Here is a 56,819-nt window from a genome sequence, read left to right as displayed (position 1 = left end):
GCCATCCGGAGGTCTACATCATCTTCCTGCCGGCCACGGGCTGGGTCTCGGCCATCGTGGTCACCTTCGCCCGACGGCAGGCCTTCGGCTACATCGCTCTCGTGCTGTCGCTCATCGCGACCGGCTTCCTGTCGTTCGGTCTGTGGGTGCACCACATGTTCACGACCGGGCTGCCGCAGCTCGGCGCCAGCTTCTTCACTGCGTCCAGCATGCTGATCGCCATCCCGAATGGCATTCAGATCTTCTGCTGGATCGCGACCCTGTGGGACGGGAGGCCTGTGTTCCGCGCGCCGCTTCTGTTCATCATCGGGTTCTTCTTCATCTTCGTGGCCGGAGGACTGTCGGGCATCATGCTGGCCTCAGTGCCGCTCGACACCCAGGTCCACGACACGTTCTTCGTGGTCGCCCATTTCCACTACGTACTGATCGGCGGCAACGTTTTCCCGCTCATCGCTGCGGTGTATTACTGGTTCCCTAAATTCACCGGCCGCATGATGAGCGAGCGGCTCGGCAAGTGGCATTTCTGGCTCGCCTTCATCGGCTTCAACGTCACCTTCTTTCCCATGCACATCACGGGCCTGATGGGCATGCCGCGCCGGGTCTACACCTATCTGCCGGAAATGGGCTGGGCGAACCTGAACCTCCTCTCCTCCGCCGGGGCGGTCCTGTTCTTCGGAAGCTTCGTCCTCTTTCTCTACAACATCGTGTCTAGCGCCCGCCGCGGCCCTCTGGCAGGACCCAATCCCTGGGATGCCGGAACCCTCGAATGGGCGGCAGCCTCGCCGCCCATGCCACAGAATTTTGACCGCATCCCCGTCGTGACCAATCGCGAGCCGCTCTGGGCGCACCGCGACAGCCTTCCCGTCGTCGCAGGATTGAGCGTCGAGAACCGGGAACAGATCGTCTCCACGATCACCCATGGCCGCGCGGACTTGCGGGAGTCCACGCCGGAGCCATCGATCTGGCCCTTCATGGCGGCGATTGCGACGACGATTCTCTTCGTCGGCTCCATGTTCACCCCCTGGGCTTTGGTGTGGGGCAGCATTCCGCTTGCAGTGACGCTCATGGGGTGGTTCTGGCCGAAGCCGAGCATGGAGGACGAGCGATGACGATGGACGCTCAATCCCGCGACGCCATGCTGCCGCATCGGATCGTGCTGAACGCCAGGGGCTTGCCGGCCTATGCTTATGGCCCGCGCAGCCCAATCTGGTGGGGGACGGTGGGCTTCGCGGCTGCCGAGGGCATGGGTTTCGCTCTTGCCGGCGGCATGTATTTCTATCTCGTCTTCATCAATGGCAGCTGGCCGCTGAGCGCGCCGCCGCCGGACCTCCTCTGGTCGAGCATCTTCACGATCGTCCTCCTCATCAGTGTCTGGCCGAACCAGCGGGCCAAGCGGGACGGGGAGCGCGAGGACCTTGCGGGGTCGCGCCGCAATCTCGTGATCATGAGCCTGCTCGGCGTGGCGCTTCTGGGCATCCGCGTATTCGAGTTTGGGACGCTCCACGTGCGATGGGACCAGAATGCCTACGGGTCTGTGGTGTGGCTCCTTCTCGGCCTGCATACGCTGCACCTGCTCACGGATCTGGGCGACACCATCGTGCTCACGGTGCTGATGTTCACCCGACACGGCCACGGCAAGCGCTTCTCCGATGTGGGTGACAACGCTTTCTACTGGTATTTCGTCGTGGCCTCGTGGCTGCCGATCTATGTCATCCTCTACTGGTTCCCGAGATGGTGGTGACGCCATGGCAGGACTGATCTCACGCGGCCTGCCATCTGCTGGCGTCTTTGCCGGACCGATCGCCTGGCTGGCCGACACGCAATTCAACTACGCGGCCGTGCCCTGGGTCTGCGCCCATCAGGTGCCGCTCATCCCCCTCTTCGCCCTGGCCATGGCGGCCATCAGCCTTGTCGGCGGCTTCCTCTCCTGGCGCGGATATGCCAGCGCGGCGCCGAAGCCGGTGCCGGATTCCACCGGGGCCGGGCGGCCGCATCGTTTCGTGGCCCTCATGGGCATCGCGATCGCGCTTCTGTTCACGATCGTCATCCTGCTCCACGGCGTGGCCGGACTCGTCTTCCACGGGTGCGAGCGATGAGAGCGCTTGCCGTTCTGCTGCTGCTTGTATGCGTCGGCGAGGCGCAGGCCCATTCCGGCCATGTGCACTGGACCGACACCGACACTACTTGGACCTGGAATCCCTGGGTTACCGTTCCATTGATTGTATCCGGCTCCCTGTACGCGATGGGCACGGCGCATCTCTGGCGCCGGGCCGGCATCGGGCGGGGCGTCAGGATCTGGCAGGCCCTGTGCTTCGCCGCCGGCTGGCTGCTGCTCGTCTCAGCGCTCGTTGCGCCGCTCCACTGGCTGGGAGAGCGCCTGTTCGTCGCTCACATGATCGAGCATGAGATCCTCATGACTGCCGCAGCCCCGCTCCTCGTCATAGGCCGTCCGGTGGCGATGCTCTGGGCTTTTCCGACAAGCCTGCGCGCCCGCATCGGCGGGTGGGGCCAGTCACCCTCTGTGACGACAACATGGCTCTGGCTCACCACTCCGCCGACGGCCACTCTGCTCCATGGCTTGGCGCTCTGGATCTGGCACGCACCCGGACTTTACGAGGCGGCCCTCGCCGATCCGTGGATCCACTGGCTGCAGCATCTCAGCTTCTTCGTCACGGCCCTCCTGTTCTGGCGCGCACTCCTCATGGGCCGACAGCGCACCTATGGCGCGTCGGTGTTCTACCTCTTCGTGACTTCGCTCCATACCGGGTTCCTCGGCATCCTGCTGGCCCTGTTCCGCAGGCCGATCTATCCGGCGCAGACCTCCCAGGCGGCGGAGTGGGGTCTCACCCCGCTCGAGGATCAGCAACTGGCTGGCCTGTTCATGTGGATCCCCGCCGGAATGGTCTATGCCGGCGCGGCGCTGATCCTGGCCGGCCTGTGGATCGCCCGATCCGGACCGCGGCACCTCGGAGGAAGGCATGCTCATGCAGCGCGCTAGGATCCTCACCCCGCTGGCGGCAGCGCTGGCCCTTGGAACGGCATGGATCTTTCTCAGCCCCCGGCGCACCGGATCGGCATCGCGCCCAAGGCGGAGAGAGCCGGCCCCGTTCAATCCCGAGGCTCACCTGCGGGGCGTCCGGGTTGCCGGACCGACCCGCTTCCGCACTCGCGCGGTCTATCTCGTGCTCTGTCTGCTTGTGCTGATCGGAGCCGGCATCTATGCCGGATATCAGATGAAGTTCGACCGGGAGGCCCGGACCCGTGCTGTAGCGCTCACCATGGGCGATCCGGACCTGGGGAGGTATCTTGCGCAGCGCTATGGCTGCGCCGGGTGTCACACGATCCCCGGCGTTCCCGGCGCTCAGGGCAAGGTCGGGCCGACGCTCCAGGGGTTTGCCGCTCGGGTCTATATTGGCGGCGTGGCCACCAACTCACCGGATAGTCTCATCCAATGGATCGAGAACCCGCGCACCATCGATCCCAAAACGGCCATGCCCGCCACGGGCATATCCCGCGCTGAGGCGCGGCATGTCGCGGCCTATCTCTACACGTTGCGCTGAGTTGTCCGAGTGCCTGACGGCATCTGAACAAACTCCTGGATGGATGTACGTGAGCCTCACGGCAGTCCGGCCGGGCCGATGGTCAACGGCGCTGCTTGCGTAGGTAGTCCACGAGAACACGCAGCTTGAGCGGCAGGTTTCGGCGATTGGGATAATAGAGGTAAAAACCCGGAAAGGGTGGGCAGAACTCCTCGAGGAGCGGCACGAGTTCAGCCTGAGAGATATAGGGGCGGAAGGTCTCTTCCATGCCGAAGGTCAGACCTGCTCCTGCTCGGGCCAGCTGGATCATCACCCGCATCTCGTTGGTGGTCACGCGCGGATCAACCGCCACATCGAAGTCGCGCCCGCTCTCCGTGAACTCCCACCGATAAGGTGCGACCTGAGGACTTGGACGCCAGCCGATGCAGCAATGTCCGGTCAGATCCCGCGGGTGGGCGGGGGCGCCATGCCGGGCCAAGTAATCAGGCGAGCCCACGACGATCTGCCGTTGCTCGGCCGATACCGCAACGGCGATCATGTCCTGCTCGATCACCTCGCCTAGCCTGACGCCGGCGTCGAAACCTTCGGCGACGATGTCGAACTCCTCGTCGGTCACGGTGATATCAAGGCGGATGTCGGGATAGGCAGCAACGAATCCCGCCAGCAGTGAGCCACTCAGGAATCTCTCTGCAATGGAGGAAACCGTCAGGCGCAGCATGCCGCTGGGCTGCTCGCGCATCTCGCCCATGGCCTCGACCGCCGCACCGAGATCGGCGAGGGCAGGACGCACAGACTCGTAAAGCCGCTCGCCGGCTTCCGTCAGACGGACGCTTCGGGTCGTGCGCTGAACAAGCGCCATGCCCATGCGCTCCTCGAGCCGCCGGACAGCCTGGCTCACGGCCGAGCGGGTAACGCCCAGGCGTTCGCTCGCGGCCCGAAAGCTCTGCGCCTCCGCAACGGTCACAAAGACGGTGATTCCAGCAAGGTCCATAGCCATTGGTGACAAAAACTTACCAGCTCATGCAGAACTGGCAAGTCGATCATGCCGGCGGCTCGCACTACGTTGTGTCCGCAAGCCCGATGCCGAGGGGGCATCGACGGTATGGACACAGACGGAAATAGAAGGATCAGATGATGTCTGAGACAAAAATCATCATCATTACAGGCGCCTCCAGTGGGATCGGCGAAGCCGTTGCGCTGGAACTGTCCAAAGCCGGTCATGTCGTCGTGGTGGGTGCCCGACGGACTGATCGCCTTCACGATCTGGCCAGCCGGATCGAGGCATCCGGCGGCACCGCCCGCGCCCACCGGCTCGACGTGACCTCGCGGGATGATTTTGATCGTATCCTGTCCGCGACCCTTGAGGAGTTCGGCCGGGTCGATGTCATCGTCAACAATGCGGGTGTCATGCCGCTGTCCCCCCTCAGGGCCCTCAAGGTGAGTGAGTGGAACCAGATGGTCGACGTCAACATCAAGGGCGTCCTGAACGGGATCGCGGCCGTGCTGCCCCACATGGAAGCCCGGGGCTCCGGTCATGTCATCAACGTTGCGTCGATCGGGGCGCATCGTGTCTCGCCGACGGCTGCGGTCTATTGCGCCACCAAGCATGCGGTCTGGGCGATCTCGGATGGCCTGCGCCAAGAGACGGACCGCCTGCGGGTCACGGTGATCTCTCCAGGCGTTGTCACGAGCGAACTGGCGGAGACGATTTCGAACGACACCGCACGTGATGCCATGCGGGAATTTCGAAAGGTCGCTATCGAGCCGGATGCAATCGGCCGAGCGGTTCTCTACGCGATCGAGCAGCCATCCGACGTGGATGTCAGCGAGATTGTCGTCCGTCCGACGGCAAGCCCTCACTGATAACGGAGGGGCAACGATGGCTTGGAAGGCTCCCTGCCTCGCCTTCTCGGTTTTGCTGGTCGTCGCCTCGACCGGAGCCGGACAGGCAGAATTCGAAGGTCAATCTCAGGTCAGAACGTTGAAGGATATGACAGATCACCCTTATCTCGGCATGTGGGTCACCCGGGATGGCCTCATTCGCCAGGAACTCCTCCCGAACGGACGCTACGATGAGGCGCGGGGCAGTCGCAGGGGCGCCTATCAGGGGCGCTACGAGATACGCGGCGACCGAATCGAATACTGGGATGATACTGGGTTTACGGCGGACGGTGAGTTCATCAACGATGTCCTTCATCATGGCGGAATGCTGTTCTATCGCGAGCGGCAGGTGGAGTAGCCCCAGCGACGGGGCGTCCGAAACGGTGGCCGCGGCCGTGGCAATGCTCTTGATGCGGACGCATCCGGTGCGGCTTGGCGGTGCCCCTCACAACCCTATCAGGAGCGTGTGGTCTCGGGGACGTCGTCCATCGCCCGGCACCGCCAGACGCGTTCCACTAGGTCGTACGATGGTCCTGAAGGACGAACCGCAGAAGGGCAAGGATCGCCTCGGCCTCTGAAGTGTCGCTTCGAAGTGCATTCGCATCGAAACGGGGCTCCAACTCCTCGGGCGTCGACTCCACATAAGCCATGGACCAAGTCGAGAACTCCCGCGCCCGGACCGGGACACAGTCGAGCAACGTCACATTCGTGTGGCGCTCATCACAGGCTATATGCCCGAACAGGCTTTTGACGGCATGGGGCGGCCCCTCCAGGACCTGCGCAAAACGGCGAAGGTCGAACAGCAATGCCCCCGAGATCCCGGTGCGTCTGTTCCAGTCCCGCGACCACGTCAAAATCCGCCGGATTTCGTCGGCCACCGCTTGCGGTTCACCGTCGATCGTCATCTGGCTCCGGTAGATGAGGCGGCACAGGTCCGGCGGGGCTTCCTGCTCTAGGTCCATTCTCACTTGCACGATCGGACTCACAATTGCTCTGGGATCAGAACGGAAAGGTCTTAGCAGACATGATGGTTCAGTCCTTCACATAAGCTATGGTCCGTGGCTGCAAGTTTGGGTAAGGACTATCGAAACCCGCAAACTCTGTCCGCCGTCGTGGAGGGGCCCCTTGACATGATCCCAAGATGTCGGCCTGCGATGGGGACACACAACTGGATCGCATCCATCGGCTGCACGAAGCCTTCGGGATCATGTGCTCCATCGCCCGCCCAATCTGGCGTGAGGAACCGAGCTGGATGTCTCCAAACAATTCCAAGCAGTACCGATGGGACGGTTCCATCGTGGCTCTCAGAGATTCTAAAGGAAGCCTCAAGGTAATCTGGCGCAATTCCGAGTACCGTGGGCGTTACAGTGTTCTAGCTGAACTCGCCTGGGAGGCCATGTCGGAGCCCCGTTCCAGCGTTACTCACTAGGTGGAAGGGAGGTTTCTTCGGGAGCTTCAGCCGCCATTGCGCCCCGATCTGGCCTAAAAACCGATTCGCTATGACAAGCAGGCGGTGCGGCAAACAGGCCCGGGGGAGTGATTTAGGGCGAAGTCTCTGCTAGAGGGCAGGTTTGCCAGATGCCGTTCAACACCATTCCGAGACGATCTATTGCACTATCCTTTTCCTCCCAATGAAAGTGCACGTTTAGAAGCCCTTCGCCGGCTCTCAATCCTCGACATGCCCGCGTCCCCGGCCTTAGAGCGGATCTGTCGTGTCGCCCAGAACCTTTTTGAGATCCCGATCGTCCTCGTAACCTTGGTTGATGCGGAGTGCGTCCGGTTCAAGGCCCGGCTCGGCCTCGGCGACTTGGCTGAGTTGCCCCGGGAGCATGCATTCTGCACCTACACGATCCTGCACGACGTGGCTTTCGTAGTGCCTGACGCGAAGGCGGATCGCCAGTTCGCGTCCTACCCTTATGTCGACGGTGAACCGCAGATCCGGTTTTACGCTGGAGCGCCCCTGATCACCGAGCCCGGCACCCGGCTCGGCTCCCTGTGTGTTCTTGATACCAAACCGCGCCAGTTCACGCCTGAGCAGACAGGAATGTTGCGCGGCCTCAGCCGTCTTGTTGTCGATGAAATCTGGCTTCATCACCTGGAGCAAAGCGGTCGCATTGATCCTGATCCTGCGTCGCTTTCCCATGAGCAGCCTGAGCCTGCCTTTACGTTTGAAATGCCTCTCACGGGTGCCCAGGTGAGAGCAGGCCGTGCCCTGCTGAACTGGTCCGTCCGGGAGTTGGCGGAGGCTTCCGGCGTGTCGCCGATGACGGTCAAACGCATCGAGGCGCAAGGAGGTGACACGGTTCGCAGGGAAAGCCTGAAGGCTGTCGAGCAGGCTCTAAACCAGGCCGGCATATCGTTCCGGTCCTCTTCTCATTTCCGGTGCGGAGTAGGGTTCCAGGCCAATCGGCGCGTCGATCACCAGATCCATGAACCATCCTAAGCTTTAAGCCTTAATCTTCACGTCTCATTAAAGCTTTCTGATCACTCTGGGCTCAGTGCAGTCGAAGAAAGAGCTTTCGATTCTGCCAATCGGCGCCATCGACCTCCACTGAGGGGGATCGTGTGAGCGCCCAATGACGATTGGGGCCGACGATGTTCATGTTCCGCCTAACCAATGAGACGAATGCCAAGCTGTCTGCCCTGGACCGGTCGCAAGCCATCATCGAGTTCAAGCTCGATGGCACTATCCTGGCTGCCAACAACAACTTCCTGTCGGTCTTGGGGTACAGCCTGGCGGAGATTCAGGGCAGGCACCACAGCCTCTTCGTCGATCAGGCCACTCGTGAGAGCCGAGAGTATCGGGAGTTCTGGGCCTCGCTCAGCCGAGGCGAGTTCCAATCCGGCGAATACAGGCGAGTTACCAAAGAAGGCCGCGAGGTATGGATTCAGGCGTCCTACAATCCAATTCTGGGACGCGACGGTAAGCCAACCAAGGTGGTGAAGTTCGCAACAGACATCACACAAGCGAAACTTCGGAATGCCGAGTTCGAGAGCCAGATCAACGCGATCGTTCGTTCGCAGGCGGTCATCGAGTTCAATCTTGATGGAACCATCTTGGCCGCAAACGAGAACTTCCTGGCTGCCTTAGGCTACCAATTGGACGAAATCAAAGGCCGTCACCACGGCATGTTTGTCGAGGCGCCGTATAGGGAAAGCCCCGAATACCGTCAGTTCTGGGCTTCCCTGGGCCATGGAAAGTTCCACGCCGGCGAATACAAGCGCGTGGGGCGAGGCGGCAAAAAAGTCTGGATCCAGGCGTCGTACAACCCGATCTTCGACATGAGCGGCCGTCCGTACAAGGTGATAAAGTTTGCAACCGACATCACCGCGCAGGTGACGGAGCGGCTCCGGCGCGTCGAACTGCAGAAGTCCATTGCTGTTGATCTGAGCGAGATCACGGACGCTGTTGCGAATGTCACAGAGCAGACTTCGACCGCGGCCTATGCTTCTGGTGAAACCTCCCTGAATGTCCAGGCTGTGGCGGCCGGTGCGGAAGAGCTCGCAGCCTCCGTGCACGAGATCAGTCAGCAGGTTGGTCATGCGCTTGCAATCTCTACAGAAGCCGTCGGCCAAGGTCAGCAGACCAGCGCCATTGTGTCGGGATTGACAACGTCCGCTCAGAAGATCGGCGAAATCGTTACGCTCATTGACAAGATTGCCTCTCAGACGAACCTTCTGGCCCTGAATGCTACGATCGAGGCGGCTCGTGCCGGTGAGGCCGGCCGAGGGTTTGCCGTCGTTGCGTCGGAGGTCAAGGACCTGGCCACGCAGACGGCGAAGGCCACCGAGGAGATCAGCGGACAGATCGAACAAACGCAGATCGCGACCCGTCAGGTCGTCGATGCCATCGAACTGATTACGGCCACGGTCGTGAAGATCAACGAAATCTCGGTCGCCGTTTCAGTTGCGATCGAAGAGCAGTCGGCAGTGACACGCGAGATGTCGATCAGCATGCAGATGGCATCGCATCGTGTCTCGTCGATTAGCGGCAGCATGAACGAGATTGTCCGCTCCGCCGAGCTCGTCAGCACCGCAACGCGCAAGGTGCGGGAAGCATCGGCCGCCATGGCCTAGATCGAGCGCTTCTTGCGTGGGGAGAGCCTTTCGAGACCCTGCATCGCTTCCGCACCGGTGAGACGGGTATTCGAAGGTTCCTCTCACCGCAGCTGCGGCGGGGCTCCTCCCGCAGACTGAACGGAAAGGCTGCCGGCCTCGATCCCGGCCGCCACGCTTTTCTCAAGAGCGGAGGTGGCGAGCCATGTGTGCAGGAAGCCCGCATTGAACGCGTCGCCGGCTCCGGTGGTGTCGACCACTGTCACCGAGGGGGCCGGCACAGAGACGCAGGTGGAGTCCTGGGATGCGACAGCGCCATGTTCACCGCGCTTCAGCACGACCAAGGGAAAATGCTTCTGCAGATCGAGCAGGATGGCTTCCGCCGATGTCCCGCCGGTCAACGCGCCTCCCTCCTCCACATTCGGGAGGAAGACGTCGATCCCTGCACATAGCTCGAAAAAACCTGTATCGCGACGGATCAACTGGTCGTCCCAGCTCGGATCAAGCGAGACCGTCAGTCCGCGCCCCTTTGCCATGGCGATCACGTCGGGATTTTCCTTGAGGGTCGCGAACTCCGCGATGTGCAGATGGGCCATGTCAGGCGCGGAAAGCGCCTCCTCCAGGGCGGCTGGTCGCGACGTTCCGGCACGTCGGGAGACGAAAGCTCGTTCGCCGTCTTTGATCAGAGCAACAGTCGGCTGGGGCCCGGCATCGTCCGACCGCTCGACGAACGAGAGGTCGACACCGCTAAATTCAAGCTCAGTTCTGAGGCTTTCCGACAAAGGATCTGTTCCAAGGCGTGTGAGCAGCGCGACCGGCCGGCCGAGAGATGCAATATGAGCTGCCGTGATGTAAGCGCCGCCGCCCGCGACAATAGTCACGGCTTCCGCAAATCGCTCCCGCCCGAGGACGGGCATCTCGTGCAGGCCCGTGAAGATGATGTCGCAATATGTTCTTCCAAGGCACAGAACCTTGGTCCGATCGGAGGCTCTTCCAGTCATTGGACGGCCAATGTTCTCTCTGTCGTCTTGTCGAAGTAATAGAGCCTCTCTGCCGGAGCGTGCAGAGTGAGTTGCTCACCAATTCTCGGAACATCCCGCCCCGGCGCGGAGCCGATGACAGTCTGGTCTCCGCTCTCGATGTGGACGAGTGTCTCGGAGCCCAGGGTTTCCACAACGACGACCGCGCCCGATACGGACATGCATGATGCTCCGGCATTGGTCGGGGTGAAATCCTGCGGACGAACGCCGACCAAGATATCGGATGTCGAGGCCGGCAAGGATGGTACCTTCACAGAGCCGCCGATCGTCAGATCGGCCCGACCTTCCTTCAACGATGCGGGGATTAGATTCATGGTCGGGCTGCCGATGAAGCGTGCGGTGAAGACGTCGACAGGCTTCTCGTAGAGCTCGAGGGGCGAGCCGACCTGCAGGATCCTGCCATCCCTCATCACGACGATCCTGTCCGCCATGGTCATGGCTTCGACCTGGTCGTGGGTCACGAACACGGACGTGGTGCCGAGCCGATGATGAAGCCGTTTGATTTCGATGCGCATCTGGGTGCGCAGCTGAGCATCAAGGTTGGAGAGAGGTTCGTCGAATAGGAACGCCGCAGGATCGCGGACCATGGCCCGCCCGATGGCGACCCGCTGGCGCTGACCGCCCGACAGGGCTGACGGGCGGCGCTCCAGAAGATGCGAGAGGCCAAGGGTCTGCGCGACCTGTTCCACCCGCGCACGCTTCTCGCTCTTCGAGAGATTCGATCGGTAGAGGCCGAAGGCGATGTTGTCGGCAACGGTCACATGCGGATAGATGGCATAGTTCTGGAACACCATGGCGATGTTCCGGTCCTTGGGCTGCAGGTCGTTGACGACGCGACCGTCGATTCTGATCTGCCCGTCGCTGATCTCCTCAAGCCCCGCGATCATCCGCAGCGTCGTGGATTTGCCGCATCCCGAGGGGCCGACCAGAACGACGAATTCGCCATCCTGGATCGCGAGGTCGATGCCATGGACAACGGCCGTCTGCCCGTATCTCTTGACGAGGCGGTCTATTTCGATGGTCGCCATCAGCGAGCTCCGAGAAGTGCATTGAAGCGGCTTTGAAGATCCTGCGCCGCGGCACGAGCACGGGTCTCGGTGTCCGTCAGCCGGCTGCGGATCTGTGTGATTTCGAGATTGTACCCTGCAATCGCTTGAGCCAGTGCACCCGGGGCTGGTCCCCCGAATCGGTTGCGGACGGCAACGAAGTTCTCGGGCGAGACTATTTCGCCGAATTGCACCGGAGTGATACGTGTCTCACGACCCGCACAGCGACTGAAGGCCATCTGGAATGGCCCGTAGCCATCGCCGGCAATATCTCCGCCGACGGCGACGACGGATCGCGCGACCTCCGCCGCGATCTCATGGGCTTCGCGGAAGGACAGACCCTCTAGGCGAACGAGGCTGTCGGCGAGCTCCGTCACAGTGATGCAGCTGCGACGGATGTTCTGTCGAACTCGATCGGCGTCGATCCGCAGGGACGGGACGAGGACTGCGAGGAGATCAAGGACCCGCCCGCCGCTTTCGAAGGCACCATAGCCGAAGCCCTGGCTTTCCCCTTCGCTGTCGTTCATGTCGGTGAAGGGCGTGTTGTGCATGATCGTGAGCATCGCCTGCGCCCGCCCGACGGTCTGGGACGATAGATGTCTCATATGCTCGATCGGGACAGGGTTACGCTTCTGCGGCATGATCGATGAGATCTGCACGAAGGCATTGGGAACGTAAACCTGCCCGACCTCGAAGCTCGTCCAGAACTGAAGGTCCTGGATGAAGCGGCCGAGATGCAGGAAGATCAACTCGATGGCGGAATAAGTGGACGTGATATAGTCGATCGAGGCGATGCAGCCGTAGGAGTTCTGCAGAGGACGGCGGAAGCCGAGCAAGTGAGCCATCAGCTCGCGATCGATGGGGAAGCCGCTCGTCGTGATGGCGGCGGCGCCCATCGGACTCCGGTCGACGATGTCCCGTGCCGCCTCAAGTCGGGCGATGTCGCGCAGCAGGGTCTCAAGAACGGCGGACAGGTAATGACCGAAGACGGTCGGCTGCGCTGGCTGACCGTGGGTATAGGCAACGATCAGCGTTCCGCTTTCCCGCTCCGCCACGGATGCGAGGATCTCGGCCAGCCGAACCAAGCGCTTCAACAGCGGATCGATGCGGTGCTTGAGGCCGAGTTTGAACAGCGTGTGGTCGATATCGTTGCGCGAGCGTGCGGTATGCAGGCGCCCGGCGAGGTCCGGCCCGAGGCGGGCGCGCAGCTGCTTTTCGATGAGGAAGAAGAAGTCTTCGACCTCGCCGGTATAGGTCAGGGAGCTGACGTCAACCTCGCGATCGATGGCTTCGAGCGCTTGAGCGATCGGCCGAGCCTGCTCCAACGTCAGGATTCCCGTCTCGTGGAGCATCACGAGATGCGCCCTGTCGATGAGACGGAAGCCCTCGACATGGTGATCCTTGGCGCCGTCGAAAAGAGGACGCAGCACCGTCTCCTTGTAGATCGGATCCGGAAAGGTGGATGTGTCGTTGAACGTGCCTGAGGTCATCGGCTTCAGCCTTTAAGTCCGGCCAGCATCACGCCTCGGACGATGTAGCGTTGAAGAAACAGGAAGATAACGAGCGTAGGAAGGGTGGCGATGCTTGCCCCCGTCATGATCTTCTCCCACTGGATGGACTGCTCTACCGCGAAGCTGGAGAGCCCGACCGGCAGCGTGTAGAGCTCTGCACTGGTCGTCACGATGAGCGGCCAGAAGAAGGCCGTCCAGTTGCCGAGGAAAGTGAAGATCGCGAGCGCCGACAGGGCAGGGGTCACGAGAGGCATGGCGATCTTCCACCAGATGGTGAACTCGTTCAGGCCGTCAATCCTCGCGGCCTCCAGGAAGTCGTCAGGTACGCCTTCGAAGAACTGCTTCATCAGGAAGGTCCCGAATGCCGTCATCATGCCCGGGAACATGATGCCCCAATAGCTGTCGAGCCATCCGAACCGACTCGCCATGAGGTACCAGGGCAAGACCAGCATTTCGGTCGGGATCATCAGTGTGGACAGTATGGCGATGAACACGATGTAGCGACCCCGAAACCTGAATTTCGCCAGGGTGTAGCCGACCAGACTGTCGAAAAATACATTAGAGAGAGTGACGATCACGGCCACGATCGTGGAATTGATCAGCCAACGTGTGAAGCGTCCGTCGCCCAGGATCTCGATGTAGTTGTCGAGGGTCGGCGCTGCCGGAACGACGCGCAGATCGTAGACCTGCGAAGCGTCTTTGAGGGATGTCGACAGCATGAAGAGCAGGGGCGTCACCATGATGATGCCGCCGATGAACAGGAGCGTCCAGGCGACGATCCGTCCGGGCCTGATCCGCGACATGGGCAGAGACCCGCGGGAGGATGCGACAGGGGTCATCAGCGATCTCTCATGATGCGCAGCTGGACAAGGGAGATTACGAGGAGGATCACGAACAGAACCACGGTTTGGGCAGCCGCGTAGCCCATCTCGTAGGAGCTGAAGGCGGTCTGGTAGATCATCAGCACGAGCGGCTTGGTCGAGTTCAATGGCCCGCCGGGATCGTTCGTGTTGATGTTGTAGACCTGGTCGAAGATCCGCAGAAACCCGATGGACGAGAATACGACCAGGAACACGAGGGTCGGCTTGAGCAAGGGGATCGTGATCCTGCGCAGGATCGCGCTCTCAGACAGCCCGTCGATCCGCGCCGCTTCGTAATAGGTCACCGGGATGGCGCGCAATCCAGCCAGGAAGATGATGATCTGGAAGCCGAGGCCGGCCCAGACGGCCGGTGCGAGGACGGCCGGAAGCGCCTGTGTGGTCGAGCGGAGGAACGGCTGCTGAGGGATCCCGAAACTCGCAAGGATGTCGTTGATCACGCCAATGGGAACGGGCTGGTAGAACCAGCGCCAGACCCATGCCATCGCGGCCGCCGTGGTGAGAAACGGCAGGAAATACAAGGCGCGGATGAAGGAGTGCATGAAGCGCACCCGGTCGAGATAGTAGGCCACGGTGAACGAGATCAGCAGGCTGATCGGTGTGCCGAGGATCAGGTAAAGGAAGGTGTTGCGGAACACCTGCCAGAAGAGCGCGTCGGCAAAGAGTCTCTTGTAATTCTCAAGCCCCACGAAGGAGGCAGGTCGCGTGATGGTCCAATCTGTGACGGACAGATAGAAGGCCTGGAATGTCGGCCAGAAGCGGATCACCACGTAGAAGAGAAGGGGAACCGCAAGGAAGCCCCACGCCCAGATCCGCTGCTTCTGGCCAAGGCTCATCCTCGACCAAAGGCCGCCGGTGGCGACCTCCTGATGTGCGATGCTGGACATGGGCTGTTCCCTGCGGTCTCGATAGTCAGCGCTTGGCGCGATCGATGATCGCCTGCTCGGCTTCGGCCGCCTTGGCGAGCGAGGTCTTCGGGTCCTCCCCGCCGATCAGGATTCGGTTCACCATATCGATGGCTCCCTGCCGCTGGGCAGTCTCATCCTTGAACAGGGTCGTGTGGGAGTATTCCAAGCCCTTGAGGAATGGCCCATAGATGGGATGCCCGGTGTTCTCGGGCGTGAGAGCGGCGGCACGCCGCGCCGGCAGTTCGCCCACGACCTCCATCCAGATCTTCATGGCGTCAGGAGAGGAGACGTACTTCAGGAACTTCTCGGCCGCCGCGAGCTTTTCGCCCTCCGCCTTGGCAGTGATCGCGTTGGCGAAGTAGCTGGCGTAGTTGCTGCGCACGCCCTGTGCATTGGCGGGAAGTTCGGTCACACCCCACTCGAAGCTCTTGATGGCGCCGAACGAGCCGAGGCGGAAGGTGCCGTCGATGGTCATGGCGGCGAGGCCCGCGCGAAAGGCGGCCTGCCCTTCGTCCATGAAGCCCGTCTGGCCGACCTTATGCTTCTTTTGCAGGTCCGTGTAGAAGGTGAGCGCCTTCAGGCCCGCCTCGTCGTTGTAGGCGACCTTGGTGTCGTTGTCCGTGTAGGGCACACCGCCGAACTGTCGGATCAGGACTTCCCGCCACCATTGGTGGTCCTGCCCACCCATGTCGAGAGTCATGCCCGCGGAGGTGATGTTGCCGCTGCCATCGCGCTTGGTAGTTTTCTCAGCGGCAGCAACAAGCTCCTCAAGCGTCTTGGGCGGGTTGTTGGGGTCGAGACCCGCATCCTTGAAGATCTTCTTGTTGTAGAAGAGCGCGAGGGAGCGAACGGCAGTCGGTAGGCCATAATACTCGTTGCCGCGCTTCATAGCGCTGATGATCGGGAAGAAATCACGTTCGATTTCCGCAGCCGGAAAGGCCTCGGCGCGGAGGGGACGGATCATCTTGCCGGCGATGAAGTTGTCGGTCCAACCGTAGAAGAGCTGCACGACATCCGGTCCTTGACCCGCAAGAATCGCTGCGGCGACCTTCGTCTGGTAATCGGCGTAGGGAAACGTCGTCTGCTTGACCTTTATGTCCGGATTGGCCTCCTGGAACTTCGCGATCAGCTGAGTCATCGCCTTGACACGCGTGTCGAAGACATACTGCCAATATTCGATCTCGACCGCTTTTGCCCCTGAGGCAGCCAAGGTGACGACGCCTAGAGCGACGCTCGCGAGCATGTGACGAAAACTCATATCCCTCTCCATTCTGCAGGCGCGTGGGCGCCGAAAAATCTCTGGCGGCGGCCTTCGAACGGGCCATTCCAGATTCAAGGCTCCTCCAGAGTGGTCGGCCTGTCAATAAGATAATTAACTTGAGTTATTCATTGCTTCAGGTCATCGTCCCTTTGGTGGAGTGGTCGAGATGCCGAGAAAACCAAAATCAGGTGCGCCATCGACGATCGGAAGCAATCCGGAGCGGAACCGCTTCCACAACCGACGCGTGGTGCTGGACGTGGTGCGGCAACTGGGACCGGTTGGGAGGATGGAGATCTCGCGCCATGCGCATCTGAGCACTCAAGCCGTCTCGAACATTGTTGAGGATCTTGTCGCCGACGGGCTGTTGATCAGAACAGGCCGGCTCAGAGCGGGGCGCGGCCTGCCGCCGATCCAGTTTGCCGTCAATCCGAACGGCGGGATGACGGCCGGGGTCGAAATCGCGGCCGATCATATCTGCACGCTTCTGATCGATATCGGCGGACACGTTCGAGCCCAGCGCCACATCCCCATTCCGCAGAACGACCCCGAGGCCGTGCTTCCCGTCATCAAGGCCGAGATCGACGCGGCGCAGACGCAATTACAGCCTCCCGTACCGCAACTCCTCGGTGTCGGGGTCGTGATGCCGGGTCCGTTCAACGTGGATGGCATGACATCTGTCGGACCCACGACGCTGTCCGGGTGGCTGGACTTCGATGCGGTCGCCCATATTGGCGGCATGCTGGGGGTGCCTGTCACGCTGGAGAACGATGCCACCGCTGCTGCCGTGGGCGAGCGCCTTCATGGCGTGGCCAAGGATCTGAAGAACTTCTGCCTGATATATTTCGGACAAGGACTGGGCCTCGGCATCATGATCGACGGTCGCCCGTATCGCGGGGCGAACGGCAACGCGGGCGAGATCGGGCATGTGCTGGTGGAGAAGGGAGGGCGCCTTTGCTCTTGCGGTCAGAAGGGCTGTCTTGAAGCCTATGCCTCCTTCCACGCGCTCGCTCAACAATTGGCAGCGGCCGGAGTTGACCCCATCGACGATGCGGATCTTGAGCGCCTGCACCGCGAGAGGCATCCCGTCGTTCTCGGATGGATCAGGGAAGCTGCCGGATATCTAGCTCCGCAGGTCGCAATGCTCGAAAATCTCTTCGATCCAGAAGCCATCGTCCTGGGCGGCGTTCTTCCACCCGGATTGCTGGAGGAACTCGTGGAGGCCATGCAGCCCCTGCCTCTGTCGGTCGCACGGCGCAGGAACCGGAGCGAGGCACGCCTGATCCACGGGCGGACCGGCCGCTCGACGGCGGCGCTCGGCGCAGCCGCATTGCCGCTTCTGGAGACCATGACCCCGCGTCTCGATAAGGCTCACGCTGCCCGCCGCGAACAACCGACCGAGGAGATCTCCCTTGCCGGATGACCACAGCCGTCTCGCCCGTGCCGTTCATCAGCCAGCCCTCGTTCGCCTGCACCGTGCCCTGAGCCGGCTCACCTCCGTGCTGACCGTGATGAACACGGGCGCACATCCGGACGACGAGATCAACGGGATGCTGGCGGCTTTCCGCCTTGCTTATGGGATGAGGATCGTGGTCGCATGCTCGACGCGAGGTGAGGGAGGACAGAACGCTCTCGGCCCGGAGCGGGGCGGAGCGCTCGGCGTTCTGCGGACGGCCGAGATGGAGGAAGCGGCGCGTCGCATCGATGCCGACGTGGCATGGCTGGGTCATGGACCCGACGATCCGGTTCACGATTTCGGATTCTCCAAGAATGGCGACGACACGTTACGGCGATGGGGCGAGGAGCGGATCATCGAACGGCTTGTCCGGGCCTATCGACAGTATCGACCCGACATCGTGATCCCTACATTCCTGGATGTGCCGGGGCAGCATGGCCATCACAGGGCCATGACGCGTGCCGCCGAAGCGGCGCTGGCTATGGCCGCCGACCCGGCGGCGTTTCCCGAGCATGCCGCAATGGGGCTCGCACCGTGGCAGGTTTCCAAGTTCTATCTCCCGGCATGGTCGGGAGCGGGCTACGCCTACGACGATGAGGTGCCGCCGCCGCCTGCAACGCTCGGCGTTCAGGTCGCCAGTGGCGATCCTGTCACTGGCTTAGCCTATCGGCAACTGGGGGAGTGGTCTCGCGCCGCGCATGCGTCTCAGGGAATGGGGGTGTGGCGGAACAACCCGGTCGATCAATGGGAGCTTCATCTGAAGATCCAGGCCGGCGGCACGCCGGGTGCAGAACATGATATCCGCGATCACCTGCCTGCAAGCCTCGGTGATCTCGGCACCGTGATGGGAGCGGCGGAAGCGCTTGGCGCCGCTCTGCGGGAGGCGCAGGAGCGCATTGATGCCGCGCTGGCGGCATTCCCCGATCGCACAATGGTCGGAAGAACACTCAGCAATGCGGCAAAACTGATCGAGGACACGCGGAACCGCCTGGACGGGCCTGCGCTCGACCAATGGGGGCACCGCCTCGACCGGAAGTTGCGCGAGATCGATGCCGCGCTCTTCGAAGCCAATGTGAAAACGGCGAGAGCGACCTTCCAGGGGATGGCTCATCCGGGTGCCGAGATCGGTCTGGATGTTGCCATCGATGTGCCTGGCCTCGCGAAGCTCTCGGTCACACCGCGACTTCCGACCGGGATCCGAGCGACGGAAGTATCCCGTGAGGCGGGGCTCGTCCGTTATGCGATCAGCATTCCTGAAACAGCCCCGCACACGGGAAACTACCCGGAAGCGTTCGACCCCCTGGGCGGCAATGGTCAGGCCGGCATTCGCATCGCGGGTGAGCTTCACGATCGCATCGTCCGGATTGATCTGGATGCCGAAGAGCCATTGTCGATCAGGCCATCCCAATCCCTCTCGCTTGAGCCAGGCTTCGCGGTGGTGAGCGCCCAAAGACCGGCGTCCGGTGTACGGGTGCGGGTTGCCGGAGCGAACCCTTCAGACTGGCAGGTGCCGCCAGGCTGGAGCATTCGGCGCCACGACGATGATTGGATGATCGTGCCGCCCCATCGGGCAGAGCCCGGTCTTGTGAGTTTCATCCCGATCGTCGAGGGCAGACCAGCGAGCACGGTGAGAGCCATTGCCTATCCTCATGTGCGGCCGACCGCGTACGTGGCGCCGGTGGAGTTCAAGGTTCTGATGCTCGATGTAGCGTTGCCGAGAGATGCTCGTATTGGATATGTCGGTGGCGGAAGCGACAATGTCGGCACGCATATGCGCCGTCTCGGGCTCGATGTGACGGATCTGGCGGAAGCCGACCTGAAGGACGGTTCTCTCTCGACGTTTACCACCATCGTCATCGGCATCTTTGCATTCGGGTTGAGACGCGACCTACAGTCCGCGACTGCTCGAGTGCATCGCTTCGTGGAGGAGGGTGGTCATCTCGTGACGCTCTACCATCGTCCGACGGATGGCTGGGATCCGGATCGGACGCCGCCCCGCCGCCTGTCTATCGGTTCGCCGTCCCTGCGGTGGCGCGTGACGGACCCTGCCGCCCCTGTGACGGTTCTGCAACCGGAACATCGCCTGCTCACAGCCCCGAATAGGATTGGGCTGGAGGATTGGCAAGGCTGGGATAAGGAGAGAGGTCTCTACTTCGCCGCCCATTACGACCCGGCCTATGAAAGGCTTCTGTCCCTCCACGATCCTGGCGAGGAACCGCTCACGGGTTCTCTGATCTCGGCTCCCGTCGGCCGCGGGCGGCACACGCATGTGGCGCTGGTGTTGCACCATCAGCTCGACAGGCTCGTTCCTGGGGCCTTCCGCCTCCTGGCGAACCTGGTTCAACCAGCCTGAGAGGACATGGCGACCGAGTCGGAAGGCAGTGCGAGTACGCCTCCTGTTCCATTATGGATCAGCGCAGGGTGGCTCTTGCTCGACATGGCGCTGGTCACGACCATGCAGGCCATCGTCAAAGCCGAGGGCGCGATCTACCCAGCGGTTCAACTTGTCTTTCTGCGTTCGCTGGTCGGCTTTTTGTCGGTGACGCCGCTCGTTTGGCGCCACCGCCAGAAGCTGACCGACCTCTCGAACATTCGCGGGCATCTCGCTCGTGTGGCTTTCAACTCGGCGGCTCTGACCCTCAATTTCGCAGCCTTCGCCGTCTTGCCGCTGGCGCTGGTGACCGCCATCGGATTCACGCGACCGCTCGTACTCCTCGCGATGGCAGCCCTCATGCTGGGAGAGCATGTGAGCCGGATACGCTACGCTTTCACGGCGCTCGGATTCCTTGGCGTTATCGTCATGGTGCGGCCCGACGCGATCCCGTGGAACTTCGGTCTGCTGGCTTCTTTCGGATCGGTGTTCTTCGGCTCTCTCGCGGTCGTTCAGACGAGGCGTCTTGCCGGGGAGGACACAGTCGTTTTGATGCTCTTCTACACGGTTGGCCTGACGCTCCTGACATCCGTTCCTGCAGCCGTCGTCTGGGTGCCGATTCCGTGGGACGAAGCGCCCCGCATCATCCTCGTCGGCGTTCTGGCGCAGCTTGGCCAATATTGCTGGCTGCAGGCTTACCAGAAACAGGAGGCTCACCTCCTTGCGCCCATCGGATATCTGTCAATCCTCTTCTCGGGATCGGCAGGATGGCTCTATTTCGGCGAGATCCCGTCCCTGTCCGTGTGTGCCGGCGCCGCGATCGTGGTTCTCACCACCATGCTGGCGACACCAGCCGAGCGCTGGCTGAAGAATGCCAACAGGCCGTGAGGCCAGGGCCTCGGCGACTATCCCCATCGCCCTCTCAACTTCCTTGTCATTCAAGTCGTGAGACGCCCGTCAAGGTGCCGGTGCGGGCGTGGCGTCGGTGTCATCGCCAGCCCAGCGCCGGAGCGACGTGCTGCAGGATGGCCTCGATGACATGGGCGTTATAGTCGACACCGAGCTGGTTCGGCACCGTCAAAAGGAGCGTGTCGGCCTCGGCAATGGCCTCATCGGCCTTGAGCTCCTCCACGAGCCTGTCCGGCTCGGCTGCATAAGAGCGACCGAAGATTGCCCGCATGTCGTCGATGACGCCGATCTGATCGCTATCCTTGCCGCGACCGAAATAAGCCCGGTCACGGTCGCTCACGAGTGCGAAGATCGAGCGCGAGACGGACACGCGAGGCGCGCGGGCGTGCCCTGCCTCTGTCCATGCTTGCCTGTAACGGCGGATCTGCTTGGCCTGCTGGATGTGGAAGGGCTCGCCCGTCTCGTCCTCCTTCAGGGTCGAACTCTGGAGATTCATGCCCTGCTGCGCGGCCCATACAGCGGTCGCGTTCGAGGCGGATCCCCACCAGATGCGCTGGCGCAGGCCCTCCGAATGCGGCTCGAGGCGCAGCAGGCCGGGAGGGTTCGGAAACATCGGCCGCGGGTTCGGCTCGGCGAAGCCTTCTCCTTTGATGACGTTCAGGAACATTTCCGTGTGGTGACGGGCCATGTCGGCATCGCTTTGACCTTCTTCGGGCGCGTATCCGAAATACCGCCAGCCATCGATCACCTGCTCGGGCGAGCCGCGGCTGATGCCGAGCTGCAGACGCCCGCCGCTGATCAGATCGGCCGCACCTGCATCCTCGGCCATGTAGAGAGGGTTCTCGTAGCGCATGTCGATCACGGCGGTGCCGATCTCGATCCGCTTCGTCCTCGCCCCGATCGCCGCCAGAAGCGGGAAGGGCGAGGCGAGCTGGCGTGCGAAATGATGGACGCGGAAGTAAGCGCCATCCGCTCCAAGCTCCTCGGCCGCCATGGTAAGATCGATGGACTGGAGGAGCGTATCGCGCGCCGAACGCGTCTGTGACTGCGGCGAGGGCGACCAGTGCCCAAACGAGAGGAATCCGATCTTCTTCATGATGCAGTCCTATGCGAGTGCCTTCGATCGATTCGCCACGATAGCAGGTCGGTCGGCTGTTCGTGCAGAGGCTTTCCCCGCAAGCCCAGCTCCGCCGGGTCGGCGATATCTGGCGAGGGGTGTGGTATGAGGGCCGAGGGCGTTTGGTGACCTCGGCCGCTCCGGTTCGGAATCAGGTCGTTCTCATCTCAGATTTGAACCTGCCCACCATCGACGAAGAGCTCGATTCCATTGACGAAGCTCGCCTCGTCGGAGGCGAGGAACAGCACGGCCCTGGCGATCTCGTCAGGCTGGCCGATCCGCCCGGCCGGAATGAGGCCGGCGAGATAGTCCTTGGTCCCCTGTGCCTGGTCACCGCCGCCGAAGAGTTCGTTCAGGCCCGCGGTCTCAGTGACGCCGGGACTGACCGCATTCACCCGGATGTGCCGGTCCTTCAAATCGAGGATCCAGTTGCGGGCGAAGTTGCGCACCGCCGCCTTGGACGCCGAATAGACGCTGAACCCTGGCGTGCCGGAAATACTGGTCGTCGACGAGGTGAGAACGACCGACCCGCCGTCCTTCAGAAGGGGCAGCGCCTTCTGGGCCGTGAACAGCACGCCTTTCACGTTCGTGTCGAAGGTGCGTTCGTAGTGTTCCTCGGTGATCGCGCCGAGAGGGGCGAACTCACCACCGCCTGCATTGGCGAAGACAACGTCGATCTGCCCATGCTTCTGCTGGACCGTGTCATAGAGCCGGTCGACATCGGCCAGCCTGCTCATGTCTCCCCGGATTGCAGTCACACGGCCGCCGATCGTTTTCACGGCCTCGTCGAGCGCCTCCTGCCGGCGGCCGGTGATGAAGACCGAAGCGCCTTCCGCCGAAAACGCTTTGGCCGTCGCCAGCCCGATGCCGCTCGTCCCTCCGGTGACCACCACGACCTTGTTGTCGAACCTGTTCGTCACTGTCTTCTCCATGCTTGGCCGTGATTGGCCGCTGCCGACAGAGATGTGCCGAGAACGATGATGCGAATAGACGGATTTCATGGCACATAGCGTTCCATCAGAGGAACGATCATGCGAACTGACCTCAACGATTACGCCTATTTTGCCGAGGTAGTGGCTCATGGCGGCTTTGCTGCCGCGGGCCGGGCGCTGAAGGAGCCGAAATCGAAGCTCAGCCGCCGTATTGCCGGGCTCGAGGTACGATTGGGCGTTCGGCTCATTGAGCGCTCGAGCCGCCGGTTCCGGGTGACCGAGGTGGGGCAGGCCTTCTATGAACGGTGTCGCACCCTGCTCCTGGAGGCCGAGCAGGCCGAAGCCCTAGTCGCCGAGGCCAAGGCGGAGCCGCATGGACGCATTCGTATGAGCTGCCCAACCGGCCTCGTCGAAGTCATCTCCGGTACGATCCAAAGCTTCCTGACGCGCTACCCGAAGGTGAAGCTGCAGCTTCTCGCAGTCGATCGCCCGGTTGATCTCATCGGGGAGCGGATCGACGTAGCGCTCCGGGTGAGAACGGCCCTGACGAGCGACGCGGCGCTGACCATGCGCTCATTGGGCACCTCCCGCCGCATCCTCGTAGCCAGCCCGCAACTCGCCAGCCGGCTCCATGCGGACATTACCTCGCTCGCAGCTCTGCCGACGCTCGGAACGAGCGACGATCCTGGAGAAATCGAGTGGACGCTGGAGCGCGACGACCGTGCCATCCATGTGCTGCGGCACGAGCCGCGCATGACATGCGGGGACTTCGCGGCGGTCCGGGACGCAGCAGCCAATGGGTTGGGCATCGCGCTCCTGCCAGATCACGTGTGTGCCGAACACCTTGCTCGCGGCCGGCTTGTGCATGTTCTGCAGGATTGGAGAGGGCAGCGGGGGATCGTTCACCTGGTGTTCACGACCCGGCGTGGGCTACCCCCGGCCGTTCGAACACTCATCGACCACCTGGCGGCTGGCTTTCCCAGAATCGCCCTCGGGGCTGATGAGTGAAGACGCGCCTGCTTGTTGGCGCACGACGCACATCGATGTTCCTTTATGGCGAGAGACGATTATCGGCATTGGTGGACGTGTTCCTGTCGCGTCCACTCGTGACGGTAATGCTCGTTCAAGCTCTTGACGCTCATCCCCAAGGCTATTGCCTTCGCCGCTGGGTTGGGCAAGCCCTGCCGGGGATCTCTCCGCCTGAACCCGCGGCGAAGCGTGGAGCACCACGGAGGTCGTCTCATCCGAGGGCTGTGGTATATGGACGATCCGGCTGATGATCCTAAGTCTTGAGCTAAGCCGATAGGTGCCGGCCCATCTGCTTTGCCACGCGCTGCGTGCACCGGAGACATCAACGCGCAGCATCGCGGCCTACGACACAGAGCTGGAGACTGAAGATGCAGCTGGGAATGGTTGGCCTCGGCCGGATGGGCGGCAACATCGTCCGACGGCTCATGCAGGCAGGGCACACAGGAGTCGTGTATGACCGCGACCCGGAAGCCGTCAGCGGTCTTGTCCGTGAAGGCGCTATGGGAGGTGAGACCCTGGAGGATCTTGTGGCAAAGCTGGAGGCGCCACGGACCGTCTGGCTCATGCTGCCCGCCGGCAGGGTGACCGAAGCGACGGTCCAGCAGCTTGCCGGACTGCTCGAGGCGGGGGACACCATCATCGATGGCGGCAATACCTTCTGGCAGGACGATGTGCGTCGAGCCCGCCAACTCCGCAGCCGCGCCCTCCACTATATCGATGTGGGTACCAGTGGCGGGGTGTGGGGGCTCGAGCGCGGGTACTGCCTGATGATCGGGGGCGAGCCCGAGGCGGTCGAGCGCCTTAATCCGATCTTCGCCGCGTTGGCTCCTGGACAGGGCGACCTGCCGGTCACCCCGGGACGGGAGGGCAGAGATCCCCGGGCAGAGCAGGGCTATATCCATGCCGGGCCGAACGGCGCCGGGCACTTCGTCAAGATGATCCATAATGGCATCGAGTACGGCTTGATGCAGGCCTATGCCGAAGGCTTCGATATCCTGCGCAATGCGTCGAGCCCAGCTCTGCCTCCCGAGCATCGCTTCGACTTCGATGTCGCCGACATTGCGGAAGTGTGGCGCAGAGGAAGCGTCATCACCTCCTGGCTGCTTGATCTCACCGCCACTGCCCTGTCCGCAGACGAGCACCTCAGCACCTATTCAGGGTACGTCGAGGATTCCGGGGAGGGTCGCTGGACCGTCGAGGCTGCAATCGATGAAGCGGTCCCGGCCGAGGTTCTGACAGCCGCCCTCTATGCCCGCTTCCGCTCGCGCCAGGACCACACCTTCGCCGAAAAGATCCTCTCGGCCATGCGTAAAGGTTTCGGCGGCCATATCGAGGGGAAGAAGCCGAAAGGAGACGGGGCATGACGCAATCTCCCGCACCTGCCGCCGACCCGTGCTGTTTCGTGATCTTCGGTGCCTCCGGAGATCTGACAAGCCGCTTGCTCCTGCCGGCTCTCTACAATCTCGCCGCCACGGGCCTGCTCCCGGAGCGCTTCGCTATCGTGGGCGTAGCGCGCAGCGTCCGAACGGCCGACGAGTTCCGGGAGGATCTTCTGACGGCGTTGAAGGGGCATGCCACCCGTGAGGTGGACCCAGACTTGGCCCAAAGGCTTGTCGCCCATGTCGCCTACGTGTCTGGCAGCATCGACGACGGCGGGACCTTTCTCCAACTCAAGGCGGTCCTGGAGGAGCTTGAGGCAACGGCAGGCACGGACGGCAATCGCCTGTTCTACCTGGCCATGCCACCGGATACGTTCGAGCCGATTGCGCGCCATCTGGCGAGGGCCAGTCTGTCCGAGGAGGGTCCATCAGGTACTCCCTGGCGCCGGGTCGTGGTCGAGAAGCCCTTCGGGACGGACCTGGCCTCGGCCCGGGCTCTCAACCAAGCCCTTCTGGAAGTGCTCGTGGAAGATCAAATCTACCGCATCGACCACTATCTCGGCAAAGAGACGGTCCAGAACATCCTGCTTCTTCGCTTTGCCAATGGGCTGTTCGAGCCGATCTGGAACCGGGATCACATCGATCATGTGCAGATTACGGTGGCCGAAACCGTCAACGTCGGGAGGCGAGGGCGCTTCTACGACAGGACGGGAGCCCTGCGGGACATGGTGCCCAACCACCTGTTCCAGCTGCTGGCCCTGATCGCCATGGAGCCGCCGGCCCGGTTCGAGGCGGAGCGCGTTCGCAATGCGAAAGCTGAAGCCCTGGCGGCCATCAGGATCCCGAGCGAGGCCGAAGCGCTCGCAAACTCGGTGCGCGGTCAGTACCGCGCCGGCCGCGTCAATGACGAAGCCGTCGTGGCCTACCGGGACGCCGAGCACGTGGCGCCCGGCAGCACCACGGAAACATATGCGGCTCTCCGGCTTGAGATCGATAACTGGCGGTGGGCTGGAGTGCCGTTCTACCTGAGAACCGGCAAGGCCCTCACGGCCCGCCGGACGGAGGTGGCGATCAAGTTCAAGCAGGCGCCGATCTCGATGTTCGAGCAGACCTCCGTCGACCGATTAGGGCAGAACTTCCTCGTCCTGCGCATTCAGCCCAACGAAGGGATCACATTGCGTTTCAACGCGAAGGTGCCCGGACCTGTGCTTGCAGCGGAGAGCGTCGACATGACGTTCAAGTACAAGGATCACTTCGATGTCGCTCCGAGCACTGGATACGAGACCCTGATCTACGACTGCATGACGGGCGACGCCCTGCACTTTCAAAGGGCCGACGGAGTTGAAGCGGGATGGGCCATAGTCCAACCGTTCCTCGATGCCTGGGCGAAGGCAGGGGCCAGGGGGCTCGAATACTACCCTGCGGGCTCGTCAGGGCCGGAGGAGGCAGGATTCCTGTTGGCCCGCGATGGACGCCGCTGGAGGATCATCGAGTAGCGACGATCCTCCCTCGCGCGCCGTTGACGGCACAAACTGCGGGACAGAGATGTCCTCTCTGCACGGCGTGAAGGGTGCCGGGATTTCAGGCCTGCTTGCAGCGCTTAGGACGTCACTCCAGCCGACAGCGCTTCAGTACGTAGCGGCGTTGAGCTTGACAGAAACAGGCGGACCGGACTCGAACGGTGTGCTGCCCCGCGCGAGCAGCCAACCATCCGCACGCTCGAGGCGTGCAACGATCTGCAGCGTGGGCGAAGGAGGCAGGGTTGCCGGCGCCGATAGGGAAAAGGCGAGCGTCGTCGACTTGCCGTCGCTCTGGATGCGCGTTATGGCCGCGCGACGGCGCGCTTCGTCTCGAATCGACCGGTCCTCGAGATAAATCTTGAGCTGGCCTTGGGGAATCACCGTGCCTCCCTCGAACGTGACAGCGCCGCGGATCTCTTGCGATTGTGCTGCGGCGGGCCCTGCCGCGGCAGCGACGGCCGCAACGCCGGCGGCCATCCATAAAGTGCGGCTGTCGGTCGGGCGTTTCATCACAGACTCCATGATCGCCCCGAAGGACTGGCGCATTGGCGCTTTTGCCGCTCCGCGTGTGGTTCGGACACGAGAGACGGATTGCCATCCAACGAGAAGGCGGGGCGCCTGGAAGCGCCCCACCAGGGTATGGGTTAGATGATGACGAAGTCGGTCGCCGCAACATTCAGATTCTTGCTCAGCCGCGCAAACTGAACGGCTGCACCCTGTCCCGACCCGTCGGCGTCGTAGAACAAAGCCCCGCTATCGGTATCGTAGATGATCCGATCGTCGGCGTCATGAGCAACGCCCGCCTTGCTTTTGTGGAACGCCCCCAGGGCGAGAGCGCCATCGCCACCCACGTTCCCGAAGACGAGGTTGTCCAGCAGGAACGTATCATCGCTGACCTTGAAGTCCTTGATCCGGTCGACGTTGCCGTTCCCGAGCGCCGTCGAGAAGCGGAAGCTGTCCTCTCCCGCGCCGCCGGTGAGCGTGTCGGCTCCCAGACCGCCGTCCAGCAGATCGCTGCCGCTGCCGCCGTCGAGCCGGTCCGACCCTGCAACGCCCGGCTGAGCCGGTGCAGGGGGAAGCTCGACCGATACGTTCACCTTATAGGTCGAGCCTTGCGGCACAGATTCGGCCCAGCCGTCTCCCGGCACCGTATCTGACCAGCTGCCTTCCAGGATGTAATAGATTCCGGTCTCTTCGACGACGTACACCAGACTCGAGTCTCGGCCGGTCGTAGAGCCGGGGTCGCTGCCGCCGTCATCGTTCTGAGCGACGATTTCGCCGTTGCTGTCGAGCAGCCTGAGCCAACTGTCATGGACATTCGGATCGGCGATTCCGTCGATGTCGATCGTGATGACGGTGCCGGCCGCCAGCTCGATCTTGTAGAATCCACCCTGGCCGTTTCCGGTCGCATTGACAGTCGTGTGGAGGGTCGTGGTCGAATCGAAGATGTCGGGATCGCTCGCGAGGGAGAAGTTGTTGGAGATGTCGAACGCGGTGGCGAACGAGTTGTTCGTCGCATCAGGTCCCAGCGTGGCGTAGCCGGTTCCGAGTCCCGGGCGAGGGGGCGCGTCGCCCTGATATGCGAAATCGCCGAGCAGTGTGTCGTCGCCCCGGCCGCCGTCGATCACGTCGTTCCCGCCCTGGCCGGTCAGGACGTTGGCCGCGCCGTTGCCGGTTAGCCGGTCGTTATGGCCGGAACCTGCGAGGTTCTCGACGGACACATAGGTATCGCCACCCGATCTGCCTCCCGCGAGGGTGAGCCTGACGCCGCTGGACGCGCCGGCGTAATCCGCCGTGTCGCTGCCGGCTCCGCCGATCAATCTGTCGGCACCGCCGCCACCGGTCAGCGTGTCGTTGCCGGCACCACCCGAGAGCTCATTGGCCTGCGCAGTGCCGATGAGATGGTCGTCGAAGGACGAGCCGACGGCATTCTCGAAGCCGGCAAGAATATCGTGCCGGATCGTCGTGCCCCGGCCGACGATCTGCACCGGACCGTCAGCGTCGCCGCCGCTGGCCGTGCCATTCGCAAGATCGATCGTGACGCCATCGGAGCTGCCTGTGTAGACGACCGTGTCGTTGCCAGAGCCGCCATCCAGGTAATCCTGACCGGCGCCGCCGATGATCGTATCGTCCCCGGCTTCTCCATACAGGATGTCACCGTCGTTGCCACCATCCAGGATGTCGTTGCCGCCGCCGCCGTTGAAGTAATCGCCGCCGCCACGTCCCCAGAAGTGGTTTGCCGCGGATGTTCCGATGAACCGATCGATGCGATCGTCGGAGCCGATCAGGTTCTCGATACTGTCGAACGTGTCACCCGACGCGGTGCCGCCGCTGGCGGTATTCGTCGCCAGATTGACGAGCAGCTGGAAAGGGCTTTCCTTGCTGTAATCGACCGTGTCGATGCCCGCGCCGCCCCTGAACACATCCACGCCGTCCTGGCCGCTCAGCGTGTCGTCGCCGTCGCCGCCATCGAGGATGTCATTGCCCTGGCCACCGAGAAGGGTGTCGTTGCCGCGGCCGCCGTAAAGGGCATCGTTGCCGTCGTCGCTTTCGGTCCGGTCTTCGAGATCTTCGACATCGATCGTGTTGTTGATATCGCGGCTGGCGAGCGAATCGCGGCCGCCGATGATCAGGTCGTCGCCTCCTTGGCCAAAAATCGTGTCGTCCCCGGCGCCTCCATCGAGGGTATTGTTTCCATTGTCGCCGAAGGTAATGCTGGTCAGCGTGTTGTCGCCGGCGCTGGGCGGGGTCTCGCTGCCGCTACCGGGCTGAGTGGTCGACACGTCGGCGTAGATGATGCTTTCGACGTTAGCGATCTTCCTGATTCTCAGATCCCTGGAGAGGAGGATGACCGTGTCATTGCCTCCATTGAGCTCCTCCCGGACGATGTCGTCGAGAGAATCAACGAAATAGATGTCGTCGCCTCCGTTGCCTGCCATTCGGTCGCTGCCGCCTCGTCCGTCCAGAACGTTGGCGCCGTCATTGCCGATCAAGATGTCGTCATACGCACTGCCAACGCCGTTCTCGATGTAATAGTCGGTTCTATCCGCGTTGTGCCCTGCGAAGATCGACACATTGTTGCTGTGGCCGTTGACGCTCGAGAAGTGTCCGGCACGCAAGTCGAGGATCGTCCCCGCTGTCGAGCCGGAGAAGTCGACCGTATCGGTCCCGCCAGTGTCATGGATCGCGAAGCCGATGTCATGGCGCATGCCCGAGGAGGTCAGTTGATAGGAGAGTTGCGTGCTGCCGAAGCCGTAGACGTTGTCGCCCGTGTTGAGATCGATCTGCTGGTAGGTGCGCACTCCATTGGCATCGACCGTCGAGAAAAAGCGGCGAATGACGGCTTCGATGTCAGCCATCAGCGGCGTCGAGGCGGACCAGCGGCTGGTCTCGCCGACATCGATCCCATCGAAATAGGACATGACACTGTATTGCTGGCGATCATAAGTCCAGGTCGCGTTGTTCAGATAGTTGATCTGCACGCCGCCTGGGCCGCTGTAATTGTAGAGCCCGGGATGATTGAGGCCGAATTCATGGCCGAACTCATGGATGAAGGAGTCGAAGACGTAACCGCCGACATCCGTTTTGTTGGGTTCCGTGTCATGGAAGCGCTGACCGATGCTGACATAGCGATTGCTCGAATAGGCGCTGCCTTCGTCCGGCTGTCCCAGCTCTGGACTGACGACTTCAATCCAGTCTGTGGCTCTGTTGAATGGCGCGTCGTCGACGATCTCGAATTTCAGGGGAGTGACAGAGGACCACGCTTGCAAGGCGCCGATGGCGGCAGCCTTGTAGTCAGGGTGATCATTGAGCTCGTAGACGTTGATCCTCAGCGTTCCTGCAGCGATCGCCGGCGTGAGACTGCGGTTCAATGCGCCTAGATAGCTAAGAAAGGACTCATAGTCCTCGCTCTTGCCATAGGGGTTGTCCGGTGTCTGATCGTTGACCCACCACTGATCGCTCGCTTGGCTGGGATTCGGCATCTTGGGGTTCCTCTCTCACGACTGTGCGCTGTTTCCGCGACACTGGTTTGAAGTTATCAATTCCCCCCAGGCAGGTTGGCGCCTGCCCGTCAGCGCTTTCACGCTTGGCAGATAATGTGTCCGGAATTTTTGTGTTGTCTACCCCCAAGGGGTTACACATTTTAGGCTAGCGAACGTCGGCAGACATTCATGGCATGTGACCGTCGAGATGGAACTCGGAAGCGAAAAATATCCGAACATGGAGTAAGCGACTGGACCAATTAACTTATGCTCTGCGCGAACCGGGGAGATCTTCGAAACTTGGCCGGACTGTTGCGCCGCAGGACCGCAGAAGCATGGATTTGGCGCGTTATGATCGACTGGTCAGACGTCAGCACCGACGCCCGCCGGAGTTGATGTTTGTAATCTGATGCACACCGACAGCCGATCACACTTTCGATCTGCCGAGCGCCGAGCGATGTCGGCGGATCTGATTGGAAAACCCTGTTAATCCTTCGACGCGCTGCGATACACTGTTTCAATCGACAGAGCGGATCATCTGAGCCGCGGAACGTTTGGGCTCGAACGCCTGACGCGTGCCGCTCACCTGTCGAAACGAACATGCCTTCGAGGCCGGCACCCATCGTGCGCCGTCGTGTACCCGAAGCGCTTTGCCTGGCACGCGACATCGAACAATCACCGTCCCGCTCAATGTCCCTTACACCAGGTCGCGAGACGAACTCCGGATCATCCATATGTCGCCCATTGCAACGCGGAGCAGTCCCGTCACGCCTTGACAATAGGCTGGCCCTGATCCAGCTTCGAAGTTGTCAGACCAATTCCGAAGGGTATCGCCTTCGGGCAGTTCACCAGAACATGCGAGGTCGGAGCAGAATGGACTCGGAATGGGGAACTCAGGTGCGTCGCACCACATCTGCCCGCACGTCAGGCGCGATGCAGGCGATCGCCGAGTACATCGGCCATTCGGACCTGCAGCCCGGAGATTGTTTGCCTCCGGAGCGTGAGTTGATGGCTGAGCTCTCGGTCGGGCGTTCCACAATCCGAGAGGTTATCCGTCATTGGCAGGCTCTCGGAGTCGTCGAGAGCCGCAGGGGCAGTGGCACCTACCTCCTGCGTCGAATCTCACCCGAGACCATGCACCTTCCACTGGCGGTTGACAGCGGGCAGAACGGCCTTCTCCAGATGCTGGAGGTTCGCCGTGGCCTGGAAGTCGAGGCAAGCGCCCTCGCGGCGGTACGGTCTGGAGCTGCCGATCTCGAGCGGATCGAGTCTAAGCTGCTGATCATGGAGTCCGTTCACCGCGAGAAGGGCTGCGCTGGTCCCGAGGACCTGGCATTTCATCTCTCGATCTATGACGCCAGCGGCAATCCCATCTTCAACCAACTCCTGTCGCAGATGCGGGAAAGTGTGCAGATGCTGTTCGGCATGTCGCGCGTTCGTGTCGATTTCGCCGCCCGTTCCTTTCCGGTTCATCGCGAGCTGTTCGAGGCCATCGCGGCCAAGGATCCGGACGCAGCCCGCTCCAAGACGCTTTCAATCCTCGCCATCGTTGAGGAGGACATCAAGGACATGATCAGATGAACACCTCCGTGGATCCGTTGGCCCGCGCCATGGCCATCCTTGCCCATGATAGCGAGCACGCCTACGAGGCTGTCGTGCCGCCGATCGCGCAAACCTCTCTCTTTACCTTCAGCTCCTATGCCGAGATGGAAGAAACCTATCGCGGACAGAAGGTGCGCCCCACCTACACCCGTGGCCTCAATCCCACGGTTCGTCTGTTCGAGGAGAAAGTGGCCGCTCTGGAATGTGGGGAGGATGCGATCGGATTCGCCAGCGGCATGGCGGCCATTGCGTCAGCCGTCCTGGCATTCGTCCAACCGGGCGACCGGATCGTATGCGTGGAGCATGTGTATCCCGACGCGTACCGGCTCTTCCAGACCTACCTCAAGCGGATGAACGTGACGGTCGACTATGTGGATGGTCGTGACCACGACGCGGTGCGACGCGCTCTGCCCGGGGCAAGGCTCTTCTACATGGAGAGCCCGACGAGTTGGCTCATGCATGTCCATGATGTGGCAACGCTTGCCAGGGTAGCCCGCGAGAACGGCGCGATCTCGATCATCGACAACAGCTGGGCGAGTCCCATCTTCCAGCAGCCGCTGACCCTCGGAGTCGACCTCGTGGTCCACTCCGCGTCGAAATACATCGGCGGCCACAGCGACGTGGTGGCAGGCGTCGTCGTGGGCTCGGGAGGGCTCATCGGAGAGATCCGATCCCGCATTTATCCCTACCTCGGCGGCAAGCTATCCCCGTTCGATGCATGGCTCCTGCTGCGTGGTCTTCGCACCTTGCCGATCCGCATGAGAGCGCATGAGGCAGCGGGTCTGCACGTGGCGCGTGAACTCGCGAAGCGATCGGACGTGGTGGCGGTCTATCATCCCGGCCTGAGCAATGGGCTGCTCGACGGACTGCAAGGCACATCCGGCCTGTTCTCTTTCGAGTTCGACGGCAGCGTCGATATCGCCCGGTTCGCGGACTCACTCCGGTTTTTCAAGCTCGGCGTGAGCTGGGGCGGACATGAGAGCCTTGTGGTGCCTGCTCAGGTGGTCCGTGCCCAGGCCGCAGGGCCCAATTCGGCGATCGATTTCGGCGTCTCCGCTCGTGTCGTGCGGCTTCATGTGGGCCTTGAAGGCCAGGATGTCCTCGTGGCCGATCTCTCACAAGCCATCAGGGAGGCGAAGATGAGCTAACCAAACTGTCGTCAGGAGCGGTCGAACACGTTCGAGACAAGATCAAAACAGAGGGAAGACCATGATCCAACGCCTACTGCTCGCTACTGCGCTCGCCACGACCTTCGCCGGCAGCGCTCTTGCCCAAACCACCCTGAAGCTCACCGAAGTCATCACGAGTCCTGAGCGGACAGAAACGCTCAAGGGTATCGTGAAGGGCTTCGAGGAAGCGAATCCCGGCGTGAAGGTGGAAATCACGTCTCTGCCCTGGAGCCAAGCCTTCGAGAAATTCGCCACCATGGTGTCCGCCGGCGATACGCCTGATGTTGTCGAGATGCCGGATCGGTGGCTTTCACTCTACGCCAACAACAGCGCCCTGGAGAGCCTCGAGCCTTACCTGAAGGCTTGGCCCCATACGGGCGGTCTGAACGAGAGAGCCCTGGAGGTCGGTCGCAGCGTCAAGAATACCGCCTACACGATACCCTACGGCTTCTATTTGAGGGCCATGTTCTACAACAAGAAGCTCTTCGAGCAGGCCGGCGTGAAGGAGCCACCGAAGACCCTCGCGGAGTTCGAAGAGGTCTCCAAGAAGGTTTCGGCCATTCCGGGCAAGTACGGGTACTGCCTGCGGGGTGGCCCCGGCGGCCTGAACGGTTGGGTGATGTTCGGCGCCACGATGGCCGGCGACAACTCGTTCTTCAAGCAGGATGGAACCTCGACCTTCGCAGATGACGGATGGGTGAAGGGCCTCGCCTATGTCACTGATCTCTACAAGAAGGGTTACGCTCCGAAGGACAGCGTGAACTGGGGCTTCAACGAGATCGTCGCAGGGTTCTATTCCAGCACCTGCGCCATGCTCGACCAGGATCCTGATGCGCTGATCGCTATTGCCGAGCGCATGAAGCCGGAGGAATATGGAGTCGCGCCTTTCCCGAAGGGCCCGGCAGGCAAGGCCTTCCCGACACTGGGTTATGCCGGTTGGTCTATGTTCGCGAACAGCAAGAACAAGGAGCTCTCCTGGAAGCTGCTTGCTGCGCTCGCTGGCCCCGAAGGCAATATCGCCTGGAACAAAAAAACGGGTGCGCTGCCGATCTACAAGTCGGCCGAGAACGATCCGTTCTATTCCGGCCCACAGTTCAAGGGGTGGTTCGAGGAACTGGCAGACAAGAACGTCGTGCCGACCATCATGCCAACCTATCTGCAGGAATTCGCCTTTTTCGCCGACTCGCTTGCGGTGAAGACCAGCCAGCAGGCTCTTCTTGGCCAACTCGCTCCAAAGGACATGGCGGCACAGTGGGCCGATTACATGACGAAGGCGCAGAAAAAACACCTCGCCTCGAGCAAGTAATCCGGATCGGCGCGGCTTCTGAGCCGCGCCGTCCACCTGATTTGTCCCGCCAAGGAGCGCCGCATGTCAACGATGCCCTTATACGAGGAGGCTGCAGGCCGCCGGCGCGCGCCTCTGAGTCGGTTCGTGGCAGGCCTCGAGCCTTACCTGTATATCGCTCCCTCCGTCATCCTGATTGCGGTCATCATGCTCGTGCCGCTGATCATCGGTTTGTCCTACGCCTTCCGGGACATGCAGCTGATCAACCCTTTCAGCGGCGGCTTCGTCGGTCTTGAGCATTTCCAAACGCTTTGGACGGATGCGGCGTTCTGGCTGTCTATGAGGAACACGCTTGTTTGGACCTTGGCTTCGGTCGTTCTGCAATTTTCTTTCGGCCTCGTATTGGCACTCCTCCTCAACAATGCTTTTCCGGGGCGTGGCGTCATCCAGGCATTGGTCTTTCTGCCCTGGGCGGTGCCGACGTTCCTATCGGGCCTGAACTGGGCCTGGCTGTTCAATCCTGTCGTCGGCCCCCTGCCGCACTGGATGGCGGCCCTCGGAGTCCTGCCTGCTCCCGAGAACATTCTGTCGGATCCCCATCTCGCGATCTGGGGACCGATCGTCGCCAATGTCTGGTGGGGTATCCCGTTCTTCGCCATCACGTTGCTCGCGGCCTTGCAGTCGATCCCGCAAGACATTTATGAAGCGGCTGCCATCGATGGCGCCGGCGCCTGGCGGCGCTTCATCGACATCACCCTGCCGTTCCTGGCGCCCACAATCGCGATTACGGTCATGTTGCGGACCATCTGGATTGCGAACTTCGCCGATCTCATCATCGTGATGACCAATGGCGGACCCGCTGATCAGACGCAGATTGTTTCGAGCTACATCTTCACACAGGCATTCCGGCGCCTCGATTTCGGCTATGCATCCGCGATCGCGATGGTGCTGCTTGGGATTCTGCTGGCCTATTCCTTCGTCATCATCCTGATGCGGCAGTCCCTGCTGAGACGATGAGGGGAGCCCTATGACATCCTCCGCCCGCAGCACTCCGTACTGGATCCTTCACTATGGGCTGCTTGCCCTCTACGTCGCTTTTGCGCTGTTTCCCCTCTACTGGCTGCTCAAGGTATCTGTCACACCGAACGATCTCCTCTACAGCGAGGGTATTCGGCTCTGGCCATCCCGTTCCTCCCTGGCACATTACACTTTCGTGCTCGCGCATAGTGACTTTCCGCTGTTCTTCAAGAACAGCCTGATCGTCTCGGGCAGCACGGCCGTCGTGGTAACGCTGATCGCTGCTCTTTCGGGCTATGCCATGTCGCGCTTCGATTTCCGCGGCAAGATGTGGCTCGTCGGGCTGATGCTCATCACCCAGATGTTCCCGCTCGTGATGCTGGTGGCTCCGATCTTCAAGCTTTTCTCGCCGTTCGGGCTCACCAACAGCCTCACCGGTCTCGTCATCGTCTACACGGCCTTCAACGTGCCGTTTGCGACCTTCCTGATGCAGTCGTTCTTCGACGGGATCCCGAAGGATCTGGAGGAGGCTGCGATGATCGACGGTGCTTCGCGCTTCCGCGCCTTCCGACAGATCATCCTCCCGCTCACCCTGCCGGGCATTGCCGCAACCCTGGGCTTCGTTTTCACGGCAGCCTGGAGCGAACTGCTCTTCGCGCTCATGCTCGTGTCGAAGGCCGATGCGAGCACGTTTCCGGTCGGTCTGCTCAGCTTCGTATCGAAGTTCTCCGTCGATTTCGGGCAGATGATGGCGGCCGGCATCCTGGCCCTGATCCCCGCATGTCTCTTCTTCCTTCTCGTTCAACGCTATCTCGTCCGGGGTCTGACAGCGGGCGCGGTCAAAGGCTGAGGGTTACCATCATGGCTTCCATCGATATCCAGGGTGTCGGCAAGTCCTATGGGGCCGTGCCTGTCCTTCACGAGGTTGACCTGTCGATCCAGGATGGGGAGTTCGTTGTGCTGGTCGGGCCTTCGGGATGCGGCAAGTCCACGCTCCTGCGCATGATCGCAGGACTGGAGGGCATCACCCGCGGGGACATCCGCATTGCCGGGAAGGTTGTCAATGAACTGGCGCCGAAGGACCGGGACATCGCCATGGTGTTCCAGTCCTATGCCCTCTACCCGCACATGACGGTTCGCGACAATATGAGCTATAGCCTCAAGTTGCGAGGAACGCCTTCGGAGCGAATGGCCGAGGTCGTGAATGCGGCCGCCTCCAAGCTGGGGCTCGAGTCCTTCCTTGATCGAAAACCTCGTACCCTGTCGGGAGGACAGCGGCAGCGCGTCGCGATGGGGCGCTCCATCGTGCGCAAGCCTAAGGCGTTCCTGTTTGATGAGCCCTTGTCCAATCTCGATGCGCGTCTTCGCGAACAGATGCGCGTGGAGATCAAGAAGCTCCACCGGGAGCTCGGCACGACATCGATCTATGTGACCCACGATCAAGTGGAGGCCATGACGCTTGCGGACCGTATCGTTGCGATGAACGCAGGCGCCGTCCAGCAGGTCGGAACGCCGCTCGATCTTTACGAGCGCCCCGCGAACCTCTTCGTTGCCAGCTTCATCGGGTCGCCTGCCATCAACGTGCTCGACGGCACCCTGCATTGCGACGGCGAACGTCGGTTCATCACCCTTGGATCAGGCGAGAAGATGCCGGTCTCCGATCATCTACAGGGTCGACATGGCCAAGCCGTGAGGGTCGGGGTGCGCCCTGAGGACGTTCAGGTTTCGACAGGGGGGGACGGCGATCACATGGGCCAAATCGAGCTGGTGGAGCCGATGGGGCTGGGGACAATCCTCCATATCAGAACCGCCTGTTCCGCTCTGAAGGCATTCGTGCTGGAGCGGGCGCATTACCAGATCGGCACGGACGTTGCCTGTAGCCTGCCCGCGGCCAAGCTCCACATTTTCGATGCTCGAACAGGTCAACGGCTTCCGGATCAGGCCGTCTCTCCTTAGAAAGCGCGGATTTCTCTGCTTTGAGTGGCGGGACCTTGCCCAGTGTCTGGCACGCAGCCCCAAGGAGGAAAGTTCCAATGGCCATCAAACACCTTCGGATGCTCCTGCTCTCTACCGCCCTGCTGATCGGCTCCGCCCCGGCTTTCGCCCAGATCAGGATCGCCGTCGCCGGTCCGATGACCGGGAGCTCGGCCACTTTCGGCGACCAGATGAAGAACGGCGCCCAGGCAGCCGCCGATGCCGTCAATGCGTCCGGCGGCGTGCTCGGACAACAGCTGGAGATCGTCGCCATGGACGACGCCTGCGATCCCAAGCAGGCGGTCTCAGTCGCCAACAAGGTCGTCGGCGAGGGCATCAAGCTCGTCTTCGGGCACTTCTGCTCCGGCTCGACCCTCCCGGCCTCGGAAGTCTATGACGAGGCCGGCATCACCAGCATCACGGTATCCAGCAACCCCAAGGTTACCGAGCGGGGCATGAAGACGATCTTCCGGATCACCGGACGCGATGATCAGCAGGGACCGACCGCAGCCGATTACGTGATCAAGAATCTGTCCGGCAAGAAGATCGCCCTTGTGCACGACAAGAGCCCGTTCGGCACCGGCCTTGTCGGAGAGGTCAAGAAGAAGCTTGCCGAGGGGAAGCAGTCGGTCGTGGTGGAGGCCGGCATCAATCCTGGCGAGAAGGACTACACCGCGCTGATCACCCGCCTGAAGACGGCCGGCGTCGAGGTGCTGTTCTTCGGCGGCTATCATGCCGAGGCCGGTTTGATCCTGCGCCAGGCGGCCGACCAGGGCCTCAAGCTCCAACTTATCGGCGGCGATCCGATCTCGACCCAGGAACTCCTCTCGATTGCCGGACCGGCCGCCGAGGGCACGTTGTTCACCTTCGGCCCCGATCCGCGCAAGGACCCGGCCGCGACCGACGTGGTGAAGGAGATGCGGGCCAAGAACATCGAGCCGGAGGGCTATGTGCTTTATGCCTATGCGGCCGTCCAGGTCCTTGCCGACGCGCTCAAGAAGGCCGGCAAGGTCGATGGCCCGGCGGTGGCCAAGGCCATTGCGGCGAACACCGTCCCAACGGTGGCTGGGCCGATCGGCTTCGATGCCAAGGGCGACAACAAGCAACCGGGTTTCGTGGTCTATCAATGGAAGGGCGGCAAGGCGGACTATGCCCCGGGAACCTAATCCCGATCGGTCGGTCCCATCAGCGGCGCCCACAAAAAGGGCGCCGCATTCCTTTCCTCATGACAGTGGAGCCGACCGTGCTCCTTTCATAGAGGCCGCACAAAACCGGAGTCCCGAAGCCCTGCTACTCAGCCCCTGAGCTTATGCCATCTTTTAAGGAAACCGAACGATGCGTTCCTCGAAAATCATCCATGTGGTCAGTTGCCATGCCGAAGGCGAGGTGGGTGACGTGATCGTCGGTGGTGTCGCGCCTCCGCCCGGAGAGACCGTGTGGGAACAGTCGCGGTGGATCGCACAGGACAAGACGCTGCGGAATTTCGTTCTCAACGAGCCGCGCGGGGGCGTCTTCCGCCACGTAAATCTGCTCGTTCCCCCAAAGAACCCCAGGGCGCAAATGGGCTGGATCATCATGGAGCCGGAGGACACGCCTCCCATGTCAGGCTCGAACTCGATCTGCGTGTCGACCGTGCTGCTGGACAGCGGCATCATTCCAATGACCGAACCGGAAACCCGCATGGTCCTGGAGGCTCCCGCTGGGTTGGTGGAGGTCGTCGCGGAGTGCCGCAATGGCAAGGCTGAGCGGATCACAGTCACGAACGTGCCGAGCTTCGCCGCCAGGCTCGACGCGACGCTCGAAGTGCCGGGGCTGGGGACGATGACGGTCGATACCGCCTATGGCGGCGACAGTTTCGTCGTCGTCGAGGCCCAGACGCTCGGCTTCAGGCTCGTTGCGGATGAGGCCCGCGCGCTGGCCGAGATCGGCATCAGGATCACCAATGCGGCCAACGAGCAACTGGGCTTCTCCCATCCTGAGGACACAGGATGGAACCACATCTCCTTCTGCGCCTTCGGGGGGCCCCTTTACCGGGAGGAGGGACGGCTGATGTCGCGCTCGGCGGTCGCCATTCAGCCGGGCAAAGTCGATCGGTCGCCGACCGGCACGGCGGTGTCGGCCCGGATGGCAATCCTGAACGCCCGCGGCCTGCTCAAGGAAGGTGAGACGCTGACCGGCGTCTCGATCATCGATACCCAATTCATCGGCAGGATCGTGCGCGAGACGACGGTGGCAGGACAGAAGGCGATCATTCCGTCGATTTCCGGACGCGCATGGATCGCCGGAACCTCCCAGCTCATGCTCGACCCGTCCGACCCATTCCCTGGAGGGTACAAGCTGTCCGACACTTGGCCGATGCTCAGGTAGGGCGACCCTGGACAGCCAGACTTATGGTCCGAGCGTTCGGTATCGCGGCCCAGTCGTGGAGGGCTTCCTCTTGCTTTCTGGACGCTGTCACCCATAACGCTACAATCCGCCTTACCGAAAGCAGGATCATGGCCTCACCCCGCGATGCCTGCCCTCAGGCCCCGCTCCATCCCGGTGGCATGCTGCGCGATCAGGTGCTGCCCGGGCTCGGCCTTTCCGTGAGCCAAGCCGCCCGCGAACTTCGCATCGCTCGCCAGACGCTCCATCGGGTTCTCGCCGGCACGGCCGCGGTCAGCCCCGAGATGGCCACCCGCTTGGCCCGCCTGTCAGGAACCGCCCCGCGGCTCTGGCTCGATCTCCAGCAGCGCTATGACCTCTGGCATGCCGAACAGGCTCTTGCCGGGGTGTTGACCATGATCCCGTCCCACATCCTGCCTCCGGCCATTCAGGCCGAGATCGGACTTTTGCATGACCGCTCCATCCAAGCCCGTCCCCAAAGCGAAGATCGGGGTCGAGGGCCTCGATGACATTCTCGTCGGCGGCCTCGCTCCAGGCCATGTCTATCTCCTGGAGGGCAGCCCCGGCCACCGGCAAGACCACCATTGCCCTCCAGTTCTTGCTGGAAGGTGCCAAGGTGGGCGAGACAGGCCTCTACATCACCATGTCTGAAACCGAGCGGGAGCTGCGCGAGGGTGCCGCCTCGCATGGCTGGTCCTTGGATGATGCCATCCATGTGTTCGAGCTTGTGCCACCTGAGAGCCTGCTCGACGAGGAGCACCAGCAGAGCCTGCTCTACTCCTCCGACCTGGAACTCGGCGAGACCACCAAGGCCGTGTTCGAGGCCATCGACCGGGCCCGTCCAGTCCGGATCGTGATCGACAGCCTGTCCGAGATCCGCCTCCTGGCGCAAAGCTCGCTGCGCTATCGCCGGCAGATCCTGGCGATGAAGCACTACTTCGCCCAGCAGGGCGCAACCGTCCTGATGCTCGATGATCTGACCACCGACACGAACGACAAGACCGTGCACAGTCTCGCCCATGGGGTCATCCGCTTGGAGGAGATGACCCCGACTTATGGGGCCGAACGCCGCCGCTTGAGGGTGATCAAATATCGCGGCCAGAGCTTCCGAGGCGGCTTTCACGACTTCACGATTGTTGAGGGTGGAGTCCAGGTGTTCCCGCGCTTGGTGTCAGGCGAGCACAAGACGGGCTTTGCCCGCACCGTGCTGACGAGCGGGATCAGGGAACTCGACGCTTTGCTCGGCGGTGGCATCGAGCGGGGCTCCAGCACTCTGATCATGGGTCCAGCCGGCAGCGGCAAGTCGCTTCTCGCGGTGCAGTTTGCAGTCTCTGCCGTTCAGCGGGGTGAGAAGGCGGCATTGTTCGTTTTTGACGAAGAGCTCGGTCTCCTGCTCGATCGTACCAGGCTGATGGGCATCGACCTGGAGGCGATGTGCGTGGCCGGCAACCTGTTCATCGAGCAGCTCGACGCCGCCGAACTCTCGCCGGGCGAGTTCACGCACCGGGTGCGGACCCAGGTGGCTGAGCATGGGGTCAAGACCATCGTAATCGACAGCCTCAACGGCTATCAGGCCGCCATGCCGGAGGAGCAGTTTCTGATCCTGCACATGCATGAGCTGCTGCAATACCTCAACCGGCAGGGCGCTTCGACCTTCCTGCTCGTAGCGCAGCACGGGCTTGTCGGCGACATGAAGGCACCGGTCGACGTCACCTATCTGGCCGATACGGTGATCCTGCTGCGCTATTTCGAGGCCTTCGGCCAGGTGCGGCGGGCTCGGTCTGTTATCAAGAAGCGATTCGGTTCGCATGAGAGCACTATCCGGGAGATCCGGGTCGACAGCAGCGGGATTGCCATCGGCGCACCGCTCAGGAGCTTCCAGGGTGTGCTGCGGGGCGTGCCGGTGATGGCAGAGGAGGATCGCGCCTCTCTGCTCGAAGACCGCTGAGCATGGACGCCGTGTCTCATCTCCACTCCATGCGGGCTCTCATCCTTGCCCCACATGGTCGGGATTCTGCTGTTGCCGCCGATCTTCTGCGCGCGGTGGGGATCGCCACCGAGGTCTGCCCCGACCTGCCGGGGCTGGTCCGAGAGCTCGAACGGGGAGCAGGCTTCGCGCTCATCACCGACGAGACGTTCCGCACGGCGGATTTGAGCGATCTGTCCCGCTGGTTGGCGGACCAGCCGCCCTGGTCCGACTTTGCCTTCGTGTTGCTGACCCAGCGCGGAGGAGGCGTCGAACGCAATCCTGCCCTCGCTCGCCTGACTGAGATTCTCGGCAATGTGACTTTCCTGGAGCGTCCCTTTCACGCGGGGACGCTGATCAGTGTGGCGCGGACGGCCCTGCGCGGCCGGGAGCGGCAATACGAGGCGAGGGCGCGCCTGGAGGAGATGCATACGGCGGAAAAGCGTCTCACGGCCGCGCTCGACCAAGCCAGGCGCGCCGCCGAGCACCAGACCTTGCTCATCGGCGAATTGAACCACCGCGTGAAGAACACCCTTGCGACCGTACAGTCCATCGTCATGCAGACCTTGCGCACGAACGTCACGTCCGCTGACGCAAAAGAGGCCATTCAGATGCGGCTGCTGGCCCTGTCACGGGCGCACGACGTGCTCACCCGCGAGAGCTGGGAGGGCGCCGACCTGATCGAGGTCGTCACGCGAGCGCTTGAGCCATACGAGACCGTGAACGGGAGCCGGCTTCACATTGCCGGGCCGCATGTGCGGCTCACGCCCCGCATGTCGTTGGCCCTGGCAATGGCCCTGCATGAGCTGGCGACCAACGCGGTCAAATATGGTGCCCTCTCGAACAAGGTTGGCATCGTGGAAGTCTCATGGACGGTGCAGAACCGGGTAGCGCCACCCCGGCTGAACCTGCACTGGACGGAACGTGAGCTATGGCGGAAACTGGGTGATGACGGTGTGAGAAGGGCGGCGTATCGAGGCGGGTGTCGAGCCTGCCAGAACCTCTTCGAGAGAGCGATACGCCATGAACGACACTACCAATGTTTTGCGCCTTCGTCAGCCCGATACGATTGACGATCCCCTGACCGATATTCTGCGCGCCGGCGCCCGTAAATTGCTGGCCCAGGCCATCGAGATCGAGGCTGAGGCCTATCTCGCCAGCATGCGCGAGTTGAAGCTGCCGGACGGGCGTGAGCGTCTGGTCCGGCACGGCCATGGCCCCGAGCGCATGATCCAAACCGGCATCGGTCCGGTGGAGGTCAGCCGGGTCAAGATCCGCGACCGCGGCGCCACGGACGATGCCGACCGCATCCGCTTTACCTCGGCAATCCTGCCGAAATGGGCCCGGCGGACAAAGAGCTTGGATGCGCTGCTGCCGGTCCTGTATCTGCGCGGGCTCTCGACCGGCGACTTCCAGGAGGCGCTCTCAGCCTTGCTCGGTAAGGACGCCCCGAACCTGTCGCCGTCCGCCATCACCCGGCTCACCGGCGAATGGCAGGCCGAATACGAGCGTTGGCAGGCGCGCGACCTGTCGGCGCGCCGCTACGTCTACGTCTGGGCCGACGGCGTCTATCTCCAGGCCCGGATGGAGGATCAAGCCGAGTGCATCCTCGTGCTGATCGGTGCCACGCCAGAGGGCAAGAAGGAGTTGATCGGCTTCCGGGCTGGCGTGCGCGAGAGCGCCCAAAGCTGGCGCGAGCTTCTCGTCGAGATCAAGCGGCGGGGCTTGTCCGTTCCGCCCCGGATTGCGGTCGGGGATGGGGCTCTCGGCTTCTGGAAGGCGCTCGACGAACTCTTTCCCGGCACGCACCATCAACGCTGCTGGCTGCACAAGACCACCAACGTGCTCAACAAAGTGCCGAAATCCGTGCAGCCCGGCATGAAGGTGGCGCTGCGGGAGATTTATCTCGCGCCGACCCGAGCCCAAGCCGAGATCGCCATCGACCTGTTCGCCGAAGCCTATCAGGCGCGCTATCCAAAAGCCGTGGAGTGCGTGCGCAAGGACCAGCGGGCGCTGCTGGCCTTCTACGACTGGCCGGCTGAGCACTGGATCCATTTGCGGACGACAAATCCCATCGAAAGTGTGTTCGCGACGGTGCGGCACCGGACCGTGCGCACCAAGGGCGCGCTGTCGCCGACAACGGCGCGACTGATGGTGTTCAAGCTCATCATGGCAGCTTCGAAAAGCTGGCGGAGGTTGATGGGTGAAAACCAGTTGCCGAAGGTGATCGCCGGTGTCAGGTTTAAGGACGGCAGCGAGGTCATTCCGGTGCCGACAAACAGCGCCGCCTGATCGGCCCCGTCACCTAAATTCCGTCATAGCTCACGGAACGTGGTGGGCCGCCCGTAAAGGCGCCGTCTCGCCGCGGCTTCGGATCCCGCCTCATTGAGCGCAGCCTGGCGCAGGATCTGGACGGTCAGGTGGAGATCGCTTTCGAGCCGACAGGGGTTGTGTGCACGGTCGATGCCCCAGTCGCGTAAGGCGTGGCTCCACGCCGATCAACCGTCTTCAGCGACATCGCATCTCGACAGCCGTGATCTCTCGAGAGGACCCCTGTAGCACTGAGGGGAAGACGAGCGAACGTCCGAGTCTGCAAGGGGAATGGGCCCGGAGCCGGGCCGCCGTGCAAAGGCGTGGTCGGCAGCTCCCGGCTGGTGCCAACCCTCGAGCCCCATCTCATGAGCGACGTCATTCCGGAACTCGCCAGCCACCACAGACTGTCAAGAGCGGCCGGTGTCTTCGAATGGACCCGAATTTTATCGTGCCGGCCAAGTGTGAAAGCGGCCGCCTCAGCAGGGCTGCGGGCATGGTCTATTGCGGCATCCTAGAATTCTGCCTCTCGTAAGACATCCGCCAGATCAGCGTTCCTTCCGAGGCTTATTGGATCCCTCGCCTGCTAGTCTTGGGCTGGAAAATGACGAACCCGATCACCGTGGGCTGTGCCGATTTGAGCCTGCGGACAGCGGCACCCGCACACCTCCGTTCCCATCAAGGAGGCGGATTTCAGCGGCACCTTTAGGTGCCGCTGGGTGCTGCATAGGCCGATACGTCCCGAGCCAAGATGCGGCCGGCTCCTTTGGCGCCGACGATACGTCCGCCTTCGGCGACGATTTGGCCCCGCAGCAGCGTCATCATCGGCCATCCTGTGACCTCGAATCCCTCCCAGGGTGTATAGTCGGCACCATGGTGGAGGATCTCCTGGCGGATGACCTCGCGTCGGTTCGGATCCCAGAGCACGATATCGGCGTCGAACCCGACGCCGATGGAACCCTTGCGTGGATAGAGGCCGTAGATCTTCGCGTGGTTCGTGGCGGTCAGTTCCACGAAGCGGTTGAGGGAGATCCGCCCCTTGGAAACTCCCTCCGAGAACAGAATGGGCAGCCGTGTCTCGACACCAGGGATGCCATTCGGCACCCACCGGAAGGAGCTCCTGCCGTTCGGGTGGAGCTTTCCGGACGGACTGTCGTAGCGGAATGGGCAGTGATCTGACGAAAAAGTCTGGAACACGCCGCTGCGCAATCCCTCCCAAATGGCCGCCTGGCTCTCCTCATCCCGCGGCGGAGGCGAGCAGACGTATTTCGCACCACTCATGTCCATGTCCGGACCTTGCAGGTCCTCGGCGGTGAGCGTGATGTATTGCGGGCAGGTCTCGGCATAGATTTTGAGGCCGCGGGACTGTGCCCAGCGGATCTGCTCCATCGCTTCGCGACCGGACACATGCACGATCATGATCGGCACATCGACGAGCTCCGCATGGCTGATCGCCCGATGCGTGGCCTCCCGCTCCACAATTTCCGGGCGCGAAACAGCATGGTAATAGGGAGCAGTACGACCCTCGCGCTCAAGACGCTCGGTCATGTAGCGGATCGCGTCATACCCCTCCGCGTGCACCATCACAAGGGCGCGCTCCCGACGCGCCACCTCGAACACGTCGAGAAGCTCGCGGTCCTTCAGCACGAGATCATCGTACGTCATGAAAACCTTGAACGACGTGTAGCCGTCCTTGAGCAGCGCGGGAAGCTCCTGCCCCAGAACCTCGGGCGTCGGATCCGAGACGATCAGGTGGAAGGCCGTGTCGACGTAGCACTCGTTCTCGGCCTTCCTCCTGTAGTCCTCGACGCAGGCGCGCAGGGACGTGCCCCGTTGCTGGAGTGCGAAGGGAAGAACCATCGTGTTGCCGCCAGCCGCAGCCGAAGCCGTGGCCGAGGCGAAATCATCCGCCATCACCACGCCGGGCCCTGAGGGTTGAGCGATGTGAACATGGCTGTCGATGCCCCCGGGCAGCACGAGGAGCCCGGAAGCATCGACTTCCCGCTGAGCGCGAAGATTCTCACCGAGCGCAACAATGCGCTCACCCCTGACACCCACGTCGCAGCGGATCGTGTCGGATGCGGTGACGACAGTGCCGCCCTTGATCGCGAGATCGAGCTCCATCGACGTCCTCCTCAGGCGAGCGAGCGGTCGAGGCTTCCGATCAGCCGGTCGACCTCCTCTGGTGTATTGTAGTGCACCATGGAGACGCGTACCACACCATTGCCATCGGCGAGGCCGAGGTGTTCGATCAGGCGGCGGGAGTGAAAGTCCCCGAAGCGGATGCCGATCCTGTCGACTTCGACGGAACGTACGATCTCGGCCGAGTCGCGCCCGTCCACCTTGAAAGCGATGGTCGGCACGCGACGATCCGTAGCGCTGTCGCGGCGCCCGACAATGCGCACGTCGTTGCGGTCTCTCAAGTAGGCGAGCAGCTTTTCTCCCAAAAGGGTCTCGTGCGCCGCGATCCTGTCGAAGGCGCGGTCGATGGCGGCCCGGTCGCCGGTGCCGCCGCCGAGGGAGCCAATATAGTCCACGATGCCGGCCGAACCCCAGGCAAGCTCGTAATTGGTGTTGCCTGGCTCAAGCTTCATCGGCACCTTCTCGCGACCGTAGAAGTAGTGATAGAGCCCGTCGAGTTCGAGCAGCTTGTCGTATTTGCCGTACATCACGGCGAAGTGGGGGCCGTAGGTCTTGTAGAAGCTGAAGATATAGTAATCGACATCGAGATCGCTCACATTCACGGCCCGGTGGGGCGCATAGGCAACGGCGTCGACGACGATTTCGGCGCCACGCTCGTGCACACGGCGCGCGATCTCCTTGACCGGGTTGATCGTGCCCAGAATATTCGAGGCATGGGTCACAGCCACGAGCCGGGTCCGTCCGCTCATCAGGCGATCGAGTTCATCCAGGTCGATCTCGTAGCTGTCGCGGTCGATGGACCACTCCCTGATGACGATGCCGCGCTTCTCCAGGGAGCGCCATGGCCCAATATTCGACTCGTGGTCGAAATTCGTAACGACGATCTCGTCACCCGGCTTGAGGCGCCCTTCCATGGCTCGTGACAGAAACTGGGCCAGAACAGTGGTCGAGGGTCCCAGCACGATTTCTTCCGGTCGCGCTGCGCCGAGCAGACGTGCAATCTTGGCGCGGGCTTCCATGAGCCGGCTCGTGGCCCGTTGCGAGTGCTCGTAGCTGGCGCCGGTCTGCACGCTCGTGGTCAGAAGATACTCCGAGATAAGTTCGGCAACATTGCGCAGGACGAGGGAGCCGCCAGCATTGTCGAAATAGGCGAAGCCGTCCGCCAGAGCAGGAAACTGGGAGCGGACGAAGGCGAGATCAAGAGACATGGATGAACCTATTCTGCGGGCGGTTGAAACGAGCTGACGACAAGCGGCTCTAGGAGGTGGTGGAAAACGCAGTCTTCAGGGGAGCCGCTTTCCCACATGAACATGAGAAAATCGCCGTCTGGGCCGATCGCCGCGATCGGAGCGTGCCAGAGGTTGCGGGCGTAGTTGATGCCTTCGTTTCGATGGCCGACGAACGCTTCGGCGCGTTTGAGATCAGGCAGCCCAGCCCGATCCTCGGGAGCGACAACGATCAGGAATCGTTCAGCAGAAAGAGCCACGAACGTTTGCGAAGACAGAGGGTGCCGTTCGAAGGTCAGGAGCCGCATCGGCAGCGGCCCGCCGCTCGCCCGGTACACGGCGAGCACAGGCTCTCCGTCGGGCGATGCGCGGTCGAAGCGCGTGTCCGTGTCGAAGCGCAGTGCCCGTCCGTCATTGACCAGCCGACTGCGTTCCGGGTCGAAAGACAGCACCTCGCCAAATGGGCGAAAGGCTGAAGGCGTCAAGCGTTTTGGAAACAGGGTCTGCACGGTTGTGTAAGCCTAGTGTGACAAGACGGCCTGGAGGAAGCTTCCGAGGCGCGGATCGCGTGGCGAACTGAAAATCTCGTCGGGAGGCCCTTCCTCGATGATTCGTCCTCCATCCATGAAGACAACCCGGTCGGCGACTCTACGCGCAAAGCCCATCTCGTGAGTCACGACGACCATGGTAACCCCTGTCTTTGCAAGTTGCTGCATCACATCCAAGACCTCGCCCACCATTTCTGGATCCAGCGCGGAGGTCGGCTCGTCGAAGAGCAGGACCTTCGGCTCCATGGCCAGAGCTCTGGCTATTCCGACGCGCTGCTGTTGCCCGCCGGAGAGTTGCGCTGGATATTTCCCCACGTGACCTTCGAGCCCGACGCGGGCTAGCAGGCGCTGAGCGCGCTCCTCGGCCGCTGCCCACGACAGGCCGCGCACGCGGACAGGGCCGAGCGCGACATTACGAAGAACGGTCATATGCGGAAAGAGGTTGAAGCTCTGGAACACCATTCCAACCTCAGTGAGAACGGTGCTCTTGCGTCCGTGGCCGACCTGCGCCCCGTCGACGATGATCTCGCCGCCGTTGTGCTCCTCAAGTTGGTTGATGCAGCGGATCAACGTGGACTTGCCAGACCCGGACGGACCGATGACGACGACGATCTCGCCTTCTCTGACCTGGAGATCGACGCCATGCAGTGCCGTGAATAGGCCGAACGACTTGACGACGTTCTTCATCTCGATAATCGGGCGCGTCATCGTCCCCTCACCGCAAGTCTCTTCTCGAAAACCCCCACGAGCCGCACGAGCGGCATCAGGAGCAGGATGTAGATGACGGCCGCGCTGATGAGAGGCGTCGGGTTCGCCGCCAGCGCCTGGGCCTGCGTTGCCTGCTTGAGCAGGTCCGGCATCGCCACTACGGATGCGAGAGCCGTGTCCTTCATCACGTTGATGGAGTTGGATGTGATCGGTGGGATCACGATCCGAAGCGCCTGCGGCAGCACCACGTCGCTCATTCGCCGCCAGGGGCTGAGACCCAAGGCACGGGCAGCCTCAAACTGGCCCTTCGGCACGGCCTCTATGCCGGCCCGGAAGATCTCAGCGGAATACGCAGCGGACACGAGGCTCAGGGCAGAGGCGGCAGCTCCAAAGGGGGAGAGCCGCAGCCCAATGAAAGGCAGGGCATAGTAGATAACGACGAGCAGGACCAAGATCGGGATGGAGCGGAAGACATCGATATAGGCGATGGCGATCTGCCTGAGGGGTGATCTGGCATAGAGCCGGAGCAGGGCGAGAACCAAGCCGCCGATGAAGCCCAGGACGATGGCTGTGACTCCCAGGGTTAGCGTGGTGGTCAAACCCGATAACAGGAGCGGGAGCGTTTGAACGAAAACCTTCCAGTTCAGGAAGGTGTCGAAGATGGACATGACGGGCAGCACCTCAATTTTCGTGGCCATGCCGAGCGCCCGGCACGGATGCCAGACGCTCGGGGAGAGCTGCTGTCAGAGCTTGGGCATCTCCATGACCTTGACGGTTGCCGAGTTCGGCTCGGCCTTGGCGCCGAACCACTGCTCGTGGATCTTTGCCAGCGTTCCGTCCTGCTTCATTTTCGTGATCTCGGCATTGACCTTTTCTGCCAACGGGCTGTTCTTCGCGAACATCATCGAATACTGCTCGCCGGTCGGGATGCGCTCCACCACCTGATAGATCGGCTTGTCCTTGATGTAATACTGGACGGCCGGGATGTCGCTGACATAGCCGTCGATGCGGCCTGCTGCGAGGTCGAGCATCGCCGGAGCCAAGCCCTCGTAGCGGCGGATGTCCGAGAATTTGTACTTCTGCTGGTTCTCAGTCGACCACATGTCGCCGGTCGAACCCGTATCGACTGCGGCCACCTTGGTCGCCATACCTTCCAGGTTCTTGATGCCCGAGTTGGCTCGCACCGCCAGCGACTGGTCGCTATCGTAATATGGCTGGGCGAAGGATACCGACTCGAGACGCTTCTTAGTGATGGTGATCGAGGATACGGCGGCATCAACCTGACCCGACTGCACCGCAGCAAACAATCCGTTGAACGGGATGTTCACGAAGGACACGTTCATGTTCAGGCGCTTGCCGACTTCTTTAGCAAGGTCGATTTCGAAACCGACGATCTCGCCCTTCTCGTTCTGGAACTCCCACGGAACGTTGCCGACGTTCGCTCCGACCTTCATGTCGGCGGCAAAGGCCATCGTTCCTCCCGATATGACGAACACGGCCGTTAAACCTGCGACGAATGTGCTGCGTCGGGTGAATTTCGCTGACATCTGGTCCTCCATCTTGCACGCCGGCTCCATGGCCGGCGACCGATTCTCTGCTGCCATCTGGTAGCCGGCTCCCTGAACGCTTGCGTTGGCCGGACGTATTGGCCAAACTGGTCTTACCAATCTGACCAGTTGATCGTGCAGCCATCCTGGCGCATGGTCAAGGCCAATCCGGAGTCCGCGGCGATTAAAATGCGGTCCAGAGATGATCAAAAATGAGGCTCATGAGCTAAGCCCGACGCGCCATGAGCGCTCGATGCGAGACCGAGATGAGGGTGCCTGATGACGAGTGATGCAGTGAGTCTGTCTGAATTGGAACTCGCCGATCGCACGCCTGTGCCACGCGGCATCGTCGATCATATTCAGCGCCTGATCCTGAAGGGCGGCCTCAAGGCCGGTCAGCGGCTTCCTTCTCAGCGGGAACTGGCGGAGCAGCTGGGCGTCAGCCGTCCGTCCGTGCGGGAGGCCCTGACCGTCCTGGAGACCATGGGTCTCGTGACCGTACGGGTGGGCAGCGGAGTCTTCGTCGCAAAAGCCGATGCGCGCCGGCCGCTGTGGCGCTACTCGGATCGTTGCACGCCGGCCGATGTTTACGAGGCACGCCTGGGGCTGGAAGGGTACGCTGCGAGGCTCGCAGCCGCGCGCATCGACAAACCCGCCGAGGAGCGCCTGAGACGGTGCACCGATGCGATGCGAACCGCTTTCGAGGCGGGCGACGTGATCAGCCTCGCCGTAAACGACACGGAATTCCACGACATGATCTTTGAGCTCTCTGGAAACCCGGTTCTCGCCGCCATGTATCGGCCGGTCCGCGAAATGCTCGTCGAAAGTCAACGCCTTCCCATGGCGCAATTCGATCGCCTGAATGAAACCGTGTCTGAGCATGAGGCCATTCTGGAGGGTATAGCCAGCCAAGATCCTGACGCGGCAGAATCGGCCATGCAAAGCCATATCCGCTCGGCTGCAGGCCGGTTTGGCGTTTCCCTCTGAGGAGTGCGTCCATAATGAAGGTGACCGTCGATATGCTCGACGGCAGTGCCCGCGCGGACGCTCAAGGAGTTCGCAGATGCTCCCAAAGAGACCCTTTTCCAAGACAATGCATAGAGGTCTAATGGCCAATTCAGGCGCTATCGATGAGTGGGTAAGCCATTGACTTCCACGGAGGCATGCTCAGGAAGGTCGCCTTTGGATTAGGTTCTGAACATCCCTCACCCTTCACGAAGGTGGCTTCAGCCGGATGCGAGGACCCAAGCCGAGGCTTAGGCTCTGTAGTTACCTCCCAAGGTGAATTGCCGGGGCGCGCTAAGGCTCGCCATAGTGACACGAATGCGCTCCAGCCGTTGCTCAATGTGAACTAACGACCGTCAGCCAGGAGAGGATCATGGAGATACACGGCCTCCATCATGTGGCTCTCCCATGTGCGGACCTGGAGCGCTCCCGCCGCTTCTACCGGGAGATCCTCGGCCTGACGGAAATCCCCCGGCCCGCCTTGCCTGTAGCCGGCGCGTGGTTCCAGGTCGGCGCTAACCAGGAACTGCATCTGGTCGTCGGGGATGCTCAGGCAACATTCCGGATTTCCAAAGGACTGGACACCAACGACATCCACTTCGCCCTTCGGGTTACCAGCTACAGGCAAGCTCTGGAAGCGCTCAAAGCCCAAGGCTATCGCGAGGACATGAGCCCAGATGATCCGATGGGCATCAGGACTTCGATGCGGGTCGGATACCCGCAGATCTATGTTCTCGACCCTGACCGCAATGTCATCGAGATCAATGCCGTAGGCGCCGACTGACGGGCCGCGATTCAGACAGCTCAGGCGGAGACATTCTGCCTGTGATCTCCATCACAGATGCTGGATGGAGCACGTCGTAAGCTCCTCACGTGTCGAAGAGGAGCCTTCCATGAAAGCTGATATCAGGACGTTGACCCGCGTTGCCATTGCGCTCTCTGCCAGTCTCGCTTTTGTTGCTGTTCACGATGGAGCCACAGCCCGCGACCGCGGCTATGATGGCAGCGGCTTCGTGGTTCGCGATCATCGCATGCCACCCGTGGTGCGTGATCATCGAACCCCCGTGATCGTCAGAGACCATCGGGACGAACCCGTGATCAGAGACCATCGCACGACTCCGATCGTGCGGGATCACCGAGTCCCACGAGGACCTCAGGGCGGGGTGACGGTCACATCCTCGGGAAGCAGGCGCGGCGGATCACCCTGCATCCGCTCGGTATTCGGCGGCCCTTGCTTCGGCCTTTGAAGGGAAGTTTGGGGGACAAGCGCGGATGTTCGGCCGCCCCCGTTCCCAATGTAAGAGCTTCAAATGCGCGGCTTTCGGGCCGCGCCTTCCGGCCTTTCGGTAGGCGATGTTGAAGCGGCGCGTCATCCGATCTGGAAGCTGGCAGCGCTCGGCTGCAGATGATTGGCGACGACCACGAACTTGATTTGGGCGGCTGCGCCTGTCCCATCGGGACCGTAGAACACATCGCCGGTCGCCTGATCGCAGACGATGTCGTACATCCTGATTGACAATCGTCCGCGATCCAGGAAGCTTGGTTCCATGAATGTCAAGCAAGCAGCCAAGGAGCTTGAGGCGCTTGGGGATATCACCCGTCTCTAGGGCTACTAGGCCCTTGTTCGCGCGGGAGAGGCAGGCCTGCCCGTTGGGCAGGTCCAGGAGCGGCAGGCCACAACCATGATCGGCAGAACCAATTGTCCGGTGTGAATGGTGTGGTCGGCGTCCTGGCCAGCGTACGCTGCGCCGACACCAGATGCTCGACCGGGGCGGAGAACGCCGCATGCCTCATGCGCCGGCGTTTTCCATGCTGCCGGAGATATCAAAAGGGGAGGGAACGTCCTCCTTCTCCCCACCCTCCCGCTCCCGACCATAGGACTCCTCTCATGGCTTCGTCTCGCGTGTTCCCCGCAGCCGTCATCGGCGTCGGCCTCCTGCACTTGGCACTTGGACTGAAAGCCTCCCGTACGATTACGAGAGCCAGGGCAACATCATGATGTCTCTCGACGAAACAGACCGCCAGATCCTCAAGATCCTGACGCGCTCCGGTCGCGAACCCTTGAAGCAACTGGCGAGTGCCGTTGGCCTGTCCCGCAGCACCTTGACGGCTCGTCTTCGACGGCTGGAGAAGAATGGCTTCATTCAAGGCTATTGTGCCGTCCTGTCATCCGGCCTCTTGCCGAGGCCGAACCAAGCCGTCCTGCTCGTGAAGCTCGACAAGACGCCCGCTTACGACATCGTCGATGCCATTCGGCAGATCGACGAGGTCATTCAATGCCGGTCAGTGGCTGGCGACATCGACCTCGTGCTGGATGTTGCCGCCGACGCGGTCGAAACCCTCAACAAGGTTCGGGACCGGGTTTCGACACTGTCCGGGGTCGCCGATGTGCGAACCCACATGGTTCTAGCAACGAACTTCAGAACCGTATTCTCCTGAAACGCTCATCCCTGCTGGCAGCACCACGCCGCTACATGCGGCAGGGTTCTTCTCTGAGCACGGTGGCCAAGCGGCCCAGGAGATGAGACGCGTCCTCGCGGGTGAAGCAGAGGGGCGGCCTGATCTTCAGAACGTTGTCGAGCGGCCCGTCGGTGCCGATCAGGATGCGGTGCTCGCGAAGGCGGTTCACGATGTACGACGCCTGCCTTTGCGCCGGCTCGAGGGTGTCATGGTCCTTGATCAACTCCACGCCGATGAAGAGGCCAGATCCCCGGACGTCGCCGATCACCGCGTGTTCCTTCTGAAGCTCGCGCAGTCCATCCAGCATGAACGTGCCGACGTCCAGAGCCTGTTCCTGAAGGGCCTCCTCATCGACGACGCGAAGGACCTCGCGGCCGATCACGCAAGCAAGCGTGCTCCCGCCGAAGGTGCTGAAGAATTCCATCCCGTTTGCGAATGATGCGGCAATTGCCGGGGTCGTGACGACGGCCCCGATGGGATGTCCATTCCCCATGGGCTTGCCCAGGACGACGATGTCGGGCACAACCCCTTGAGTCTCAAAGCCCCATTGGTGGGTGCCGATGCGTCCGAGACCGGTTTGCACCTCGTCCGCGATGCATACGCCCCCGACGGACCGGATAGCCGAGTATGCCTGACGGTAATAGTCCGGGGGCGGAATGATCTGCCCGCCGACGCTTGGGAATATCTCACAAATGAAGGCGGCGACCCTCCGGTTCCGAGCTTGAATTCGTTCGACGGCCGCGCGGACGTGATCGGCATACTTCCGCCCTGCCTCTGGGTCGCTCCCCTTGTATGGACCCCTGTAAGGATCGGCGACGGGCACCACGTCAACCCAGTCCGGTGCTCCCCGCCCTCCGGGACCATTGAACTTGTAGGGACTGATGTCGATTGCCGTGTTGGTGTTGCCGTGGTAGCCGGAATCCATCGCGATCGTGTCGACGGCTCCGGTGTGGGCGCGCGCAAGCCGCAGGGCGAGTTCGTTCGCCTCGCTTCCCGAGTTGACGAAGAAGCAGACGCTCAGCTCATCCGGAAGCCGCGACGTCAGCGCATCCGCATACTCAACCTGCGCTGGGTGCAGATACCGCGTGTTGGTATTGAGCAGTCGGTTCTGCCGCTCTGCCGCAGCGACGATCCGTGGGTGGCAGTGACCCACGTGCGGTACATTGTTGTACCCGTCGAGGTAGGTTCGGCCATCTTGATCGAACAGGAACTGCTTGTAGCCCCGGAGCAAGGTGATAGGCCTGCGATAGGAGAGCTTCAGGTTGCCGGCGAAGCGCTTCCTGCGCTGAGGCAGGACGGTGTCTGTCGTGATGGTGACGGCGGCGGTATCCTCATCGGCCAGGTTCAGGAGTGCCGCACCATTGGGGTACAGTGCCATCCATCCGGCGGACTCGTCAGGATCGGCGACGCCGGGCCAATCCGCCCCGCGACCCAGTGTGGTCAGGCCGAGCTGAAAATGGACATGAGGAGTCCAGCCGCCGTTCTCCGTCCGATCACCGATGAGAGCGATGACCTCCCCGGCGATCACGGTCTGCCCGGGCGCAAGGCGTGTGACGACGTCTGCGGCCAAGTGACCGTAGAGCGTATAGAACCTGTCGCCGTCCGGCGTCGTGTGTTCCAGGACTGCCACGCCACCATAGTCGAGCGGCGAGGTGCGGAGCTCGACGGCATGCACGACGCCGTCGAGGGGTGCCCGGACCTCGATGCCGGCATCGACGAACACGTCCACGGCGATGTGGACCGTGCGTCTGTGGGATCCCGCATAGGGGGCCTTCCGGAACTCAGGCCCCGTGTAGATGAGACGCGGCTCGCCATAGCGGCCGAGCGCGATGTCGGCACCCCCCATCGCTTCGGCGACCGCGTCGTCCAGGTCGTCGGCGTCAAGATCGAACGGGTTGCGGGGGGATGCGGGACCGGCGACGCTCAGGTCGATGACCGGAATTCCGTCGAGATTCCGGCCGAACATCGAGGCGAACCGGCCTCTATGGCTTTCGATCCAGCCCATCACCGCATCGGAACGGGGGTGTCCGGCCCGTCCGCACGTGACTCGAAGGCACGCGAGTACCAAGTCGGGCGCAAGGCTGGAATTCGCCTCCAGGAAAGCCCAGGCCGGCTGCTCGGATATCGTGACATACGGGTCGTCGGGCTTCTCCCGTTTGACGATTGCGGAGTTCGTGACGCTCACGGCAAGTCGCGTCAGGACAAGGGGAAAGAGCAGGGCTAGTTCTTCGTCGCTCAACGGCCGGACGCTGTCGTACCCGGCGACAAGCGCCGCAAGAGCCGCAACGGGGCGCTCCTGACCGAGAACCGCGTAGGCTCCGGCGATTGCGAGTTCCGCGATCACGGGAGCGTCGATCATGTCGCCGAAGTCGATGATTCCCGACAGCCGCGACTCCCCCGTGCTCGCATCCACGAGCATGTTGTAGTCGTTGATGTCGTTGTGAATCGCCGTGGTGGGAAGGGCGTTGAGGCGGCCCAGCAGGCCATCGTCGAATGCGGCGACAATCCGCTCGACGATCTCCCGCCTGCCGGCGCCATCGATCAGGTCGGTCGCATCTTGGATCCATCCGGATCGGCGCAGATCCCATTTGATGTCTCGCCCAAGGGCAGGGTGTGTGAAGCCCTCGAGAGCGCGATCCATCATCGCCAGGGTGGCGCCGAT

General features: G+C 62.2%; 50 protein-coding genes and 2 pseudogenes (2 of these 52 cut by a window edge). 31 read left to right on the top strand and 21 right to left on the bottom strand.

From position 1 onward, the window contains the following. The 5 genes in view from ctaD to HPT29_RS28750 are tightly spaced (at most 4 nt apart) and all read left to right on the top strand, a layout consistent with a single transcriptional unit that may run on beyond the window. Positions 1 to 1,109, top strand: partial view of a cytochrome c oxidase subunit I gene (ctaD, locus tag HPT29_RS23380; protein ID WP_432807310.1) — the 3' portion only. Its footprint begins 817 nt before the window's first position; 1,109 of the gene's 1,926 nt are visible here — the last part of the coding sequence; its start codon lies beyond the left edge, outside the window; it ends in the stop codon at positions 1,107 to 1,109. Between the two features lie 2 nt (positions 1,110 to 1,111). Further along, positions 1,112 to 1,741, top strand: a complete 630-nt coding sequence (locus HPT29_RS23375; protein ID WP_247654749.1) for a cytochrome c oxidase subunit 3 — start codon at positions 1,112 to 1,114, stop codon at positions 1,739 to 1,741. 4 nt (positions 1,742 to 1,745) lie between these two features. Further along, positions 1,746 to 2,096 carry a hypothetical protein gene (locus HPT29_RS23370; RefSeq protein WP_173949366.1) on the top strand — a complete coding sequence of 117 codons (351 nt, stop codon included), beginning with the start codon at positions 1,746 to 1,748 and terminating at the stop codon, positions 2,094 to 2,096. Then, on the top strand, positions 2,093 to 2,998 hold the full coding sequence (locus HPT29_RS23365) for a cytochrome c oxidase assembly protein (protein ID WP_173949365.1): 906 nt from the start codon (positions 2,093 to 2,095) through the stop codon (positions 2,996 to 2,998). The genes HPT29_RS23370 and HPT29_RS23365 overlap by 4 nt, the downstream gene beginning before the upstream one ends. After that, positions 2,985 to 3,560 (top strand): c-type cytochrome, encoded by a 576-nt coding sequence (locus tag HPT29_RS28750; protein ID WP_349774706.1) that lies wholly within the window; start codon positions 2,985 to 2,987, stop codon positions 3,558 to 3,560. Before HPT29_RS23365 ends, HPT29_RS28750 begins: the two co-directional genes overlap by 14 nt. A gap of 82 nt (positions 3,561 to 3,642) precedes the next feature. Here the strand turns inward: HPT29_RS28750 and HPT29_RS23355 are convergent, their stop codons facing one another. Then, the gene (locus HPT29_RS23355; RefSeq protein ID WP_173949364.1) at positions 3,643 to 4,536 is read right to left on the bottom strand and encodes a LysR family transcriptional regulator; all 894 of its coding nucleotides are present in this window, start codon (positions 4,534 to 4,536) and stop codon (positions 3,643 to 3,645) included. Between the two features lie 137 nt (positions 4,537 to 4,673). Here HPT29_RS23355 and HPT29_RS23350 point away from each other — a divergent pair, with 137 nt between their 5' ends. Beyond that, positions 4,674 to 5,402 (top strand): SDR family oxidoreductase, encoded by a 729-nt coding sequence (locus HPT29_RS23350; protein WP_173949363.1) that lies wholly within the window; start codon positions 4,674 to 4,676, stop codon positions 5,400 to 5,402. Between the two features lie 16 nt (positions 5,403 to 5,418). Next, entirely contained in the window at positions 5,419 to 5,778 is a 360-nt protein-coding gene (locus tag HPT29_RS23345; protein ID WP_173949362.1) for an Atu4866 domain-containing protein, read from the top strand. Positions 5,779 to 5,935: 157 nt separating this feature from the next. On the opposite strand, the gene HPT29_RS23340 is transcribed toward HPT29_RS23345, so the two are convergent. After that, positions 5,936 to 6,382 carry a BLUF domain-containing protein gene (locus tag HPT29_RS23340; RefSeq protein ID WP_173949361.1) on the bottom strand — a complete coding sequence of 149 codons (447 nt, stop codon included), beginning with the start codon at positions 6,380 to 6,382 and terminating at the stop codon, positions 5,936 to 5,938. Between the two features lie 716 nt (positions 6,383 to 7,098). Here HPT29_RS23340 and HPT29_RS28940 point away from each other — a divergent pair. Together HPT29_RS28940 and HPT29_RS23330 are read left to right on the top strand one after the other, a co-directional pair. Beyond that, complete coding sequence (locus HPT29_RS28940; protein ID WP_432807271.1) at positions 7,099 to 7,863, top strand: GAF domain-containing protein; 765 nt, start codon at positions 7,099 to 7,101, stop codon at positions 7,861 to 7,863. Positions 7,864 to 8,015: 152 nt separating this feature from the next. Continuing rightward, entirely contained in the window at positions 8,016 to 9,497 is a 1,482-nt protein-coding gene (locus HPT29_RS23330) for a methyl-accepting chemotaxis protein (RefSeq protein ID WP_173949359.1), read from the top strand. 83 nt (positions 9,498 to 9,580) lie between these two features. Here the strand turns inward: HPT29_RS23330 and HPT29_RS23325 are convergent, their stop codons facing one another. The 6 genes from HPT29_RS23325 to HPT29_RS23300 are packed head-to-tail and all read right to left on the bottom strand — an operon-like array spanning position 9,581 to position 16,117. Then, complete coding sequence (locus HPT29_RS23325) at positions 9,581 to 10,477, bottom strand: carbohydrate kinase family protein (RefSeq protein ID WP_173949358.1); 897 nt, start codon at positions 10,475 to 10,477, stop codon at positions 9,581 to 9,583. Further along, positions 10,474 to 11,544 carry an ABC transporter ATP-binding protein gene (locus HPT29_RS23320; RefSeq protein ID WP_173949357.1) on the bottom strand — a complete coding sequence of 357 codons (1,071 nt, stop codon included), beginning with the start codon at positions 11,542 to 11,544 and terminating at the stop codon, positions 10,474 to 10,476. The genes HPT29_RS23325 and HPT29_RS23320 overlap by 4 nt, the downstream gene beginning before the upstream one ends. Next, a complete protein-coding gene (gene argH / locus HPT29_RS23315) occupies positions 11,544 to 13,052 on the bottom strand; it encodes an argininosuccinate lyase (protein ID WP_173949356.1) in 1,509 nt (502 codons plus the stop codon). The genes HPT29_RS23320 and argH overlap by 1 nt, the downstream gene beginning before the upstream one ends. A 5-nt stretch (positions 13,053 to 13,057) precedes the next feature. Further along, the gene (locus tag HPT29_RS23310; RefSeq protein ID WP_173949355.1) at positions 13,058 to 13,912 is read right to left on the bottom strand and encodes a carbohydrate ABC transporter permease; all 855 of its coding nucleotides are present in this window, start codon (positions 13,910 to 13,912) and stop codon (positions 13,058 to 13,060) included. Beyond that, complete coding sequence (locus HPT29_RS23305; protein WP_173949354.1) at positions 13,912 to 14,838, bottom strand: carbohydrate ABC transporter permease; 927 nt, start codon at positions 14,836 to 14,838, stop codon at positions 13,912 to 13,914. Before HPT29_RS23305 ends, HPT29_RS23310 begins: the two co-directional genes overlap by 1 nt. A 25-nt stretch (positions 14,839 to 14,863) precedes the next feature. After that, positions 14,864 to 16,117, bottom strand: coding sequence for a sugar ABC transporter substrate-binding protein (locus tag HPT29_RS23300; RefSeq protein WP_173949353.1), 1,254 nt, complete (start codon positions 16,115 to 16,117; stop codon positions 14,864 to 14,866). Positions 16,118 to 16,286: 169 nt separating this feature from the next. Here HPT29_RS23300 and HPT29_RS23295 point away from each other — a divergent pair, with 169 nt between their 5' ends. From HPT29_RS23295 to HPT29_RS23285, 3 genes are all read left to right on the top strand, one after another. Continuing rightward, on the top strand, positions 16,287 to 17,540 hold the full coding sequence (locus tag HPT29_RS23295) for an ROK family transcriptional regulator (protein ID WP_173949352.1): 1,254 nt from the start codon (positions 16,287 to 16,289) through the stop codon (positions 17,538 to 17,540). Next, on the top strand, positions 17,530 to 19,926 hold the full coding sequence (locus tag HPT29_RS23290; protein WP_259060309.1) for a PIG-L family deacetylase: 2,397 nt from the start codon (positions 17,530 to 17,532) through the stop codon (positions 19,924 to 19,926). The genes HPT29_RS23295 and HPT29_RS23290 overlap by 11 nt, the downstream gene beginning before the upstream one ends. A gap of 84 nt (positions 19,927 to 20,010) precedes the next feature. Next, a complete protein-coding gene (locus HPT29_RS23285; RefSeq protein WP_259060308.1) occupies positions 20,011 to 20,832 on the top strand; it encodes a DMT family transporter in 822 nt (273 codons plus the stop codon). Positions 20,833 to 20,932: 100 nt separating this feature from the next. Here HPT29_RS23285 and HPT29_RS23280 read toward each other — a convergent pair whose 3' ends face one another. Both HPT29_RS23280 and HPT29_RS23275 read right to left on the bottom strand, forming a co-directional pair. After that, the gene (locus HPT29_RS23280) at positions 20,933 to 21,949 is read right to left on the bottom strand and encodes an LLM class flavin-dependent oxidoreductase (protein WP_173949350.1); all 1,017 of its coding nucleotides are present in this window, start codon (positions 21,947 to 21,949) and stop codon (positions 20,933 to 20,935) included. Positions 21,950 to 22,137: 188 nt separating this feature from the next. Next, positions 22,138 to 22,890 (bottom strand): SDR family NAD(P)-dependent oxidoreductase, encoded by a 753-nt coding sequence (locus tag HPT29_RS23275; RefSeq protein ID WP_173949349.1) that lies wholly within the window; start codon positions 22,888 to 22,890, stop codon positions 22,138 to 22,140. Between the two features lie 111 nt (positions 22,891 to 23,001). On the opposite strand from HPT29_RS23275, the gene HPT29_RS23270 reads away from it, so the two are divergent. From HPT29_RS23270 to zwf, 3 genes are all read left to right on the top strand, one after another. Continuing rightward, positions 23,002 to 23,910 (top strand): LysR substrate-binding domain-containing protein, encoded by a 909-nt coding sequence (locus tag HPT29_RS23270; RefSeq protein ID WP_173949348.1) that lies wholly within the window; start codon positions 23,002 to 23,004, stop codon positions 23,908 to 23,910. 389 nt (positions 23,911 to 24,299) lie between these two features. Beyond that, complete coding sequence (gene gnd, locus HPT29_RS23265; RefSeq protein ID WP_173949347.1) at positions 24,300 to 25,295, top strand: phosphogluconate dehydrogenase (NAD(+)-dependent, decarboxylating); 996 nt, start codon at positions 24,300 to 24,302, stop codon at positions 25,293 to 25,295. Then, a complete protein-coding gene (gene zwf / locus HPT29_RS23260) occupies positions 25,292 to 26,806 on the top strand; it encodes a glucose-6-phosphate dehydrogenase (protein WP_173949346.1) in 1,515 nt (504 codons plus the stop codon). Before gnd ends, zwf begins: the two co-directional genes overlap by 4 nt. Before the next feature lie 132 nt (positions 26,807 to 26,938). On the opposite strand, the gene HPT29_RS23255 is transcribed toward zwf, so the two are convergent. Both HPT29_RS23255 and HPT29_RS23250 read right to left on the bottom strand, forming a co-directional pair. Further along, on the bottom strand, positions 26,939 to 27,340 hold the full coding sequence (locus tag HPT29_RS23255; protein ID WP_173949345.1) for a hypothetical protein: 402 nt from the start codon (positions 27,338 to 27,340) through the stop codon (positions 26,939 to 26,941). A gap of 134 nt (positions 27,341 to 27,474) precedes the next feature. Beyond that, entirely contained in the window at positions 27,475 to 30,813 is a 3,339-nt protein-coding gene (locus HPT29_RS23250) for a M10 family metallopeptidase C-terminal domain-containing protein (protein WP_173949344.1), read from the bottom strand. A 933-nt stretch (positions 30,814 to 31,746) separates the two neighbouring features. Here HPT29_RS23250 and HPT29_RS23245 point away from each other — a divergent pair. The 13 genes and pseudogenes from HPT29_RS23245 to HPT29_RS28935 all read left to right on the top strand — a co-directional run. Then, positions 31,747 to 32,394, top strand: coding sequence for a FadR/GntR family transcriptional regulator (locus tag HPT29_RS23245; RefSeq protein ID WP_173949461.1), 648 nt, complete (start codon positions 31,747 to 31,749; stop codon positions 32,392 to 32,394). After that, positions 32,391 to 33,563, top strand: a complete 1,173-nt coding sequence (locus tag HPT29_RS23240; RefSeq protein ID WP_173949343.1) for a PLP-dependent transferase — start codon at positions 32,391 to 32,393, stop codon at positions 33,561 to 33,563. The genes HPT29_RS23245 and HPT29_RS23240 overlap by 4 nt, the downstream gene beginning before the upstream one ends. Positions 33,564 to 33,624: 61 nt before the next feature. Next, positions 33,625 to 34,890: an ABC transporter substrate-binding protein gene (locus tag HPT29_RS23235; RefSeq protein WP_210272324.1), complete on the top strand. Its 1,266-nt coding sequence runs from the start codon at positions 33,625 to 33,627 to the stop codon at positions 34,888 to 34,890. Between the two features lie 63 nt (positions 34,891 to 34,953). Then, positions 34,954 to 35,886 carry a carbohydrate ABC transporter permease gene (locus HPT29_RS23230; RefSeq protein ID WP_173949342.1) on the top strand — a complete coding sequence of 311 codons (933 nt, stop codon included), beginning with the start codon at positions 34,954 to 34,956 and terminating at the stop codon, positions 35,884 to 35,886. Between the two features lie 10 nt (positions 35,887 to 35,896). Next, positions 35,897 to 36,736, top strand: coding sequence for a carbohydrate ABC transporter permease (locus HPT29_RS23225; protein ID WP_173949341.1), 840 nt, complete (start codon positions 35,897 to 35,899; stop codon positions 36,734 to 36,736). An 11-nt stretch (positions 36,737 to 36,747) separates the two neighbouring features. Continuing rightward, complete coding sequence (locus HPT29_RS23220; protein WP_173949340.1) at positions 36,748 to 37,842, top strand: ABC transporter ATP-binding protein; 1,095 nt, start codon at positions 36,748 to 36,750, stop codon at positions 37,840 to 37,842. Positions 37,843 to 37,919: 77 nt separating this feature from the next. Then, a complete protein-coding gene (locus tag HPT29_RS23215; RefSeq protein ID WP_173949339.1) occupies positions 37,920 to 39,026 on the top strand; it encodes a branched-chain amino acid ABC transporter substrate-binding protein in 1,107 nt (368 codons plus the stop codon). Positions 39,027 to 39,195: 169 nt separating this feature from the next. Further along, positions 39,196 to 40,227, top strand: a complete 1,032-nt coding sequence (locus tag HPT29_RS23210; protein WP_173949338.1) for a trans-3-hydroxy-L-proline dehydratase — start codon at positions 39,196 to 39,198, stop codon at positions 40,225 to 40,227. 128 nt (positions 40,228 to 40,355) lie between these two features. Next, entirely contained in the window at positions 40,356 to 40,754 is a 399-nt protein-coding gene (locus tag HPT29_RS23205) for a HigA family addiction module antitoxin (protein WP_173949337.1), read from the top strand. After that, positions 40,696 to 42,193: pseudogene (locus tag HPT29_RS23200) on the top strand (ATPase domain-containing protein). The gene HPT29_RS23205 and the pseudogene HPT29_RS23200 overlap by 59 nt, the downstream one beginning before the upstream one ends. A 2-nt stretch (positions 42,194 to 42,195) precedes the next feature. Then, the gene (locus HPT29_RS23195) at positions 42,196 to 43,284 is read left to right on the top strand and encodes a sensor histidine kinase (protein WP_259060306.1); all 1,089 of its coding nucleotides are present in this window, start codon (positions 42,196 to 42,198) and stop codon (positions 43,282 to 43,284) included. Continuing rightward, entirely contained in the window at positions 43,235 to 44,503 is a 1,269-nt protein-coding gene (locus HPT29_RS23190; RefSeq protein WP_259060097.1) for an IS256 family transposase, read from the top strand. Before HPT29_RS23195 ends, HPT29_RS23190 begins: the two co-directional genes overlap by 50 nt. A gap of 32 nt (positions 44,504 to 44,535) precedes the next feature. Beyond that, positions 44,536 to 44,685, top strand: a pseudogene (locus tag HPT29_RS28935) (sensor histidine kinase); the annotation flags it as partial. 541 nt (positions 44,686 to 45,226) lie between these two features. Here HPT29_RS28935 and hydA read toward each other — a convergent pair. The 6 genes from hydA to HPT29_RS23160 form a co-directional block, all read right to left on the bottom strand. Continuing rightward, complete coding sequence (hydA, locus tag HPT29_RS23185) at positions 45,227 to 46,645, bottom strand: dihydropyrimidinase (protein ID WP_173945792.1); 1,419 nt, start codon at positions 46,643 to 46,645, stop codon at positions 45,227 to 45,229. An 11-nt stretch (positions 46,646 to 46,656) separates the two neighbouring features. Next, complete coding sequence (locus tag HPT29_RS23180; protein ID WP_173945793.1) at positions 46,657 to 47,871, bottom strand: cysteine desulfurase-like protein; 1,215 nt, start codon at positions 47,869 to 47,871, stop codon at positions 46,657 to 46,659. An 8-nt stretch (positions 47,872 to 47,879) separates the two neighbouring features. Next, the gene (locus HPT29_RS23175) at positions 47,880 to 48,398 is read right to left on the bottom strand and encodes an ureidoglycolate lyase (RefSeq protein ID WP_173945794.1); all 519 of its coding nucleotides are present in this window, start codon (positions 48,396 to 48,398) and stop codon (positions 47,880 to 47,882) included. 12 nt (positions 48,399 to 48,410) lie between these two features. After that, on the bottom strand, positions 48,411 to 49,145 hold the full coding sequence (locus tag HPT29_RS23170; RefSeq protein WP_173945795.1) for an amino acid ABC transporter ATP-binding protein: 735 nt from the start codon (positions 49,143 to 49,145) through the stop codon (positions 48,411 to 48,413). Beyond that, positions 49,142 to 49,813 carry an amino acid ABC transporter permease gene (locus tag HPT29_RS23165; RefSeq protein WP_173945814.1) on the bottom strand — a complete coding sequence of 224 codons (672 nt, stop codon included), beginning with the start codon at positions 49,811 to 49,813 and terminating at the stop codon, positions 49,142 to 49,144. The genes HPT29_RS23170 and HPT29_RS23165 overlap by 4 nt, the downstream gene beginning before the upstream one ends. 75 nt (positions 49,814 to 49,888) lie before the next feature. Then, positions 49,889 to 50,692 (bottom strand): transporter substrate-binding domain-containing protein, encoded by an 804-nt coding sequence (locus tag HPT29_RS23160; RefSeq protein ID WP_173945815.1) that lies wholly within the window; start codon positions 50,690 to 50,692, stop codon positions 49,889 to 49,891. Between the two features lie 279 nt (positions 50,693 to 50,971). Between HPT29_RS23160 and HPT29_RS23155 the strand changes: the two genes are divergently transcribed. Both HPT29_RS23155 and HPT29_RS23150 read left to right on the top strand, forming a co-directional pair. Beyond that, a complete protein-coding gene (locus HPT29_RS23155) occupies positions 50,972 to 51,679 on the top strand; it encodes a FadR/GntR family transcriptional regulator (RefSeq protein WP_173945796.1) in 708 nt (235 codons plus the stop codon). A gap of 391 nt (positions 51,680 to 52,070) precedes the next feature. After that, positions 52,071 to 52,481 (top strand): VOC family protein, encoded by a 411-nt coding sequence (locus HPT29_RS23150; RefSeq protein WP_173945797.1) that lies wholly within the window; start codon positions 52,071 to 52,073, stop codon positions 52,479 to 52,481. Positions 52,482 to 52,566: 85 nt separating this feature from the next. Here HPT29_RS23150 and HPT29_RS23145 read toward each other — a convergent pair whose 3' ends face one another. Together HPT29_RS23145 and HPT29_RS23140 are read right to left on the bottom strand one after the other, a co-directional pair. Next, positions 52,567 to 52,806, bottom strand: a complete 240-nt coding sequence (locus HPT29_RS23145; RefSeq protein ID WP_173945798.1) for a hypothetical protein — start codon at positions 52,804 to 52,806, stop codon at positions 52,567 to 52,569. 260 nt (positions 52,807 to 53,066) lie between these two features. Continuing rightward, positions 53,067 to 53,216, bottom strand: coding sequence for a hypothetical protein (locus HPT29_RS23140; protein WP_210812651.1), 150 nt, complete (start codon positions 53,214 to 53,216; stop codon positions 53,067 to 53,069). Positions 53,217 to 53,692: 476 nt separating this feature from the next. Here HPT29_RS23140 and HPT29_RS23135 point away from each other — a divergent pair, with 476 nt between their 5' ends. Beyond that, positions 53,693 to 54,136: an Lrp/AsnC family transcriptional regulator gene (locus tag HPT29_RS23135; protein WP_173945800.1), complete on the top strand. Its 444-nt coding sequence runs from the start codon at positions 53,693 to 53,695 to the stop codon at positions 54,134 to 54,136. A gap of 31 nt (positions 54,137 to 54,167) precedes the next feature. On the opposite strand, the gene HPT29_RS23130 is transcribed toward HPT29_RS23135, so the two are convergent. Continuing rightward, a protein-coding gene (locus HPT29_RS23130; RefSeq protein WP_210271955.1) for an aminotransferase class III-fold pyridoxal phosphate-dependent enzyme crosses the window boundary here: on the bottom strand, positions 54,168 to 56,819 show its 3' portion. Its footprint extends 405 nt past the window's final position; only the last 2,652 of its 3,057 coding nucleotides appear in the window; its start codon lies off the right edge, out of view; its stop codon occupies positions 54,168 to 54,170.

The sequence above is a fragment of the Microvirga terrae genome (assembly GCF_013307435.2).
Lineage (GTDB): Bacteria > Pseudomonadota > Alphaproteobacteria > Rhizobiales > Beijerinckiaceae > Microvirga > Microvirga terrae.
Note: the sequence above shows the minus strand (reverse complement) of the source record. Positions and strands in the feature narration are given on the sequence as shown.

What these genes read in the sequence shown, in the direction of transcription:
- HPT29_RS23280 (WP_173949350.1), bottom strand. Translation starts at nt 21,949, where the DNA reads ATGAAGAAGATCGGATTCCTCTCGTTTGGGCACTGGTCGCCCTCGCCG.
- HPT29_RS23150 (WP_173945797.1), top strand. Translation starts at nt 52,071, where the DNA reads ATGGAGATACACGGCCTCCATCATGTGGCTCTCCCATGTGCGGACCTG.
- HPT29_RS23225 (WP_173949341.1), top strand. Translation starts at nt 35,897, where the DNA reads ATGACATCCTCCGCCCGCAGCACTCCGTACTGGATCCTTCACTATGGG.
- HPT29_RS23155 (WP_173945796.1), top strand. Translation starts at nt 50,972, where the DNA reads ATGACGAGTGATGCAGTGAGTCTGTCTGAATTGGAACTCGCCGATCGC.
- HPT29_RS23285 (WP_259060308.1), top strand. Translation starts at nt 20,011, where the DNA reads ATGGCGCTGGTCACGACCATGCAGGCCATCGTCAAAGCCGAGGGCGCG.
- HPT29_RS23205 (WP_173949337.1), top strand. Translation starts at nt 40,356, where the DNA reads ATGGCCTCACCCCGCGATGCCTGCCCTCAGGCCCCGCTCCATCCCGGT.
- hydA (WP_173945792.1), bottom strand. Translation starts at nt 46,645, where the DNA reads ATGGAGCTCGATCTCGCGATCAAGGGCGGCACTGTCGTCACCGCATCC.
- HPT29_RS23180 (WP_173945793.1), bottom strand. Translation starts at nt 47,871, where the DNA reads ATGTCTCTTGATCTCGCCTTCGTCCGCTCCCAGTTTCCTGCTCTGGCG.
- HPT29_RS23365 (WP_173949365.1), top strand. Translation starts at nt 2,093, where the DNA reads ATGAGAGCGCTTGCCGTTCTGCTGCTGCTTGTATGCGTCGGCGAGGCG.
- HPT29_RS23210 (WP_173949338.1), top strand. Translation starts at nt 39,196, where the DNA reads ATGCGTTCCTCGAAAATCATCCATGTGGTCAGTTGCCATGCCGAAGGC.
- HPT29_RS28750 (WP_349774706.1), top strand. Translation starts at nt 2,985, where the DNA reads ATGCAGCGCGCTAGGATCCTCACCCCGCTGGCGGCAGCGCTGGCCCTT.
- zwf (WP_173949346.1), top strand. Translation starts at nt 25,292, where the DNA reads ATGACGCAATCTCCCGCACCTGCCGCCGACCCGTGCTGTTTCGTGATC.
- HPT29_RS28940 (WP_432807271.1), top strand. Translation starts at nt 7,099, where the DNA reads ATGCCCGCGTCCCCGGCCTTAGAGCGGATCTGTCGTGTCGCCCAGAAC.
- HPT29_RS23195 (WP_259060306.1), top strand. Translation starts at nt 42,196, where the DNA reads ATGGACGCCGTGTCTCATCTCCACTCCATGCGGGCTCTCATCCTTGCC.
- HPT29_RS23330 (WP_173949359.1), top strand. Translation starts at nt 8,016, where the DNA reads ATGTTCATGTTCCGCCTAACCAATGAGACGAATGCCAAGCTGTCTGCC.
- HPT29_RS23300 (WP_173949353.1), bottom strand. Translation starts at nt 16,117, where the DNA reads ATGAGTTTTCGTCACATGCTCGCGAGCGTCGCTCTAGGCGTCGTCACC.
- HPT29_RS23305 (WP_173949354.1), bottom strand. Translation starts at nt 14,838, where the DNA reads ATGTCCAGCATCGCACATCAGGAGGTCGCCACCGGCGGCCTTTGGTCG.
- HPT29_RS23270 (WP_173949348.1), top strand. Translation starts at nt 23,002, where the DNA reads ATGCGAACTGACCTCAACGATTACGCCTATTTTGCCGAGGTAGTGGCT.
- HPT29_RS23250 (WP_173949344.1), bottom strand. Translation starts at nt 30,813, where the DNA reads ATGCCGAATCCCAGCCAAGCGAGCGATCAGTGGTGGGTCAACGATCAG.
- HPT29_RS23325 (WP_173949358.1), bottom strand. Translation starts at nt 10,477, where the DNA reads ATGACTGGAAGAGCCTCCGATCGGACCAAGGTTCTGTGCCTTGGAAGA.
- HPT29_RS23295 (WP_173949352.1), top strand. Translation starts at nt 16,287, where the DNA reads ATGCCGAGAAAACCAAAATCAGGTGCGCCATCGACGATCGGAAGCAAT.
- HPT29_RS23165 (WP_173945814.1), bottom strand. Translation starts at nt 49,813, where the DNA reads ATGTCCATCTTCGACACCTTCCTGAACTGGAAGGTTTTCGTTCAAACG.
- HPT29_RS23375 (WP_247654749.1), top strand. Translation starts at nt 1,112, where the DNA reads ATGGACGCTCAATCCCGCGACGCCATGCTGCCGCATCGGATCGTGCTG.
- argH (WP_173949356.1), bottom strand. Translation starts at nt 13,052, where the DNA reads ATGACCTCAGGCACGTTCAACGACACATCCACCTTTCCGGATCCGATC.
- HPT29_RS23255 (WP_173949345.1), bottom strand. Translation starts at nt 27,340, where the DNA reads ATGAAACGCCCGACCGACAGCCGCACTTTATGGATGGCCGCCGGCGTT.
- HPT29_RS23220 (WP_173949340.1), top strand. Translation starts at nt 36,748, where the DNA reads ATGGCTTCCATCGATATCCAGGGTGTCGGCAAGTCCTATGGGGCCGTG.
- HPT29_RS23340 (WP_173949361.1), bottom strand. Translation starts at nt 6,382, where the DNA reads ATGGACCTAGAGCAGGAAGCCCCGCCGGACCTGTGCCGCCTCATCTAC.
- HPT29_RS23320 (WP_173949357.1), bottom strand. Translation starts at nt 11,544, where the DNA reads ATGGCGACCATCGAAATAGACCGCCTCGTCAAGAGATACGGGCAGACG.
- HPT29_RS23215 (WP_173949339.1), top strand. Translation starts at nt 37,920, where the DNA reads ATGGCCATCAAACACCTTCGGATGCTCCTGCTCTCTACCGCCCTGCTG.
- HPT29_RS23370 (WP_173949366.1), top strand. Translation starts at nt 1,746, where the DNA reads ATGGCAGGACTGATCTCACGCGGCCTGCCATCTGCTGGCGTCTTTGCC.
- HPT29_RS23145 (WP_173945798.1), bottom strand. Translation starts at nt 52,806, where the DNA reads ATGGTCTCTGATCACGGGTTCGTCCCGATGGTCTCTGACGATCACGGG.
- HPT29_RS23310 (WP_173949355.1), bottom strand. Translation starts at nt 13,912, where the DNA reads ATGACCCCTGTCGCATCCTCCCGCGGGTCTCTGCCCATGTCGCGGATC.
- HPT29_RS23190 (WP_259060097.1), top strand. Translation starts at nt 43,235, where the DNA reads ATGAACGACACTACCAATGTTTTGCGCCTTCGTCAGCCCGATACGATT.
- HPT29_RS23355 (WP_173949364.1), bottom strand. Translation starts at nt 4,536, where the DNA reads ATGGCTATGGACCTTGCTGGAATCACCGTCTTTGTGACCGTTGCGGAG.
- HPT29_RS23160 (WP_173945815.1), bottom strand. Translation starts at nt 50,692, where the DNA reads ATGTCAGCGAAATTCACCCGACGCAGCACATTCGTCGCAGGTTTAACG.
- gnd (WP_173949347.1), top strand. Translation starts at nt 24,300, where the DNA reads ATGCAGCTGGGAATGGTTGGCCTCGGCCGGATGGGCGGCAACATCGTC.
- HPT29_RS23230 (WP_173949342.1), top strand. Translation starts at nt 34,954, where the DNA reads ATGTCAACGATGCCCTTATACGAGGAGGCTGCAGGCCGCCGGCGCGCG.
- HPT29_RS23345 (WP_173949362.1), top strand. Translation starts at nt 5,419, where the DNA reads ATGGCTTGGAAGGCTCCCTGCCTCGCCTTCTCGGTTTTGCTGGTCGTC.
- HPT29_RS23235 (WP_210272324.1), top strand. Translation starts at nt 33,625, where the DNA reads ATGATCCAACGCCTACTGCTCGCTACTGCGCTCGCCACGACCTTCGCC.
- HPT29_RS23350 (WP_173949363.1), top strand. Translation starts at nt 4,674, where the DNA reads ATGTCTGAGACAAAAATCATCATCATTACAGGCGCCTCCAGTGGGATC.
- HPT29_RS23170 (WP_173945795.1), bottom strand. Translation starts at nt 49,145, where the DNA reads ATGACGCGCCCGATTATCGAGATGAAGAACGTCGTCAAGTCGTTCGGC.
- HPT29_RS23240 (WP_173949343.1), top strand. Translation starts at nt 32,391, where the DNA reads ATGAACACCTCCGTGGATCCGTTGGCCCGCGCCATGGCCATCCTTGCC.
- HPT29_RS23245 (WP_173949461.1), top strand. Translation starts at nt 31,747, where the DNA reads ATGCAGGCGATCGCCGAGTACATCGGCCATTCGGACCTGCAGCCCGGA.
- HPT29_RS23135 (WP_173945800.1), top strand. Translation starts at nt 53,693, where the DNA reads ATGATGTCTCTCGACGAAACAGACCGCCAGATCCTCAAGATCCTGACG.